Origin of the sequence: Kosakonia sp. HypNH10 (assembly GCF_029850615.1) — a bacterium.
GTDB lineage: Bacteria > Pseudomonadota > Gammaproteobacteria > Enterobacterales > Enterobacteriaceae > Kosakonia > Kosakonia cowanii.
This window is the reverse complement of sequence record NZ_JAOTIU010000006.1, coordinates 172873-229816: the sequence shown is the minus strand read 5'-3', so window position 1 is coordinate 229816 and position 56944 is coordinate 172873. Positions and strand designations below refer to the sequence as shown.

Sequence of the window (56944 nt, the reverse complement as noted above, 5' to 3'; positions counted from 1 at the left end):
GCAATAAATACCTCTCAAAAATGTTTAACGATGACTGGATGCGCCAGCAGGGTTTGCTGACGCGCCCGTCGCAGGGCGATCTGACGGACTTTATTGCGCTTCGCCATGACGAAGGGGCAACGGTGACCGCCTCGCCCGACGACAGCCTTGCAACGGTGCTGGCGCGCATGCGGCTGTATGACATTTCGCAGCTCCCGGTGCTGGAAAACGGCCAGCTTGTCGGGCTGGTTGATGAGTGGGATTTGATAAGCCATGTGCAGGGCGACAGCGAGCGTTTCGCCCTGCCGGTGAAGGCGGCGATGACCCGCAATCTGGAAGTGCTGGATAAACACGCCCCGGAAAGCGCCATGCGTGACATTTTCGACCGCGGTCTGGTGGTGGTGATCACCGATAACGGCCGCTTTGTCGGCCTGATAACCCGCAGCGATGTCTTAACAACCTGGCGTAATCGACTGGAACAATAAGGAACACGAGATGAAATTACTGGCTACGCAGAGCGTCCACAGCGGCGTTTTTCACGACCAACACGGCGCGGTGATGCCGCCGATTTACGCCACCTCCACCTTCGCGCAACCCGCGCCGGGGCAGCATACCGGCTATGAGTACTCGCGCAGCGGCAACCCCACCCGCCACACGCTGGAAACGGCGATTGCCGAGCTGGAGGGCGGAACGCGCGGCTACGCTTTTGCTTCCGGGCTGGCGGCGATCTCCACGGTGCTGGAGCTGCTGGATAGCGGCAGCCATATCGTGGCGATTGATGATGTTTACGGTGGTACTTATCGCCTGATCGAAAACGTGCGGCGGCGTAGCGCCGGGCTTGAGGTGAGCTGGGTGAAGCCGGACGATCTGGCCGGGCTGGAAGCGGCAATCCGCCCACAAACGCGGATGATTTGGGTCGAGACGCCGACCAACCCGCTGCTGAAGCTGGTCGATCTGCAACAGGTTGCGGCCATCGCCAGACGCCATAACGTGCTGAGCGTGGCGGATAACACCTTTGCCTCGCCGGTGATCCATCGCCCGCTGGAACTAGGGTTCGACATTGTGGTGCACTCCGCCACCAAATATCTTAACGGGCACTCCGATGTGGTCGCAGGCCTCGCGGTAGTGGGCGATAACCCGGCGCTTGCGGAGAAGCTGGGCTATTTGCAGAACGCGGTCGGCGGCGTGCTTGATCCCTTCAGCAGTTTCCTGACCCTGCGCGGTATCCGCACCTTGTCCCTGCGCGTTGAGCGCCACAGCAGTAACGCGCTGGCGCTGGCCCGCTGGCTGGAGCAGCATCCACAGGTTGAAAAGGTGTGGTTTCCGTGGCTGGAGTCGCACCCACACTATCAGCTGGCGCGCAAACAGATGGCGCTGCCGGGCGGCATGATCTCGGTGGTGGTGAAAGGGGATGACCCGCGCGCGACGCAGATCATCCAGAAGCTGAAGCTGTTTACGCTGGCAGAGAGCCTCGGCGGCGTAGAGAGCCTAGTGAGCCAGCCTTTCAGCATGACTCACGCCTCCATTCCGCTCGAACAGCGGCTGGCGAACGGCATCACTCCACAATTGATCCGTCTATCGGTGGGAATTGAGGATGAAGCGGATCTGATTGCCGACTGGCAGCAGGCTCTGTCGTAACAGAGCGCCGTCAAGCGCCCTGAGAAGTGGTCGGCATATCTCTGGCAGAGACCACCTGATTGCGGCCCTGCTTTTTCGCAGCGTAGAGCGCGGTATCCGCCCGGTGAATTAACCCGCTGGCAATCATATGCAGCGGTTTTTCATCAACAGGCAGGAGATCGCCTTGCAGGGTCGCAACGCCGATGCTGATGGTCAAAAAGCCGGTCGGGCTGGCGGCGTGCGGACGCCTGAGGGCGCTAATATCATGCCGCACCCCTTCGGCGACGCGCATCGCCTGCGCGAGGCTGGTGCCGGGCAGGATAATCAAAAACTCCTCCCCGCCGTAGCGGCTGACATTGTTGTTGCTGCGCAGCCGCGCCGAGGTCAGCGTAGTGGCCACCAGCCGCAGGCAGTCATCCCCCGCCTGGTGGCCCTGCGAGTCGTTGTAGTATTTGAAATAGTCGATATCTGCCAGGCAGACCGAGAGCGGGAACCCCTCCTGCAGCGCGCGGTTAATCTCCTGCAACAGGCGCTCATCCATATAGCGGCGGTTAAACAGCCCGGTCAGGTGATCGTGCTGGGCATACTGCTGCAACACCTTATTGGCGTTTGCCAGCTTCTGCTCCGCCAGGCGACGCTCGGTAATATCGACCCAGGTAACCGACAATCCGACCACAATGTCCATCGCGTCGCGCACCGGTACTGCCTGGATATCGTAACTGCGCTCATGCCAGCTCAGCTCACGCGATGGCGGCACGCCACCCGCTTTGGCTAAGGCAAAATCGGCAACGAAGAAGGGCCAGAACGCCGGCATCAGCTGCTGAAAATGGCAATGGGTATCTTTTGGCGCACTGTCGCCGAGCAGTTTCGCCATCGCTTTATTGAACATCACCAGATGCCCGCGGCTGTCGATCATGCAGAGCGCCACGGCGGTGGTGTCGTAAATGGTCTCCAGTTGCAGCACACGTTCGCCGAGGTTGGAGATATTTCTGTCGATACCGCGATAACCGCGCAGCTCGCCCTGCTCATCAAAAAGCGGAACGCCGCTGGTCTCCAGCACCACAATGCCGCCATCGGCGCGCTGGTTGCGGTTGACCAGCCCGGAAAAGGCGCGCTTTTCCGCCACGATGGCACCAAATGCCCCGGCGACGCGCTCGGCTTCGCCAGGCGGCATAAAATCGAAAGGCGTTTTGCCAATCACCTCTTCCGGGGAAACACCCAGGAGATCCGTCACCACGTCTGACGACCAGGTGTAACGCCCTTGTGCATCCACTTCCCAGACCCAGTCCGAATTATTATTTAATAATTCAAACAGATGCCTGATCTCTTCATCCCTGTGATCGTGCTCTTTTTTATCATTATTCATTTCATTGGTTCCGCATGACCCACTATGCGCTCAATAACAGCTGGAGAAGGTGATGAAGGGGTGAATCATTGACTTCATAAATACTTGCCATCGCTCTACACTGCACAAATGCAGGATGAAAGAGAAGATGGCTCGCCACAGATTTGCGTAAAAAAAAGCGTCAGAGGCGGCTTTTTTGCCGGGCAAACGGCTCCGTTCGCCGCGACGGATAATAATAGCTGACGGCAAATGACTCCGTTAAACTTTTCACTGAGCGCGCACGGAGGGCGGCGTAAAATGCCGCGCTTTCTTTCATCTGTTTGCTGAATGGAATCTTATCGGCATGTGTTGAGATAACTTTGCTACTTTCCCCGTTACTGCTCAGAACAGGAGCGCTGTTTATGGATCCGTTTCAGCAAATATTGAAGTCGACTATCGCCCGTACAGAGGTGGTTCCGCCCGCCGTAGCGCCGCAAGCGTTGCTGGAAACGGTATTCAACGTACAGACCCTCGTTCCGCCCGTGGAGATGTTCCTCGCGCTGGCGAAGGCGCGCCGCTCGATCTACGCGCTGGGGAAAGATCTGCCGGTATCGCACGAAGAGGCGATCGCCACGATCAAGGAGGCGATCCGCCAGGCACCTTCGGCGTTTCATTCGCAAACCTCACGCGCGCTGATCCTGCTCGATCATGAGCATGAACGCTTCTGGGAACTGGTGCGCGCGCAGATGCGCAATGTGATCCCGGCGGAGAGTTTTCACGCCACCGCCGATAAGCTCGATGGCTTCAGCGCGGCGGCCGGCACGGTGCTCTTTTTTGAGGATCAGGAGGAGGTAAGCCACCTGCAGCGCCAGTACATTGCCTATGCCGAGCATTTTCCCGTTTGGTCAGAGCAGAGCAGCGGCATTGCGCAATACGCGGTTTGGCTGGCGCTGGCGGAGAAAAAGATTGGCGCGAATTTGCAGCATTATCACCTGTTGATTGATGCCGATGTGCGCGCAACGTGGAATATTCCCGAGAGCTGGACGTTACGCGCCGAGATGAATTTTGGTGCCATCCTCGCGCCTGCGGAGGAGAAGACGTTTATCGACGATGAGAAGCGTTTTATTGTCGCCAGATAAGTGTAGGCCGGATAAGGCTGTAAACCGACATCCGGCACCTGCACAACGGCAAAATGCCGGATGGCGCTGCGCTTATCCGGCCTACGCGTAACTGCGTGAAATGTGCTTATCTGACCTACGCGTAACCGCCTGGAATGTAGGCCGGATAAGGCTGAAAGCCGCCATCCGGCACCTGCACAACGGTAAATTGCCGGATGGCGCTGCGCTTATCCGGCCTGGGCGTGGCTGCGTGAAATGTGCTTATCTGACCTACGCGTAACTGTCTGGAATGTAGGCCGGATAAGGCTGTAAGCCGCCATCCGGCACCTGCACAACGGTAAATTGCCGGATGGCGCTGCGCTTATCCGGCCTGGGCGTGGCTGCGTGAAATGTGCTTATCTGACCTACGCGTAACTGTCTGGAATGTAGGCCGGATAAGGCTGAAAGCCGCCATCCGGCAACTGCACACGGGCAAAATGCCGGATGGCGCTGCGCTTATCCGGCCTACGCGTAACTGCGTGATTAATCCTCGAAATACCAGTAACCCTGATTGACCAGCCAGGTCAGCTCGTCGGCAAAGGCCGGGTTATCCAGCGCGCTGCCCAACTCCTGCACGCCAATGGTGGTGTAACGACACAATGCATCGGCGGCTTGCGGCTCGGCGGTCTCCAGACATTCGCTATTGATAAAGAAACGATCACCGACGCGCAGGGCGCGCAGCCCGCTGAGACGCGTTAACCTCTGCCCCTCTTTCAGTGCGCCGATCACCTCATCGACCGGGTAATCATCCGGCTCCGGTGCAACATCCAGTTCATGACGCGGCGTGGTAATAAAGCTGCCAAACCAGCGGGTGAAGTGCTCAGGATCGTTGATCATCGAGACCATCATATTGCGCACGCGCTCCAGCTCGTACTCCTCAACCCGGCCAGTATGTTCACGGCAGGTGAGATCCGGATCGCTGTAGTGTTCGCCGCCAAGATCGTTTTCCAGCGCGTAATCCGCAAAGCTGCTGATCAGATCGCGGCCGTTCGGCCCACGAAAACCAATCGAGTAGTTGAAAGCAGTCTCATGCGTAAAGCCATCGTGCGGAAAACCGGGTGGGATGTAGAGGATATCGCCCGGGGCAAGCTCTTCATCAATGATGGGCTGGAAAGGATCGACATGCAGCAGCGCCGGATGCGGGCAGAACTGGCGCATCGGCAGCTTATCGCCCACGCGCCAGCGGCGGCTGCCCATCCCCTGAATAATAAAGACGTCGTACTGGTCGATATGCGGGCCAACGCCGCCGCCCGGCACGGAGTAGGAGATCATCAGATCATCAAAGCGCCAGGCGGGCAGCACGCGAAACGGCTCCACCAGCTCGGCGGAGGGCGCATGCCAGTGGTTAACCGCCTGTGCCAGCAGGGACCAGTCGCGTTCGCCTAAATGATCGAACGTCTCGAAGGGGCCATTCCACGCCTGCCACTGGCCGTTGACGTGGCTGACAATGCGGCTGTCGATCTCCGGCTCCATCGCCAGGCCTGCCAGTTCATCGGGCGAAATCGGGTCGACAAAATTGGTAAATGCGCCTTTCAGCACCACAGGTTGCTTCTGCCAGTACTTCTCAAGAAATTCCGGCCAGTTGAGGTTGAGTTGGTAAGCCATAGATCCACACCAGTGAGAAGGGAAACGGCGCTGATTATAAAAAGAGAGCGCCCTCCTCCGCCTTGTCATGGGTCAAGAGCAAGCGGCGGCGCGATAACTAATTGTTCAAGCGCGCTTAACAGAGCATCGACTTTTGGCAGCAGCTGTTTACGCCGCGGCCAGACCAGGCTGAGCGGCAACCCATCCGGCTGCTGGTGCGGCAGCAGGATGACCAGCTCACCGCGCGCTAACTGCTGATGCACCAGCCAGGTAGGCATCTGCCCGACGCCCAGCCCGGCGCAGAGCGCGTGGCGCTGCGCATCCACATCGCCCAGCGTCATGCGGTAAGGCACGTTGCGCCACTCCGGGTGCCCATCTTCCGTCAGCAATAGCCAGGGTTTGCTGCTGCCATCGACGCGTTCATAGAGGATCGCCCGGTGGCGGAGCAACTGCGCCTCGTTTTGCGGCGTGCCTTCCCGGCGCAGATAGTCCGGCGAAGCGCAAAAGACCATCTTTTCCCGCCCAAGCTGCCGGTGACCAATCGACACAGGCAGATCGCCGCCCAGGCCAATGCGCACCGCCACATCAATCCCCTCATCAAAGAGATCCACAAAGCGGTCGGAGAAGGTGATGCTGAGATCAATCTCCGGGTGCTGCTGGCAAAAGGGGATCAGCACGGGCATCACGCCGAGCCGCCCGTAGGTGGTCGGCACCGCCAGCCGCAGGCGGCCAGAGGGAATAGAGCGGTGCGCCGCCAGCACCGATTCGGCTTCCGCCAGCTCTTCAAGGATGCGAATGCAGGTCTGAAAATAGGCCTGCCCGGCATCCGTCAGCGTCAGGCGGCGGGTGGTGCGCTCCAGCAAACGCGAGCCGAGGCGCGCTTCCAGCCGGCTGATGCTTTTGCTGATTGCCGAGCCGGTCAGATGCAGGCGCTCTGCGGCCGCGGCAAAACTTCCCTCTTCGACGCTGGCGACAAAGGGGACGATATCTTTCAGGCGTTGATCGCTCATGACATTACTGAATTGAGGTTATGAATGATGTGAATTAATAGCAGAGATAAGAATTAAATTCTCTATTAGGCTTTAAAGCTGATAAAGAAAAGGAGCCCCCTATGCAAAAACGTGCATTGATAGTCGGTATTAGTGGCGTGATTGGTCGCGCGCTGGCAGAACAACTTAAAGGCGAAGGGTGGCAGGTCAGCGGCCTGTCGCGCGGCCGAGGTGCAATCCCGGACGGGTGCGAAAGCCTGACCGCCGATCTGACAGATGCGGCGGCGGTTAACGAGGCGCTGAAAGAGGTGCAGGTTGATGCGCTTTTCTTCAGCGTCTGGTCGCGCCAGGAGAATGAGCAGGCCAATATCCGCGTTAACGGCGCCATCGTCAAAAACGTGATTGAGGCGCTCGGCGAGCGGCTTAACGGCAGCCACGTGGCGCTGGTTACCGGCCTGAAACACTACCTTGGCCCCTTCGAAGCTTACGGTAAAGGCGCGGTGCCGGTCACGCCGTTCCGCGAGGAGCAGGGTCGCCAGCCAGTGGAGAACTTCTATTACGCGCAGGAAGATGAACTCTTTGCTGGCGCAGAAAAATATGGTTACCGCTGGAGCGTCCATCGCCCGCACACCATCATCGGCTATGCCCTCGGCAATGCGATGAATATGGGCCAGACGCTCGCCGTCTACGCCACGCTGTGCCGTGAAAAAGGCTGGCCGTTTATCTTCCCCGGCTCACCCGAGCAGTGGAACGGGCTGGCGGATGTTACCGATGCCGGTTTGCTGGCCGAGCAGCTGAGCTGGGCGGCACAGAGCGAGCAGGCGGCGAACGAAGATTTCAACGCGGTGAATGGCGACGTGTTCCGCTGGAACTGGCTGTGGCCGAAGCTGGCAGCCTATTTCGGTATTGAAGCGGCGGCCTACCCGGCAAGCATGATGCCGCTGGAAAACCGCATGCAGGAGGCGCAGGCAGCCTGGACGGAGATCGCCGAAAAGTATCAGCTTCGCGAGGCGGATATCAGCAAACTGGCTTCCTGGTGGCACACGGATGCCGACCTCGGTCGCCCGATGGAAGCCTTCACGGATATGAGCAAAAGCCGCAAAGCAGGCTTCACCGGCTACCGCTCAACGCCGGACTCCTTCTTTGCACTGTTTGACCGCCTGAAGCAGGAAAAGATTATCCCGCGTTAATGTTTTGCGCCTGAAACATCAGGGTATCGGAGGTGAAACTGCCCTGCTCGTCGAGAGCGAAATGGCTTTTCACCTCATCCGAGGTGGTCTGTTGCAGATAACGGATCGCCGCGCGCAGCACCTCCGGGGTTTGCATACGCTCAACCCAGGAGGTGTACTCCAGCGCCAGGCGGCCGGTGACCAGCTTCTCCACCAGCAGGCCGTTTTGCTGCGTCATCTGCAACCACTCCCCCGGCGAGTAGTTGCGAACATGGGAGGGATCGCGCAGCACTTCTATGGTTTGCAGCCAGATATCCAGCACCGGACGGCCCGGCGAGGTGATATCCATCAGGATAAATTTGCCACCGGGTTTCAGCACGCGCTGCACTTCACGTAACGCCTGCGGCACATCGTGCCAGTGGTGCGCCGAGTAGCGGCTTATCACCACATCAAATTCGCCTTCAGCAAAGGGCAGCGCTTCTGCCGCGCCGTGAACGGTGCGCAGGTTGCTCAACTGCCGATCGCTGGCGGCCTGGCGCACAACGGTCAGCATCTTCTCTGATAAGTCATACGCGGTGACATCGCGCACCACGCCTGCGGCAACAAAACTGGCATGCCCTGCGCCGCAGCCTAAATCCAGCACCGACGCCGCCGGGTTTTCACCCAGCCACTGCGCCAGGCGCTCTAAATCCTCCCCCTGCGAATGTACCTGGCTGCTTAAATAGGCCTGCGCCCGATCGCCAAACTGCTGCTGCGTTAACTGATGATGATTTACGGCCATGCTCTTTTTCCTTTTCGTGATGGGTGACGACAAACCGGCTCAGTTGCGACTGTACGACCCTTTTTATAGGGGTACAATATGGCTACTTATACTGGTATTAACGGGTACCACGCATGGAAAATACTCTGTTTGCCGGGCCAAAAGCGCTGGGCGAGTTCTTACGATCCCAGCGGGAAAACACCCTGCCTGCGGATATTGGCCTGCCCGCGCAGGGGCGGCGGCGCACGCGAGGTTTACGGCGGGAAGAAGTGGCGCAGCTCAGCGGCATCAGCACGACCTGGTATACCTGGATTGAGCAGGGGCGCGATATCGTTGTCTCGCCGCAAACCCTGTCGAATATCGCCAACGTGTTGAGAATGAAGCCAACCGAGCGAAATTACCTCTTCCATCTGGCGCGGCAGAACGATCCGCAGGAAGAGCACGTGGTGACGGTGGAAAAAGAGGTGCTGGCCTCGGTGCAGCAGATGGCGTGCCCCTGCTATCTGCTCGATTTAACCTGGACGATGCTGGCGTGGAATAAGGCAGCCGAAGCGCTTTTCAGCGGCTGGCTGGACAGCGATCCGCAGCCGAATATGATGAGTTTTATGTTCCGTCATCCGCTGGCGCGCACGCTGGTGGTCGACTGGGATCCGCGCGCCAGCCGCATTGTGGCGGAGCTGCGCGCCGATGCGATGCACTATCCGCACGATCAGGCCCTGAATAGTTTTGTTGAGAGTTTGCGTAGTGAAAGCGAGCTGTTTCGCACCTTCTGGTCGCGCCAGCAAGTGGTGGTGCGCGAAGGCGGCGAGCGGGTGTTTATGCATGCACAGCGCGGAGAGCTGCACTACCGGCAGATGACCTGGCAATTAACCAGCAACCGCTCGGTAAAAATGATTATGTTAGTCGGGGAGTAAAAAAGAGGCATAAAAAAAGGCCAGTAAACTGGCCTTTTTATTATTTACGGAATCCCATCGTAACGTGGTTTGACTGCATAATCGCGGCGATATTATCAAATGTCATCATTGCTGATTTGCAAAAAATACATTTGGCACCGGCCGGGTTTTTCTCAGTCACGTCAAAATTGGAGACTCTGTATTGCGACCCGTGACAGCACGGGCAGCGGAAATGGATATGGTTCGTAATAAAATCGTCCTTAGCGCGGCACTACGTTAGCAGCGGCTGGGCCTTTCGCACCATTTTCAATGGTGAATTCAACTTCCTGATTTTCATCAAGAGTGCGGTAGTTATCGCTCTGGATTGCAGAGAAGTGTACGAATACATCTTTGCTGCCATCTTTAGGAGTGATGAAGCCAAAGCCTTTCTCAGCGTTGAACCATTTTACGATACCAGTCATTTTATTAGACATGTTTGTTACCCTTTTGTTTTATAGGCCTTTTTAGGCGGCAATGGTCTGAAGCATTATTTATCAGCGTGTAAAGAGACCCAAAAAGAAGTAACTATCGAGGTACTTAGAGATGAGAGAGACTTTAGTGGACTACTGGCTGGAGATAATGATTTATCAAACCGACGAGTCATTAACGCACGGTTATGGCTCAGGGCGCAAGGCTTAATTTAGAAACTTTTGTCAGCATTACGTAAACGTTAGATAAGCAGCGTAACGCGAAAATGCGTTGTGTGAAGAGGATCGCAAAAAGATGCCGGGTCACGCGCTAATATCAATACTAGTATGGCAGTTAGAGCTATGGACTGATAAAGGTGGTAACAAGCATGCAAATGACGATGCGCTGGTTTGGGCCAGTCGAAGATAAAATTCCGCTGGCGCATATTCGCCAGGTTCCAGGCGTTGAAGGCGTCGTGGGCGCACTGTATGACGTGCCGGTCGGTGAAGTGTGGCCGCAGGATAAAGTGCGCGCGCTGGCCGATCAGGTTCAGCAGGCCGGGTTAAAAATGGAGGTGATTGAGAGCGTCAACATTCACGATGACATCAAAATCGGCCTGCCGAGCCGCGATCGCTTTATCGCCAACTACCAGCAAACCATCCGCCATTTAGCGGAGATCGGCATCAAAGTCATCTGCTACAACTTTATGCCGGTGTTCGACTGGATGAAGACCGAGATGAACTATGTTCTGCCGGACGGTTCGATAACCATGGCGTTTGAGAAGAAAGGCATCGATAAGACGCTGGATGAAGTGGTGAAAGAGGTGCTGGAGAATTCAAACGGTTTCGCGCTGCCGGGCTGGGAGCCAGAAAGGCTGGCGAAAGTACAGGAGCTGTTTGCCAAATATAAAGATGTCGACGAGAACAAACTGCGCCAGAACCTGGTCTATTTTCTTGAGCGCGTGATCCCGGTCTGCGAAGAGGTCGGCATCAAAATGGCCATCCACCCGGACGATCCACCCTACTCTATCTTCGGCCTGCCGCGCATTGTGAAAAACCGTGACGATCTCGACTGGATCTGTAATGCCGTTAACTCCGAGGCCAACGGCATCACCTTATGCACCGGCTCCATCGCCGAAGACCCGGATAATAACGTTTACGAAATTCTCGCCGAGTTTACCCGCCGCAGGCGCATCCACTTCGCCCACGTGCGCAATATCAAGCTGATTCAGGATAAGGATTTCTACGAATCGGCGCACCTTTCGCGCTACGGCTCGCTCGATATGTATGAGGTGATGAAAGCCCTGCATGACAACGGCTTTGATGGCTATATCCGACCGGATCACGGCCGCTTTATCTGGGGCGAAACCGGGCGTCCGGGCTATGGCCTTTACGACCGCGCGCTCGGCGTCACCTATCTGCACGGCTTATGGGAAGCGCTCGAAAAGCGCCACTAGCCCTGACCAACGGCACCGGTATTTACCGGTGCTCTTCCTCATAGCGCCGCACATTAAAGCCCTCTTCATCGGCGGGCGGCACAAAGTAGCGGGTAATCAGCTCAAACTGCGCGTCGGTGGCGGTGAAATCGTGGTTGCCCGCCGCATTGCGCTGGCGCAGGCGCGCCTTGCACGTCTCATCGCTTACCGCGAGATAGTGCAGCAGATGCTGCGCGCCGGACTCCTGAATAATCGACATCATCCACTGACGGCTGGCGACAGTATTGGCGGGAAAATCGAGGATCACATTAACCCCGGCCTGTAACAGGGCGATGACGTGGGGCTTAATCGCCCGCTTAAGCACTGCGGAGTAGTGCACGTAATCCTCCACGCTCTGCATCGACTCTTTAAACAGCAGTGCCAGCCAGCTATCTTCGCTGAGCACCACGCTGCCCGGCGTTTGCGTAAGCGTTGCCGCCAGGGTCGATTTACCGGAAGCGATTTTGCCGCAGAGAATATGCAGCGTTGGCCCGTTTTGGCTTGTCTCATCAATGCGCATGCTATGGCTCCCGTAAGCGCTTAACCCGAGCCCCGAGCATAAAAGTTAGCCGCTCGCCTCTTCAACTCCCCATTTTTTGCACAGCGTGGCGATATTAACGTCGGCCTGGCGCTGTACGGTAAAGCTGTCAACGCTGAGCAGGATCAGCTTCAGCCCGCGCCCGCTTTCCAGATCCGGCTCCATCTCAAGACCATTTTCCTGCTGTACCGCCAGTAAGCGCTCAGCGGGGAACGGCTCGCCGTTATCGCGAAACGTCAGTTGCACCTCCTGCGCGCTGGCGGCAAACGCGATGCTAAAAGTGGCTGCGGCCTGCTCATGCAGGCTATGGCGAATAATATTGGTCGCCACTTCGCACACCGCCAAATCGAGGGCGAAGCGCCAGCCCTCATCCACCGGCAACGCGGCCATCTGCGCGTTAAGCCACTCAGCAAGCGGCGAGAGCGCGGTGAGCGAGGCGGGAAAGGTTATCTCGCGAGCCATAATTCACAGCCCAAGCAGTTGCAGGGCGGCGGCTCTGTCCGCGCTGATGCGAAAAATGCGGTCCATGCGCGTCAGGGTAAACATGTTTTTGATACCGGGGTTGAGGGCGCAGAGCACCATTTCACCTTTGCCGTTCATCATCTTCATTAATGAAACCAGCGTGCCGAGGCCGCTACTGTCAATAAAGTCCACCTTGCTGAAATCGACAATCAGCGCGCGCGGCTCATCACCCATCTCGCGGGCGATCGCCTCTTTAAAAGCCGCGGAAACGGAGGCATCCAGCCGTCGAATCGCCGGTGTCAGGATCGTCACCTGCGGCTGATGTTCGCTATCGATATTCATCACTTCTCTCCATTTCGCTCAATAATTAACAGGGAAACATCATCTGCCATCTGCTCGCCATTGCGCCAGCCGGTTAAGTGCTGGCCGAACTGCGGCAGAAGCGCGCCGATAGCCTCATTAACATGCTGTTGCAGCCACTGCTGCAAGCGTTGCGGGCCAAACTGCTCGCCTGCGGGGTTTTCACATTCGGTAATACCGTCGCTAAAGAGGCAGAGCCGCTCGCCGGGGCACAGCTCAAATTCAACATCATCCCAGCTGAGATCGGGCATCAGCCCAACCGGTGCGCCGCCGCTGCCAATCGGCGTGACCTCGCCTGCGGGGGTGACAATAAAAGGAGTGGGATGACCGGCCTGGCAGAGCCTGCCTTTGCCGCTCGGCATGTGAATAACGCCGTAGATCATCGTGAAATAGCTCATGATCTCCGCCTCTTCGCTGCAAAAGCGGGTATTAAGCATGCGCACCACGTCTGCGGGCGAAGCGACGCTGCCATCAGCAGAAAAGAGGAAACGCTCCACCACGCGGCCCTGCAAAAACTGCCGCGCCACCGCAAGGGACATCATCGCGGCACCGACGCCGTGGCCCGAGACATCGACACAGTAAAACCCCAGATGGTCGTCTAGCTGAAAGAGGTTAAACACATCGCCGGAGACCCACGCGGAGGGCAGAAACAGCCAGTCGGAAAAGTAGTCGTGATAGCGCAATTGATGGGCGGGCAGAATCGAGTGCTGAATGCGCGCCGCGGCTTGCAGATCCTGCTCAATCTGCTGTAGCGCCTCGCTGAGCCGCGCGTTGCGTGCCGCGAGAGTCGCCTCCAGCGCCAGAATGCGCGAGCCGGCATGCAGCCGCGCGCGCAGCTCGCTCTGCTCCACCGGCTTGCTGAGAAAGTCATCTGCGCCTGCGTCAAACCCCTGCGCCAGATCGCCGGGGTTTTCCCGCGCGGTAAGCAAAATCAAATAGATATAGTGACCAAACTGCCGCTCGCGGATTTCGCGGCACAGGGTTAAGCCATCCATCTCCGGCATCTCCCAGTCGCTTATCACCATGCTGACGGGAGAGTTCGCCAGCATCTCCAGCGCGCTGACGCCGTTTTCCGCTTCGCTGACAACATAGCCCCACTGCGCCAGCATGCGTGAGAGCAGGCGGCGATAAATGGGCGAATCCTCCACCACAAGCACATGCTGTTGGGCCACGACGGCTCCTTATAACGGTAAAAACCAGATCAGGCTGACGGTCCCTTCGCGGAATTTGCCATTGCCGCTCTTATGGCCGGGATAGCGCGTGCCGGCAAAGTTGGCGTACTGCAACGAGAAGGAACCCGGCGTGTAGCCTGCATAACCAAAGCTGTAGCTGTAATCGCCGTTCCACGGCTGCTGCTGGCTGCGATCCGGGAACCAGAAAGCGGTAGCGCGCACAAAGAAGTGCTGTTTAAAGGTGTAACCGCAGCCGCCAAGCACCACGTTTTTGTTCTGCTCAATATCGTTACTTTTCAAATCGTAGTAACGCGGCACCCAGCTGTAGCCGACCTGACAAATCAGTGAATCGCCTTTGTTAATCAGCAGCTTATTTTCAACGGGTTTCGGCAGTGAGAATTTATAGGCCAGTGTCACCGCCCCCTGTTCGAAATAGGTTTTGCGCTTGCTGCCCGACGTCCAGAAGTGGTTATCGCCATAGTTGCTGTAGACCAGGCTGACGGTGTTGGCATGCCAGTCGTCATAGCCAAAGCTGTAGCGAAAATCGGTGGTGTAGCGGCTGGTGTCCGTCACCGGCACGCGGGTGGTGATATTGGCAAACCAGAAGCTGTAGGGCGAGTATTGCAGGCTCAGGTTAACGGTCTGATTCACTTTTCTTTTCTGCCCGGCGCTGCTGGAACTGTTCGGGATCGTTACCCACTGCTCTTTCAGGCCAGTACCAAAGCTGAGCGCGCCGGAAAATGGCTTATTATTACCGGAAAAAAGACGCCCCCAGCGGCTGGTAAAGACACCGACCTGCACCGGGTCGCCGTTGCTGTCACGCAACGACTCGCTCTCCGCTTCGCTCTTTTGTGCTTCACTCTTTTGCGCCGCATTCGCTGCCGGTAAGGCGGCGAGTAGCGCGCAGGCCAGTAAATATCTCTCCCGCATTCCGCCTTTCCTCAGTTAGGTATCCAGCGCGCGCCGACATTATATTTCGCCAGCAGCCACAGCACGCCGAGCGCTGCCGCATGTACCAGCGTGTTGACGATCCATGCCTGCCGCCAGAGATCGAAGGTGACGAACTGGCTCACCGCCAGCACCACATAGACATGCAGAATAAAGACATACAGCGAGTGCTGGCCCAGCGGGATGAGAAACCAGCCGGTCAGGCGATAGATAGGCCGCCAGCACCAGGTCAACAGCAGATAGACCGTCACCATCAGGCTGATATCATTCAGCACCCGCACCGGGCCAAGACCATTTTTCGCCGCCCAGGTGTGGTAAAACGCGTTGAAATCGGCAGGCGGAATCACATGCATCAGCAGTTCCGGCGGCATAAAGGGGTTAGTGTGGTTCTGGGCAACGAACCCCAGAATCAATGCAACGATCACCAGCGCCACAATCACCACTTTTCCCGGCGGCGTGCGTGCCAGCGAGAGCAGCTCTGCCTTGTACCAGCCGCAGCTCATACCGAGGACAAAAATGAATTGCCAGGCGAGCAGCGGAAAGGCGAACTCAAACTCGGACACCGTCACCCGCACCGGCCAGCGCTGCCAGCAGCCATACACCAGTAGCGAAAGACTTAATAACCACCACACCCTGCCCTGTTTAAGCAGCGCCAAAAAGAGCGGGCTTAATAGCAGCAGGAAAATATAGAGCCCGAGGATCTGCGTCTGGTGCGGCCCGATTTGCAAATAGAGCACGATGTTAAACCATGTCTCTTTTATTTGCGGCGTCACCGGATAAAGCGACCACGATGTTCCGGAAAATCTGTCGGTAAAGTGGGTCACTTCAAACACATTTATAAAAGGCAAAAAACCGAGCAGCAGCATCGACAATATGATGATGATATTAACGCGATATATTTTCCACGCTCGCAGATATAATCCCCAGCAAATCGTTAATAGCGCTGCCTTTTGCAACCGCGCCCGATTAAGCATCCCCAGCATAAACCCGGAGAGAATAACAAAGCCTTCGGCACCGGTCGTTAAGCCAAAACGCTCCCATGAAAATATATTAAATATCGACATCACTTCCGTATGCGCCACCACCATCATCACCAGCGCAATACCGCGCATTAAATCGATACGCAAATCGCGGCTACCGGCAACAGAATAGCGCCATGCCCTTGATTCTACGTTATCTTTTTGCGTTAGCGCGGGTGCCATCTGGCTCATAAAAGTAACCTGTTAAGTGCGGCAATAAAACAACAGGGAAATTATTTAGATAGCTTAAATAAACGAGACTGGCAATGTTAGCGAAGCGAAAAGCGCACCGGTAAAATCATTCAAATTGATATTAAATTAACTGCAACGAATTATTCCGCGCTGCGCTTTGCTGGAAACTTTTAATCAGCCATCTACACTTACATTACTTTTTGTTTTACCGGGAAGTTATTACGCCAGGCCGCGAAACAGGTCCGCCTGGGTATTATCTGATTTCTTATTATCACGGAATAAAGATAACAACCGCTATGGGCTTCTACTTTTCCCGATTTGAAGATCGCAAACCGCCCGAGCCGCTGAAAACGCCGCGCTGGGCGATGATTACCTGGCAGATATTAGCGGTTGCGGCGCTGATTCTGGGTGCGAATTATATCTACTGGCGCTGGACGGCGTCGCTGAATATGGATGCCCTGTGGTATGCCATCCCGCTGGTATTAGCAGAAACGCTGGCGTGGATCGGCACGGTGTTATTTACCATCAACCTGTGGAAAGAGGAGGATCCGCCGCAAGCGCCGCCGCCGCAGGAGATCAATGACTGCCTGGGCGCTGACGAAGCGGTCGAACCGCGCCCGGTGAAAGTGGACCTCTTTATCGCCACCTACTCCGAAGATGTTGAGCTGGTCAGGCTCTCGATCCGCGATGCGATGAAAATGGCGTACCCCTTTCCCCTCGATTACCGCGTGCACGTGCTGGATGACGGACGACGCCCGGAGATGAAAGCCGTCTGCGACGAAGAGGGAGTCAATTACATTACCCGGCAGACCAACATCGGTTACAAAGCGGGTAACCTGCGTAATGGTCTCGAGCAGACCGACGGCGATTTTCTGGTGATTTGCGATGCCGACACCCGCGTCTTCCCGACCCTGCTCGCCCATACCCTCGGCTACTTTCGCAACCCGGATGTCGCGTGGGTGCAGACGCCGCAGTGGTTTTACGACCTGCCCGCCGGGGAGAACCTCTCGCGCTGGCTGGAGCGAAAAACCGGCAAAGTGGGTTACGCCTTTGGCTGGCTGGCGCAGAAAATTGTCGGCCCGGTAACGATGGGCCGCGATCCCTTTTTTAACGATCCGCGCATGTTTTACGATGTGATCCTGCGCCGCCGTAACTGGGCCAACGCCGCCTTCTGCTGCGGCGCGGCGTCGGTGCACCGGCGCGAAGCGGTGATGCAGGCGGCGCTGCGCAGCTATGTCTGGACGGTGGAAGAGGAGATCGACCGCCATACGCGCGATATCCGCGATCCCGCCACCCGCGAAGCGCTCCAGGATGCAATGCGTCCCCACGTCGCTTTCGATACCGAACTGACGCCCTATAAATTCCACGTCTCGGAAGATATCTACACCTCGATCCTGCTGCATGGCGATGCGGCGCGAAACTGGCGCTCGGTAATGCATCCGCGTATCGAATCAAAAATGTTATCGCCGCAGGATATGCTGACGTGGATGATCCAGCGCTTTAAGTATGCCGCCGGATCGCTCGATATTCTGTTCCACGACAATATCTTCAGCCGCCGCCGCTTTAAGCTCTCGCTGCCGCAAACTCTGATGTACGCCACCACTTTCTGGTCCTATATGGCCTGCGTCTGGAACGCCATTTTCCTGATTTCGCCGATTATCTACCTCTTCACCGGCATTCCGCCGGTGTCGGCCTGGTCGACGCCCTTTTATCTCCACTTTCTGCCCTTTTTTATCCTCTCGGAGCTGGCATTTATGTTTGGCACATGGGGTATTTCCGCCTGGGATGGGCGCGCATCCTATCTGTCGTTCTTCTCAATGAATCTGCGGGCGCTGAACACAGTGCTGCGCGGCGAGCAGATCAAGTTTCACGTTACGCCGAAGGAGCGCCAGACCGGGCGCTTCCTCTACCTGGTGAAACCGCAAATCGCCATCGTGCTGCTCACCCTAACCGGGCTGATTTGGGGCGGCATTCAGGTGGCGCGCGGCCAGGTGGATGACCCTTCCGGCTATGTAATCAATATCTTTTGGGGTGCCGTCAACATCGCCGCGATGTTGCCGCTGATCCTCGCCGCCGTCTGGACGCCGGACGAAGAGGAGGCGCGAACATGAGAACGCGCGACGCACTGCTTTCCGCACGCAGTTACATCACTATCCTGCTCGGTTTTCTGCTCGGCTTCGCCATCGTGGTGTGGGTGGAAAAACAGATGCCGACCCGCGTTGAGAGCAGCGGCGGCATGGCGCTGAGCAAAGATTTCCCGCCGCTGCCCACCTCGCGCGCGCTCACCTTTGAGGAGGCAATCTGGGCGCGCGTGGCCTGGCAATATTACGTCAACAATACGCAACCCAACGGGCTGCCGAATGCCCAGGATGGGCAGGCATGGTTCAGCTTATGGAGCGCGGGCAGCTATCTGCTGGCGGTGATTGCCGCACAACAGTTGCACATCCTCAGCGAAGCAGAGAGCGATGCGCGCATCAACAATGCGCTGGCAACCCTTGGCGGGCTGCCGCTTACGCCGCAGGGCGTGCCGGCGGCCTACTATCACTCCGATACGCTAAAAATTCTCGGCAAGCCGGAGAGCTCCGCCATCGGTATGGGTCGCCTGCTGGTGGCGCTGCAAACCCTGCTCTGGCGCTCGCCGCAGCACGCGGAGGCGGTGCGCGATCTCTTTAACCGCTGGCAGGTGGGTGCGCTTATCGCCACCAGCGGCGCAACGCAGGCCGCCGCGCCGCTGCATCACTGGGCGCTGGCCACCGATGAGCCGCGCAACAGCTTTGGCTATCGACTTTATGCCAGCCATACGCTGCGGCTGATCGACAGCGCCGCCGGGCTGGCGGTCACCAACCCGCCTGAGGGGCAGCAGATGATCGATATCGACGGCATTATGGTGCCCGATGAGGGGCTGCGCACACCGTGGGGACGCCAGCCTTCGCTGATTAGCCTCCCCTATTTGTTGACCGGCCTCGAGCTGGGCTTCGATGCGCAGAGCGCCGAAATCGCCTTTCGCATCATGCAGATCCAGCAGCGCCGCCACAGCCTGCGGGTACGCAAACCGCCGATCAGCACCGACTATGCCGAACCCGCGCCGGACTTTATCAATGACCTGCCCAACCGCCAGCCTGTCGACAACGAGGCGCTGCGCGATGCGCCGCCGGAGCTGACGGCGATCACCTCCACCCGCTCGGCCTTCGCCTGGTATGCCCTGTTTCGCAACAGCTGGAGCGAGGCCCTGCGCCAGCAAGCGCAGGTGCTGCAAGTGCCGGGCAAAGGGTGGCAGCGCGGGCATAACCTCAATAACAGCGTGAACAGTGTGATTGATGCCGACACCAATGCCATCGTGCTGGAAAGCCTGGCCTATATCGCCCACGGCCAGATGCTGTGCCTGGCCTGTTTTAATCCCGCGCCCCGTTCCCCTTCGTCAGCAGGAGCTACGCCATGAAGCTGAAAGCACTTCTCTTTTTTCCCCTGTTGGCAGGGCTGATGGCGCTCTGGATGACGCTGAGCCAGGCGCGCGCCGGCGATCTTCCGGCTTCGGACTACGCACCGCGCAGCGGCAAGCTGACGGCGCAAGAGATGACAATGGCGAGAAACGCCTGGCAATATTTTGTCGCCAACTACCAGCCCACCACCGGACTGGTTAACGCGGTAAATAAATACCCCTCCACCACCATGTGGGACAGCGCCTCTTACCTCGCTGCGCTAACGGCGGCACGCGAACTGGGAATTATCGACAAAGCGGAGTTTGACCGGCGGATGCTGAAGATCCTCGCCACCATCAACAAGCTGGATCTGTTTCGCAACGAACTGCCCAACAAAGCCTACAACACCCTCACCGCGCAGAAGGTGAACTACACCAACAAACCGGGCGAGATTGGCTTCTCGGCGCTGGATATCGGCCGCATGCTGATCTGGCTGAAGGTGATCAAAGAGCGCTACCCGGAGTATGGCAACAGTATTGATAACATCGTGCTGGGCTGGGATTTTAGCCATGCCGTCGATCCGTGCGGCACCCTCTACGGTGCCTATCTGGAAAACGGTCAGCCGAAGTATGTGCAGGAGGGTCGCCTCGGGTATGAGGAGTATGGCGCCGCCGGTTTCCAGCTGTGGGGCTTCAACACCTGCCAGGCGAGCCGACCGCAGCCCTATGAGCTGGCCGAAATTTACTGCGTGCTGGTGCCGTATGACACGCGCGATCCGCGTGCCACCTCGCAGCACAACTATGTGGTGACTGAATCCTATCTGCTTTACGGTCTTGAGTTCGGCTTTGATAACCCGAACGATCGCAACAACAGCCCGCGCAACTACTCCCATCCGTGGATGAAAAACTTCGCCGACCGTGTCTACCAGGCGCAGGAGAACCGCTACACCATTACCGGCGTGCTGACCGCCCGCTCCGAGCACCAGCTCGATAAAGCCCCCTACTTCGTCTACGACACGGTCTACACCGACGGTTATGACTGGAACACCATCACCGACAAAGGGCAGTTTATGCCCAGCGCCGCCGCCGTCTCCCTGAAAGCGGCGCTCGGCATGTGGGTGCTGTGGGATTCTCCCTACACCGATCGCCTGATGAGCGCCATTGAGAACGCCAACGAAGAGGGCAAAGGGTATTACGAAGGGCTGTATGAGAATGGCGACGGCCCGATCAAAGAGTTCACCGCCAACAACAACGGCATCATGCTCGAGGCGCTGCTGTTCAAAAAAGAGGGCAAGCTGCTGCAGTTCAACACCGATAACCCGAAAAACCGCAACTTCGCCCCGTCGCTGTGGGAGAAGAAGCTGGTCGATCTGTTTGAGGAGAACAACGCCCGCCGCAACCGACCGTTCCTTGAAAGCACGCCGTCGGTGAAAAACTGGTGTCAGCAGACCGGCACTACCCAGCGCACGAAACCTGCCTGCCAGGCGTGCCAGTGCGCCTCCTGTAACGCGGATGAGCCTGTGAAGCTGCCGCCGGTGACCGCGCAATGTCTAAAACCGTAGTTCGCTGGCTGGCGATCCCTCTGTTGCTGCTCGCCGCCGCCTTTGCGCTATTTAGCGAGGGCGGCGCAGGCTGGCGCTGGCTGACAAAAGGGGCATGGAACACCACCGCGCGCGTCAGCAGCCTGACGCCGCAGGAGCGCGAGTGGGCCACCATCGCCTGGCGCTACTTCGTTAATAACACCCAACCGCAAACCGGGCTGGTCAACGGCAGCGACAAGCAGCCGCGCGTTACGCTGTGGCAGATGGGGGACACGCTTATCGCCCTGTTGGCGGCAAAAGATCTCGATCTGGTTGACGATAAGGAGTTTGACGCGCGCCTCACCCGCCTGCTCGGCACCCTCAACCGGCTGATGCTCACCGATACCCGCACGCCAGGCAGGCTCTACTCCAGCCAGACGGCGACCATCGTCGACTTTAGCGGCAAGCCGGTGAAGAGCGGCTGGTCGGCGAAAGATATGGCGCGGCTGATGCTGGCGCTTCGCCTGACTGCCGAACGCGCGCCGCAGTACCGCGAGTATCTCGACAAAGTGATCCTGCGCTGGAATTTCTGCCCGGTCATGGATGGCGAAGGCGAGCTGTGGTCCGCCTCGCTGCAAAACGGCCAGCCGGTGGTGCGCGAAGAGCTGCGCCTCGGCGAAAGCGAATATGCCGCCAGCGCCTTCCGCCTGTGGGGTTTCCCGGCCGGGAAAGCGCTCACGCCGCCGTCGAAAAACGTCATCATCTACCAGCGCAGCCTGCCGGTGGATGCCCGCGATCCGCGCACCACCTGGCAGCCGTCGATCCTCTCGACGGTGCCAGCGATGCTGCCAGGGCTGGAATTTGGCTGGCAGCCGCCGGGATTGAGCGACGAGGTGCAAACCCTGCTGCGCGATCGGGCGCAGGGTGTCTGGCTGACACAGAAAACGCGCTGGGAAAAAGAGAAGACCCTCACCGCCCGCGCTGACTTCACTCTCGCGCAAGCACCGTGGCATGTGGAGGACAGCGTCTGGGGCAATGGCTATGCGTGGAATACCCTCGGCGATGACGGGAAATATTACCCGCGGCTGTCGCAGGTAACGACTAAAGCGGTGTTTGCTCTATGGGTGTTGTGGGACACCGCCTACACCAACGCCCTGATGGCGGTGACGGAACATCTTAACGACCCCGAACGCGGCTGGTTTGAAGGGCGCGTCGAAGCGACGGGCGATATCAACAAAATGGTGACGCTCTCCACCAATGCGATGGTGCTGGAAGCGCTGCTCTACAAAGCCAACGGCGGGCCGCTCTTTCGCGACGGTTTAATCGACGATGAGAGCTATTTCGTGCGCCGCACGACAGATGAATTTAACAAACCCGGCCTCTGCCTGCCGGGTGAACGCACCCCGAGGGCCGCGCCATGAAATTCTACCGCGATCTCTTTGAAGCGAGTCTGAGCCGCGTCTTCCCCGATGATGAGAAACGCGCCTTCTTTAACGCCTTCTACACCACCTTTATGCATATGTCGCCGGAGACGGAGCAGCACTTCGCCCGCTTCGGGAGCGAAGAGGGGCAACAGCTGGTTTATAAGAGCTTCTTTGCCATGCTGGCGGTCGACGGCGCGCTGTTTGTGCCCGATTTTCTGGAGCGACTGGCGCGCGAACAGAACACCGACGGCCTGCGCTTGCCGCCGCGCTTTTTTGCCCTCTGGCGTGAAGCGATGTTGATTACCGTGCGCCAGCGCGACCCGCAGTGCGATGAAGAGACGCTGACCGCGTGGGCGATGGCGATTGCGCCGGGGCTGGAGTACCTGCGCCGCCAGGCGGAACTGCACTACCAGGCCGGGGAGGCGTCATGACAACAGCCTGCCATTTCGACCTCAACGCCCTGCCCGCGGCGGTGCTGATCTACGATCGCCACGAGCAGCTACTGGCGTGGAATACGCAGGTAGAGGCGTTTTACCCGGCGCTTGCCGGCGGGCTAAAGACGGGGGCGACGCTGCAAAGCCTGGCAGAGAAGTTTATCGACGCGGCCTATAACACCGACCCGAGCCGCCGCCAGACGCTGCGCGAGGCGATCATTCGCAACTGCCGCCAGGATAACCACCGCGAAGTGCGCCAGGCCGGGCCGCGCCGCCTGTTTGTTCACCACCAGCGCCTGGCGGATGGCAGCATCGTCAGCCTGCACAGTGACATCACACAGCTGGATGAAGCCCAGCGCTCGCGCCAGCAGCTGCACGATGATTTTCTGCTCACCGCCGACTCTATTCATATCGGCATCTGGGACTGGCAGATTTCGGCCGACAATTTGCAGGTCAACGACACGCTGCTGACGATGATTGGCCTTCCGCGCAGCCAGTGGCACCATCCGGCACGCTTTCTGCTCAATCTGGTGCATGAGGAGGATCGCGCCCGCCTGCGCCAGGCGATGCAGGGGTCAACCCGCCACCACGTTCCGGTGTTTGAGTGTGAAATCCGCGTTCGCCATCAAAGTGAGGAGTGGCGCTGGATGCTGCTTTCCGGCCAGGTGGTAACGCTGACCATGCAGGGCGACGCGGAGCGGGTGATTGGCACGTTGCAGGATATCACCCGCCGTAAAGAGGCGGAGCTGCTGGCGATTGAGGCGGCGAAGGTGGCGCGTGACGCCAACGAGGCGAAGAGCGCCTTTCTGGCGAATATGAGCCATGAAATTCGCACGCCGATGAACGGTATTCTCGGCATGACGCAACTCTGCCTCGACACGCAGCTCACCAGCGAGCAGCGCGAGTACCTCTCGCTGGTGATGAGTTCGGCGCAGTCGCTGCTGCATATCATCAATGACATTCTCGACTTTTCGAAAATCGAGGCGGGCAAAATCATTCTCGATGAGGAGCCGCTGGAGATCCGCCCCTTTATCCAGGCGCTGATCCGCCCGCATATGCCCGCCGCCAGCGAAAAAGGCATTGAACTGCTGGTTGATATCGACCCCGCCGTGCCGGAGGTCGTCTCCATCGATGGCCCCCGGCTGCGGCAGATCCTCACCAATCTGCTCGGCAACGCGCTGAAATTTACCCATCAGGGAGAAGTGGTGCTCGCCATCTCGCCGGGCGAGGAATCCGGTAGCTGGCGTTTTGCGGTGCGCGACAGCGGCATCGGCATTCCTGCCGAAAAGCAGCAGGCGATCTTCGAAGCCTTCAGCCAGGCAGACAGCTCCACTACCCGCCGCTATGGCGGCACCGGGCTGGGGCTGACCATCTCCGCGCGGCTGGTGAAAATGATGGGCGGCGAACTGGCTGTAACCAGTGAACCGGGCGTTGGCAGTGAGTTCGCGTTCAGCTTAACGCTGGTAAGCCAGCCTGCCGCGCTGGCGGCGATGGCAATGGCGCGCTTTAGCGGCGAGCGGGTGCTGGTGGTGGACGATAACAGCACCAACCTGCGTCTGCTGGAGACGATGCTGACGCAGATGGGGCTGGTGCCGCTCTGCGTCGATAACGCCCACCAGGCGCTGCGCCTGACGGCAGAGAGCGAACCCTTTCCGCTGATCCTGCTTGATGCGCAGATGCCGGAGATGGACGGCATTTCGCTGGCGCTGGAACTTTCGGTGCTGCCGCAGGCGAGCCAGAGCCGCATCATTATGCTCAGTTCCATGAACCGCCACTTCGATGCGCGAATGCTTAAACGCATCGGCATCGCCCACTACCTGCATAAACCGGTGGCGCAAAGCGAGTTGAACCAGGCGATCGCCAGCGTGCTGGCACCGGGTCGCCTGCCGGAGCCCGCTCCCGTCGAACAGCCTGTCGCGCCGCAAGCCGCAGCCAGCGCGCTGCGGATTCTGCTGGCGGAAGATAATCTGGTGAACCAGAAGCTGGCGCTGCGACTGCTGGAGCGGCTCGGCCACCACGCTGAGGTGGTGGATGACGGGCGCGCGGCGCTCGATCGCTGGCATGAAGGGGGCTGGGATCTGCTCCTGATGGATCTGCAAATGCCCGGCATGGATGGCGAAACGGCGATCCGCCTGCTGCGCGAAGAGGAACAGATGCACACGCTCAGCCACCAGCCGGTGATCGCCATGACCGCGCACGCCATGCAGGGCGATAAAGAGCGCTGTCTGGCAATGGGGTTTGATGGCTATATCGCAAAGCCGGTAAGCCAGCAGGCGCTGCACGATGAGCTGACCCGCATCACGCAACGTGACGATGAAGGGTTGCCCACGCAGAGCGCCCTGCTGACGCAGTGTGCCGACGATGCTGAACTGGTTAACGAGCTGCTGGCCCTGTTTAGCGAAAGCGTCGGGACAATGCAGGCCAGGATTGCCGATGCCATTCACACCAACGATCGCGACGGCCTGCGGCGCGCAGCGCATAAACTGCGCGGCGAGGCGATCGCCCTCGATTTCACCCGCCTGAGCCAGTTGCTGCAACAGCTTGAGAGCCAGGCCATCAGCCTCGATCAGCAGGCACTGGATAACCTGCACACGACGCTTCGCGAGGAGTTTGTGCGCGTTGAGGCGTGGCTGCAACGCCGGGAGGCAAACCATGAAGCGTAACGCGCTGCTGCTGTCGCTCTTACTCTCAACCCAGGCTTTCGCCACTGCGCTGCCCGTCACCTGGTCCCTTGCCGGGCAGTGGCGCGTGCACGATGCCAACGATCCCGCTTTCGATGGCGTCAGCGCCTCCACCGCCGACTGGCGTACCCTGCGCGTGCCCGCTAACTGGTACAGCGACGGGCTGGATCACCAGGGCGCGCTCTGGTACCGGCACAGCTTTACCCTGCCTGAGCAATCTGCCGATACGCTGGCAACGCTGGTGTTTGACGGCGTCGACTACCTGGCTGACGTGACGCTGAACGGCCAGCGGCTGGCGCACCATGAGGGCTACTATCAGCGCTTCCCGGTGGATATCAGCCAGGCGCTACGCCGCCATAACCAGCTGGCGGTGCGCGTCGATAGCCCGTTTGAAGATCCAAAAACTATCTGGCCGCTGCATAAAACGATGGTCAAAGGGGTGCTGAATCAGCATGACACCCGCCCTGGCGGTGCCTGGTCGGCGCAGGGACAGGATGCCAACTCCGGCGGCATCTGGGCCCCGGTCCGGCTGCACCTTAGCCGCGGGGCGGCAATCGACGAGATTATCCTGCGCCCGCTGTGGCAGGAGGGGCTGGCGAAGCCGATGCTGCGCGCCGAGATCCGCTACCGGGCGAAACAGGCCGGGCCGGTGACGCTGCGCCTGGCGGCGAAGCCGGATAATTTTTATGGTCGTGATTACCGTCAGGAGTTCCCGGTCACACTTGAGGCAGGCGACAGCAAGGTGCTGACGGTAACGCTGCCGATGGAGGCCGCCAGGCTCTGGTGGCCGGTCGGTCACGGTAAACCCAACCTCTATCGCGTTCGCGCCTCGCTGATCGATCGGCAAGGGGTGATGGATACCGCCGTCACCCGCACCGGCCTGCGCAAAATGGAGGAAGCGCCGGATAACAAAGGCTGGCGCATCAACGATAAGCGCCTGTTTGTGAAGGGCAGCAACTATATCGGCTCGCCGTGGCTCGGCACCATGACGCGCGCAAAGTATCGCCAGGATTTCGAGCTGGTAACGGGGATGAACGCCAATGCGATACGCGTGCATGGTCATGTTGCCGGGCGCGCGCTGTATGATGTCGCCGATGAGATGGGGCTGATGATCTGGCAGGATGTGCCGTTGCAGTGGGGCTATAACAACAGCAGTGAGTTTGCCGATAACGCCGCCCGCCAGACGCGGGAGATGGTGGCGCAGTTCGGCAACTCACCGGCGATTGTTGCCTGGGGTGGGCACAACGAGCCGCCGTGGAACTCGCCGTGGATGGAAAAGCGTTTCAAGGACTGGAATAAAGATCTTAATCGCGAGCTGACGCAGAAGGTGGCGGATGCGCTGGCTGAGGATACTTCGCGCATTGTGCACCGCTTCTCCGCCGTGGAGGAGCACTACTGGCAGGGGTGGTATTTCGGCACCCTGCGCGATGTGCTGGCTCCGGCGAAAACTGGCATCATCACCGAGTTTGGCGCGCAGGCGCTGCCGCGCCTCTCGACCCTCAAAACCATTATTCCTGCCAGCGAGATGTGGCCGAAGAGCACCGATGCGAAAGATCCCGGCTGGGATCGCTGGAAGTATCACAACTTCCAGCCGTTCCAGACTTTTGGCTTTGCCAAAGTGCCGCGCGGCGAGAATATTCAGCAAACTATCGACAACACCCAGCGCTACCAGGCGGAGCTGGTGGCCATGGCGGCAGAGAGCTATCGCCGCCAGCGTTATCAACCGGTTACCGCCCTGTTCCACTTTATGTTTGTCGAGACCTGGCCGTCGATCAACTGGGGCGTCGTTGACTATCTGCGTCAGCCGAAAGCGGGCTATTACGCGCTGCAAACCGCCTATCAACCGCTGCTGCCCTCCATCGAGCCGGTCACGGCAAACTGGCAGGCTAACAGAGCGAATATCCTGCGACTGTGGGCAATTAACGATAGCTGGTCGGCCTGCGAAAAGTGCACGCTGAAGTGGCGCATCACGCAAAACGACAGCAGCCTGGAGAGCGGTGAGCTGCCGCTGACCCTTGATGCGGATTCCGGCCAGATGGTGAAAGAGGTTTCGGTAACACCCACCGCACCCGGCGAAGCCAGGATCGCCTACTGGATTGAAGACCAGCAGGGCAAAGTGGTCGGTAAAAATGCGCGCGTGGAAGCTGTAACGGTGGGTGAAAACGCCGCATCGTGACAGGTGCGGTTGTAACCTTTACTCTGCCTGTTATCGCAATGTCCTTACCCTGGAGCATCGATGACAGCAGAGAATCTGGCGCAAATGGGCGCCGCCCGGGTGGTGAAACGAGTGAACACCGCCGGAATAATCGTGATTGAGAAAGCACCGGTCAGCGAGGTCGAGTACGCCTTCTACCACCAGGTTGCGCCTGAGCTAAACCGCGCGGAAATCCTTACCCCAGCCTTGGTGGGATCCGATGCCAGTTCGCGCGCCCTCACCCTTGAAGCGATTCCCTACCCTGTTAGCCAGCAAAATGTCGCGAACGACGCCATCGTGTCGATGCTGGCACGGTTACACCGCTTTTCGCCGGATAGCAACTGGCACTACCACACCCATCGCTGGCCCGACGCGCAGCTGGAGCTGAGCCTGCACCTGCTCGCTTTGCCGGAAGCAGCCGCCAGAGCGCTGCGCCGCTGCCAGCGCGACAGCGACAGACTGTTTGCCGAAGCGGGCCTGATTTCCGGCGACAGTAACGCCGGCAACTGGGGGCAGCGCGAGAACGGCGAGTTTGTGCTGTTTGACTGGGAGCGGTTCAGCACCGGTCACCCGGCCATTGATTTAGCCCCGCTGATTAAAGGTATGGGCACGCCTGAAGAGTATCGACACCTCGCGGCGCGCTACTGCCGCTTTAATCCGCGGTCAGAAAACGATCTCGCTCGCGATATTGCCTTAGCGAAAGCGTGGATTGTCAGCGAAGTGATTACGCTCCTTCACCAGCGACAGAAAGCGGATTTTCCGCGTTTTCAGCACTGGTATCGCTGTTATTTGCCCGACTGGCTTAAGCAGATCGAAACCGTTATCTGACTGCCTCTTTATGCTTAACCTCGCTTAGCGCTTCGTGAGCGCCAGGCGGATCCCCAAGGCAATAAACGTGGTGCCGACAATGCGGTCGAGCAGCTTTTGCAGCCCTCTGTTTTGCGAAACCGCGCCCGCCGCGCTGCCCGCCAGCAGGGCGAAAGTAATATCGGTCAGGAAGGCGATCAGTGCGTACGCGAAGCCAAGAATCAGAAATGAGGCAGCATGCTGATCGCCATCCGCCACCACGAACTGCGGGAAGAATGAGATAAAGAAGAGCAGCACCTTCGGGTTGGTGAGCGTGGTGATAAACCCACGCGAGAGCAGCGTGCGGGTGGTCACTTTCGCTTTGATGGGCGCACTCTCCTCGCCCTCAACGCGCGATTTGGCGAATGTGCCGAGGATCATCTTACTGCCGAGGTAGAGCAGGTAGGCTGCGCCGAGGTATTTAATTACCGTAAACATCAGCGGTGAGGCGGTGATCAGCGCCGTTAGACCGATGGCGCTCGCCACGGCATGCGTACAACTGCCCAACGCCACGCCCGCCGCGGAGATCACCCCGGCATGACGCCCGTTAGCCACGCTTTGCCCGATAACATAAGCCATATCCGGGCCTGGCGTTACCGACAACAGAAAAACTGACAGGGCAAACAGCCCAAAATGTGTAATATCCAGCATCACTCCCTCCATATTCAGAAGCATAAGTTAACATCGGGATGAGGCAGTAATCCATACCTGGAATGAATAGTTATGCCTTGCAGAGAATAGTTATGCGAATGCAATGTGAGACAGGATCTTATAAGCAGCACTACTGTGGTTGCCGTGAAACATATCCATAGTGAATGTGCCGTCTTTCAGTTAGTCTGTTGGGACGTATCGTCGACAGAGGCGGCTAAGTATGGATAACCCACTCTTTCTCAAAGTGATTGCTGTCGTTCTTCTTGCCACATCGGTGGCGCAAATATTTATCAAAAAGAAAAAAACAACGCACCTTCCCCCTGATATTGCAGAGGCTAACGCCCGCGAGCGCTACCAATGGCGCCACGTCAGAAGAGTTTTTCGCCTTATGCAGATCGCCTGCGCGATCTATTTCATCGTGCTGGCATGGAAAGTGATACAGGCATAGCGGTGCACAATGGAGATGAAGCAAATGAAAACCGTCGAGATACTGCAATACACCTTGCGCCAGGGAAGCGGCGCGGCGTTTCACGCCATCATGCAGGAGATCAGCGTTCCCCTGCATCAGCGCCACGGCATTGATGTTGTGAGGTTTGGCAACTCATTGCACGATCCCGATTGCTACTGTCTGATTCGCGCTTTTGACAGCCCGGAGAGTATGGCTGCGGTGCTGGAGGCCTTTTACGCCAGCGATGCGTGGCGCGCTGGCCCGCGAGAATCGATTGTGAACAACATTGAAAGCAGCCTGAAAACGGTTATGACACTCTCGCCCGAAGGTGTGGAAGGGTTGCGATAACTACCAGAGCCAGGGGATGACACCCGCGCGGTGTCAGGCATAATTCGTGTGGATTCAGATTTCCTGTATCCGCCGATAACATCACTTTTCAGAGAGACGCTATGAATACCAGAGCACTGTTTTTAGGTTTTTTTCTGTTTGCTGGCTCGCTGAATAGCGCGATGGCGGACAGCTGCCGCGCCAATATTTTTGGCGGAGAGGATTGCCGTTATGACGATGGCACAACATCCAGCAGCCGCTCCAATATTTTCGGTGGGCAGGACACGAAATATAGCGACGGAAGAACCTCAAGCAGCAGAGCCAATATCTTTGGCGGCCAGGATACGAAAAACAGTGACGGCAGCTCTTCCAGCAGCCGCGCCAATATCTTTGACGGCCAGGATACGCGCTACAGTGATGGTAGCTCCTCCAGCAGCCGCGCCAATATCTTCGACGGTCAGGAGACGCAGTACAGTGATGGCAGGCACTCCAGCAGCCGCGCCAATATCTTCGACAGTGAAGACACCATAAATAATTAATCTCTTTCCGGCATCAGCGCTGTCGGGCGATGTGCTGCCTGGCGGTGCTAATGCCGCGACGCTTCGCTTTCCCCGCCCGCTGTAACGGCAATAAAATCTGGCCGCGATAAGCGTCATTGTATAAACGTGAAGGATGCGTTGCAGAAATCAGGGAAATGAAGAGAGAGGAAATGCTGGAGCGGGCGAAGGGAATAATCAACGGGGAACATGTCAAAGCGCCTGTACGACGCGAGGAATTGAGCAAGCAGATCGCAGAAGCCGCTAAAGCTATCGGTATACATGGCTCTGGATCGGCTCATAGCTTCCGCAAAGCTGGCGGGAATGCCATCTAAAAGCGTTGTGCAAATAACATCGCATTAGCTATGACTGTGCTTAATCACAGCAACATCACAGACACCACGCGCTATCTGGATTTAGGCAAGCAAGCTGTTAGCCGTGTGATCAATGAGATGGACTTATAAGGAGATACACATGAAACGCTTGCTTGTGCTGACGCTGGCAGTAATTCCAGCCTTGGTGACTCACGCCGGACAAATAGCCCTGATTCTTAGTGCGAACAGGAGGCAGACAACGCGAAGATTTGCATCTATAGCAATGCTATCTATACAGAAACAGTGGCGATCAGGCCATCTGAACAATGCAAATACACCCAGATGTTTGTAGAGGATTAAATACGCTTAAGCTATTAAATAATTATTTATGTTCATTCGCAGCAGTAAGCAAATCAATAAAAATTTTGGAAAAGAGGGCATCTTTAAAAATATCAATCTTAAAGATCTTTTGATGACTACCAGAAGTCAACTGTGATTTTAATCTCATGCTAATGACATCATGATAATCTTTTGAAGCAGAGAAAACATAGAATATAGCAAACCCCTCCACAACGAAATACCATAGCACACTGTCAGTCTCATCACTTTTTATAAAAGCAAAGTTGCTAATAATAGATTTAATAACGTGATCAGGGATATTATTCGTTGTATCAATCAACCTAAACACACAAATACGGATGAAGTTATCTACCTTCAAATGACTAAGTTTATTTATTCTCACCTGTTTGTTTTTAATGCAATGTCTCATCAAGTCATCCAACTCAGGAACTCCATTCACAGTTGAGTAATGCACACTTTTAGAGATAGAGGCTCTCCATAGTATACTTAGTAAGAAAAGATAAAATCGCTTATAATTGAAAGAGTTGATGATAATATGGTCAGCGTTTTTACGTATATTATGATGGTTTCTCAACAATCTTGTTCCATACGATTCGTACTCATGGCTGATAAGCTGCTCACATTCGAAGCATAGAAGTGGCTCTTTAGGATCAACATTTTCTCGTTTTGGTTTAGTACCTTTCTGGAATATAATCAACTGGGAATCATTCTTCTTCAATCGTTTGAAATAGCTTCTTGGTATGCTGTGAGATTCCAGTAGTTCTTTCTCTTCGAGACATAACTTACAGATACCTTTCATAAGTTTCCCATAATGTAAAAATGTCGATGTTTACATTTCCTGCTAAGCAAGATATTAAATAAGGTCTCATAGAATCCCCAAGATACGTACCCTATTCATACTATCACAAGCATGTTCAGTTTATTTGTTAACTGGTACTAAATCTAAAACGCCATAATGTGCCTGTCTGTGACAGTTCGGGCACAATGCAATCGCATTTTTAACAGAATCCTCCCCACCATTCGAAAGCCACTCAATGTGATGAACCTCAAGAAATGGTGTGCCGTCTAATTTGAGAAAAGGAGCGTCACTCTTACAGTTTTGGCACTTACCATTAGCCCTTGAAAGCACCTCGGCTACTACATACGGGCTTCGCTTATAAACTCGTGTTGTTACTGCGATTAGCTCAGGAGTTTTATTCTCGTTTTTTAAAAGCTCTTTGCGTTCTGGTGGGGAAAGTTCTAAAGCAGCATCAACAGCCTTTTCAAACTCGGACTTCACTTGGCGGTAACACCATTTCCCTTGCTGATCCTGATACAACTCCCAAATACCATGAATAGAGGGTTGATAGATTTCAAAGATATTCCCGCGCTTAAACAATCGGTCATACTCATGATGCCGATGGGTTACATCATCAGTTCGCCTGGCTGTTTTGTTGAAACTCCAGTAGCTGCGGTTGCAGTTGACAGTGTTAACTACGAGATTAAGCCAAGTATCGTCTTTATAATGCGGAAATCGCTTTCTAAGATAATCATCCACTTGCTTAGCAGTTGCCGCCCCTCCGAACTGTTCTTCAACCACTTGCACAGTAGTGATTCTTATCGGTTCGTCGCCATACTTGTATGTACGATTTAATTTTGAAGGCATCAAGAGATCTCTTGCAACTTAAGTTTTATCTTAGATTAGCTATCGGAAATAAGTTGTGCAACTCTCTGATTTTTGACAATAGAATCCTTAAAGCCCCATTGGTGATACAGACACAAGCGGAGCGAAGCGACTTCATCAGACTGTCAGAGAGATCACATCTTATCAGGATAACCGTGTACCCTTGCGGGAGCGTGGCTGAAACACTGATGGAGCTTACATGTCGTTTGTAGGAACTTATCACCATAAACCTCTTAACGTGGCTCATGAGGCCGCAAATCGGGCTTTAATGCGTGTGAGCAATCTGTCGATGACATAGCGATGCCTGGATGGGCTTTCTCTTCACGTTTTGCTATCGCGGTGTGAGGATGCAACTGCCGCCGACGCTGAGTTATACTGTCATCTCACTATGTAACTTAGCGTGACAGTTACCAAGGGCGGATCACCATGGTAGAACCCATAGGCGACTAAAATAGGTAACTATTTAAATTGCTGATAGAGAAAGCTTTTAAGCTTCTCCACAAGAGGAGAGATCTGGAGCGGGCGAAGGGAATCGAACCCTCGTATAGAGCTTGGGAAGCTCTCGTTCTACCATTGAACTACGCCCGCTTTCAAAGTGCTCAGGCATTATAGACCTTACATCGCGTCTGACAACCCACCGATGCGCTAACAGGTTAATTTCTCGCCTGTTAGCGCGCAGATTAACACTTCGGTACGCTGCCCTGCGGCGGTAAATAGCGCAGCGGATCGATGGCCGTCGCGCGATAGCGCAGCTGGAAGTGCAGACGCACGGAGTCGGCATCGCTGCTGCCCATGGTGGCAATCTTCTGCCCGGACTTCACGCTCTGGCCGTTATTCACCAGCAGCGTCTCATTGTGCGCATAGGCGGTGATGTAATCTTCGCTGTGCTTAATCATGATCAGGTTGCCATAGCCGCGCAGCTGGCTGCCGACATAGACCACTTTCCCGGCACCGGCGGCGTAGATCGGCTGCCCGCGCGACCCGGCGATATCAATGCCTTTATTACCGCCATCAGAGTTGGAATAGGTAAGGATCACTTTCCCGCTGGTCGGCCAGCGCCAGCAGCGCTGCCCAACGGGCGGCCAGGAGGCTTGCGGCACCGACGAAGAAGGCCGCGCTTTCGCCAGCTTGCCGGAGGAGGAGCCTTTCGACGCCCCTTTCACCTTCAGCCGCTGCCCCACTTCGATGGTGTAGGGCGGCGAAATACCGTTCATGCTCGCCAGCTCTTTTACGCTGGTACCGGTAATGCGCGAAATGCGGTACAGGGTATCGCCGCGCTTGACCGTGTAGGTCGCGCCTGCGTAGCTTCCGGTCGAATTATTCCCCGCACAGCCCGCCAGCAGCAGCGTAAATGCCAGGCATATGACCATGCAAAATGGGTTTTTCATCAGGCGTCCTGCGCGCAAAACCATTCCTCGAATAAATTAACTGGCGACATATCATAGCAGCCATACGTGGGATGCCAACCCTTTCACAGGGCAATAAAAAAGCCCCGGCGCGTGAACGTCGGGGCTTGTGGCGATTAGCGGTTATTTAACCGGACGCATCGCCGGGAAGAGGATCACGTCGCGGATGGTGTGGCTGTTGGTAAACAGCATCACCATACGGTCGATACCGATGCCCAGACCCGCCGTCGGCGGCAGACCATGCTCCAGCGCGGTGACATAGTCTTCGTCATAGAACATCGCTTCGTCATCGCCCGCGTCTTTCGCTGCCACCTGGTCGGCGAAACGCTTGGCCTGATCTTCAGCATCGTTCAGCTCGCTAAAGCCGTTACCGATTTCACGGCCACCGATAAAGAACTCAAAGCGGTCGGTGATTTCCGGGTTGTCATCGTTACGGCGCGCCAGCGGAGAAACCTCTGCCGGGTATTCGGTGATGAAGGTCGGCTGAATCAGGTGCGCTTCCGCCACTTCTTCAAAGATCTCGGTCACGATACGGCCCAGACCCCAGCTCTTCTCAACTTTGATACCGATGTTTTCAGCAATCGCTTTCGCGCTGTCGAAGTTATCCAGATCGCCCATCTCGGTTTCCGGACGGTACTTCTTGATCGCTTCGCGCATGGTCAGCTTCTCAAACGGCTTGCCGAAGTCGAACACCTGCTCGCCGTAAGGCACTTCGGTGGTGCCGAGAATATCCTGCGCCAGCGTGCGGAACAGGGATTCGGTCAGCTCGATCAGATCTTTGTAATCCGCATACGCCATATAGAGTTCCATCATGGTGAACTCTGGGTTATGGCGTACGGAGATGCCTTCGTTACGGAAGTTACGGTTGATTTCGAACACACGATCGAAGCCGCCGACCACCAGACGCTTGAGATAGAGCTCCGGCGCGATACGCAGGTACATGTCGAGATCGAGCGCGTTGTGATGGGTGATAAACGGACGCGCAGAGGCACCGCCCGGGATCACCTGCATCATCGGCGTTTCCACTTCCATAAAGTCGCGGTTGACCATGAACTGGCGGATGCCGGCCATGATGCGGGAGCGAATTTTGAAGGTGTTGCGCGACTCTTCGTTAGCGATCAGGTCGAGGTAGCGCTGACGATAGCGCGCTTCCTGATCCTGCAGGCCGTGGAACTTGTCCGGCAACGGGCGCAGGGCTTTGGTCAGCAGACGCAGCTCGGTGCAGTGGATCGACAGCTCGCCGGTCTTGGTCTTGAACAGCTTGCCGCGCGCGCCGAGGATATCGCCGAGATCCCACTTTTTGAACTGCTCGTTGTAGATGCCTTCCGCCAGATCGTCGCGGGAAACATAGAGCTGAATACGACCGCCCACATCCTGCAACGTGACAAAGGAGGCTTTACCCATAATGCGGCGCGTCATCATACGACCCGCAACGGCAACTTCGATGCCGAGCGCTTCCAGCTCTTCATTCTCTTTGCCGTCGAATTCGGCGTGCAGCTTGTCAGAGGTCTGGTCACGACGGAAGTCGTTCGGGAACGGAACGCCCTGCTCGCGCAACAGCGCCAGCTTCTCACGGCGGGTTTTCAGTTCATTATTAAGATCGACTGCCGCGTCAGCGCCCTGTGCTTGTTGTTCAGACATGTTGGTTCCTCATAGCCCTGCTTTCAAACTTGCTTCAATAAATTGATCCAGGCTGCCGTCCAGCACCGCCTGCGTGTTGCGGGTTTCAACCCCGGTGCGCAGATCTTTGATGCGGGAGTCATCCAGGACATAAGAACGGATCTGGCTGCCCCAGCCGATGTCGGACTTGGTATCTTCCATCGCCTGCTTCTCGGCATTTTTCTTCTGCATCTCCAGCTCATAAAGCTTCGCTTTCATCTGCTTCATGGCCTGGTCTTTGTTTTTATGCTGAGAGCGGTCATTCTGGCACTGCGTGACCAACCCGGTCGGAATATGGGTAATACGCACCGCGGATTCAGTACGGTTAACGTGCTGACCGCCCGCGCCGGAGGCACGGTAAACGTCGATGCGCAGGTCAGCCGGGTTGATTTCGATATCGATATCGTCATCCACTTCCGGGTAGACAAACGCGGAACTGAACGAGGTGTGGCGACGGCCGCCGGAGTCGAACGGGCTTTTACGCACCAGACGGTGCACGCCGGTTTCGGTACGCAGCCAGCCGTAGGCGTAATCACCAATGATCTTGATGGTAACGGATTTGATCCCCGCCACTTCACCTTCGGACTCTTCGATGATTTCGGTTTTGAAGCCGCGCGCTTCTGCCCAGCGCAGATACATGCGCGTCAGCATGCTGGCCCAGTCCTGCGCTTCGGTACCGCCGGAGCCAGCCTGAATGTCGAGGTAGCAGTCGGCGCTGTCATACTCGCCGGAGAACATGCGGCGGAACTCAAGCTGCGCCAGCTTCTCTTCCAGCCCGTCCAGCTCGGCGACGGCCTCGTTGAAGGTCTCTTCATCGTCGGCTTCAACGGCCAGCTCCAGCAGGCCCGCGACATCTTCCAGCCCCTGGCGCATCTGATCCAGCGTCTCAACGATAGCTTCGAGGGAGGAGCGCTCTTTGCCGAGCGCCTGTGCGCGCTCTGGCTCATTCCATACGTCCGGCTGTTCCAGCTCGGCGTTTACTTCTTCCAGACGCTCTTTCTTGGCGTCATAGTCAAAGATACCCCCTAAGAACGTCGGAGCGCTCCGTGAGGTCCTGAATGCGATTTTTTACCGGATTAATTTCAAACATGGTCTGTTTTCTTTTATTGGACTTGTCAAAAAGCGGTGATAAGGGCGAGATTCTACCGGATCTATGCCCTTATTTGTAGCGAATAGTGGCGCTAAAGTGGCCAGAGGTTTTCGATGATCAGCTGCACGCTACGGTTGCCGCGAAACTCGTTAACATCGAGTTTATAAGCGATTTTCACCTGCCGTACGCCGTTATCCGGCCAGATGGCGGTATCGACGTTAAAGGCGATCCCGTCGAGCAGCGGACCGCCGCCAACCGGCTCCAGCATCACTTTTAAATGACGCTCGCCCACCAGCCGCTGCTGCAACAGGCGAAACTCGCCGTCAAACATCGGCTCCGGGAACATCTGCCCCCACGGGCCCGCCTCGCGCAGCATCTCTGCCACTTCAAGCGTCATCTCCTGGGCGCTCAGCGGCCCGTCGGAGAGAATTTCGCCCTGTAATAGCGCCGGGTCGAGCCACTCGGTGACCAGATCGCCAAAGCGCTGCTGGAAGGCGTCAAAATTGGCCTCTTCAAGCGTTAATCCGGCCGCCATCGCGTGGCCGCCGAACTTCAGCATCATGCCGGGGTAGAGCGTGTCGAGCCGCTCCAGCGCATCGCGCATATGCAGCCCCTGAATGGAGCGCCCGGAGCCTTTCAGCACGCCTTCACCGGCAGGCGCAAAGGCGATAACCGGGCGATGGAAGCGCTCTTTAATGCGCGACGCCAGAATGCCGACCACGCCCTGATGCCACTCGGGATGGTACATCGCCAGCCCGCCGGGCAGCGTCTCGCTGCTGCGCTCAAGCTGCTCGCACAGCGTCAGCGCTTCCGCCTGCATGCCCTGCTCAATCTCTTTGCGCGTCTGGTTGAGCGCGTCGAGATCGCTTGCCAGCTGGCGCGCTTCACCGAGGTTGTCGCACAGCAGCAGCGCTACGCCGACAGACATATCATCCAGACGCCCGGCAGCATTGAGGCGCGGGCCGAGCGCGAAACCGAGATCGCTTGCCGCCAGCTTGTGCGCCTCGCGGTTGGCAATCTCAAGCAGCGCTTTAATACCCGGGCGACAGCGACCGGCGCGAATACGGCTCAACCCCTGCCAGGTCAAAATACGGTTATTGGCATCCAGCGGCACGACATCCGCCACCGTGCCCAGCGCCACCAAATCGAGCAGCTCAGCCAGGTTTGGCATCGCAATGCCGCGCGCCTCAAACCAGCCGTTGTCGCGCAGAAAGGCGCGCAGTGCCAGCATCAGATAGAAGGCAACGCCAACGCCTGCCAGCGATTTCGACGGGAAGTCGCAGTCGCGCAGGTTGGGGTTCACAATTGCCTCGGCCTCGGGCAGCGTGTCGCCGGGCAGATGGTGATCGGTGACCACAACCGGAATGCCAAGCTCATGCGCACGCGCAACACCCGCATGGGAGGAGATGCCGTTATCCACGGTCAGGATCAGCTGCGCACCGCGGGCATGGGCCTGATCGACCACTTCCGGGCTGAGGCCGTAGCCATCATCAAAGCGGTTAGGCACCAGGTAGCTGACGTTGTCACAGCCCAACGAGCGCAGCGCCAGCACGCTCAGCGCGGTGCTGGTTGCGCCGTCGGCGTCAAAATCCCCGACCACGATAATGCGCAGCCCTTCGCGCATGGCGTTGTAGAGGTGCGTAACCGCATCATCGATGCCGGTCAGCTGTTGCCAGGGAAGCATCCCTTTTACGCTGCGTTCCAGATCGCGGTCACTCTTCACGCCGCGGCTGGCATATAAGCGACGCAGCAGCGGCGGGAGTGAATCCGCCAGTACTGCCGCGTCATCCACCTCACGGCGGCGAAGTTGTATCTCAGCTTTCACGGGAATTACTTACCGCCCGTCGCTTTCTGGTGCTGGTCGAGGAAGGCTTTCATCTCGGCGGGTGCCTGGTAGCCCGGCACAACGTAGCCATCGTTCAGCACAATGGCTGGCGTACCGTTTACGCCAAACTGCACGCCCAGCGCGTAGTGGTTAGCGATGCTGATATCACAGCTGGCAGGCTTAACGCCTTTGCCTGCCATTGCATCATCAAAGGCTTTCTTCGGATCTTTCGCGCACCAAATCGCCTTCATCTCTTTTTCTACATCGCTCGGCACGCCCTGGCGCGGGAAGGCGAGGTAACGCACGGTAATACCCAGCGCGTTGTAGTCGGCCATTTCGCTGTGCAGCTTCTGGCAATAGCCACAGGTGATATCGGTAAAGACGGTAATGACATGCTTCTCTTGCGGCGCTTTGTAGACAATCATCTCTTTTTCCAGCGCGTTAAGATGCGGCAGCAGCATTTTGCTGGTGACGTTGACCGGCTGCGCGCCGCTGACGTCATACATCGGCCCCTGAATAATATGTTTGCCATCTTCGGTGACATAGAGCACGCCGCTGTTGGTCATCACGGCTTTCATTCCGGCAACGGGAGCGGGCATGATGTCTGAACTCTGTACACCCAGCTTCGCCAGCGACTGCTTGATCGCCGCATCATCGGCATGGGCCGCGCCGGTGAACGCAGCCAGCAGGGTGAACATGATTAAACCTTTTTTCATAACACATCCTTAGATTGTCAGCACTCACGCCCGCGGGTGGTGCTGTTGATGAAGCTTGCGCAGCCGCTCGGTGGCGACATGCGTATAAATTTGCGTTGTCGAGAGATCCTGATGCCCCAGCAGCATCTGCACTACGCGCAGATCCGCGCCGTGGTTGAGCAAATGCGTGGCAAAAGCATGGCGCAGAACGTGGGGCGAGAGCTTTTCGCTGTCGATCCCTGCAAGCACCGCATAGTGCTTGATGCGATGCCAGAAAGTCTGGCGCGTCATCTGTTGCCCACGCTGGCTCGGGAACAGCACATCAATCGAAGCACCGTTAAGCAGCCACGGACGCCCATATTCAAGATAGTGCTCAACCCAATAGATCGCCTCTTCGCCCAGCGGCACCAGGCGCTCTTTGTTGCCTTTACCGATAACCCGCAGCACGCCCTGGCGCAGGCTGATATCACTCATCGTTAGCCCCACCAGCTCCGTCACGCGAAGGCCGGTCGCATACAACACCTCAAGCATGGCTTTATCGCGTAACTCCAGCGGTTGGTCAACCACCGGTGCCTGTAACAACCGCCCGACCTGCGTTTCGCTTAAATCTTTCGGCAGGCGCTGCGGCAGCTTAGGAGAGGCCAACTGGGCGCTCGGGTCATCCTGGCGCAGCTTTTCGCGATAGAGATACTGGAAAAAACGCCGCACGGCGCTCAGCAGACGCGCCGAACTTGTGGCTTTATAGCCCCCTTCAACGCGTTCGGCGAGCAGTGCCTGCAACTCGTCGCTCTGCGCGCGCTCCAGGCTGCTGCCCCGATGATGAAGCCACTCCACAACACCCTTCAGATCGCGACGATAGGCGCTGAGAGTATTTTCCGCCAGGTTGTTCTCCAGCCAGAGCGCATCAAGAAATTGTTCGATACGTGCGAGATCTTCTTCCATCCGCCCTCTCCTTCTCTCAATCGCTGCATTATGCCTGATTGAGACCTGATTCTGGTACACTGCGTGCAAAGACACATCAAGAACCGAGATGTTTACGTTATGAATATTGGTCTGTTTTATGGTTCCAGCACCTGCTACACCGAAATGGCGGCGGAGAAGATTCGCGACATTATCGGGCCGGAACTGGTCACGCTACACAATCTGAAAGACGATGCTCCCACCCTGATGGAGCAGTATGATGCGCTGATCCTCGGCATTCCGACCTGGGATTTTGGCGAACTGCAGGAAGACTGGGAGGCCGTCTGGGAGACGCTCGACACGCTCAACCTTGATGGCAAAATTGTGGCGCTCTACGGCATGGGCGACCAGCTCGGCTACGGCGAATGGTTCCTCGACGCACTGGGCATGCTGCATGACAAGCTGGCACCGAAAGGCGTTAGCTTCGTCGGCTACTGGCCGACCGAAGGCTACGAGTTTACCAGCAACAAACCGATTATTGCCGACGGGCAGCTATTTGTCGGCCTGGCGCTGGATGAGACCAACCAGTATGACCTGAGCGACGCGCGCCTCGAAGCATGGTGCGAGCAGATCCTGACGGAGATGGCAGAGCGCTTCGCCTGACCTCTGCGACGTTGCCTTTAGTGCAGCCCCTGCGCCGGTTTTTGTAAAATCATCCGGCGCAGATCGCGCCACTCCTGCGCATCCATACTGTCTGCCGCCAGCCAGAGATGCTGGCGACGCCCATCTTCCTCGCGACGCAATCGCAGCATCATTCCGCTACGCAGCATCCAGGGCGTACCGACAATATCCCACTCCTCACCCTGCCAGCGCAGGCGCGAATCCATCAGCAGTTTAATCTCGCCATGACAGGCGTTGATGCGCCGTTGGCTCCGTACGGAGTCAAACACCACCAGCGAAAGCAGCAGCAGCCATACCGGCGTGTAGCTCAGCGGCCAGGGCATCAGCAAGATGAGCGCGGCTACGAATCCGTGAAGCAGTAAGGAGAGCCACTGTGCGCGCCAGGAGACGCGTAACTCAGATTGCCACAGGACCACGATCCCGATTCCGTGTCTGGATTAACTGCACCATTCTTTGCAACTCCGCATCCTGTGGCTTGCCGTGGTTCATAAGCCAGTTAAATAAATCGGGATCGTCATTTTCCAGCAGGCGGACAAAGAGACGTTTGTCATCATCGCTTAGCGAATCGTACTCATGTTCGAAAAAAGGCATGATGGAAATATCGAGTTCGCGCATTCCGCGACGGCAAGCCCAGTGAATACGGGCCTTGTTAGTAATATCCATGTGTATCTCCCTGTTCGGCATGATGGGCACATTGTAACGTGTTTTTAATATATCTTTTGCGGAATATTTCGCTGCTCGAGCCGGCTTCCAGAATAATTCCACTTCTCTGCAACGATTTCATTCCGCTGCGGAATATCTCGCAATGCCATCACAATGGCACAAATCGCATGCTTTATCGCTTGCAATGGACACCGGCTCTTTTACCATTAACACCCAACACAGCGTTAAGCTAATCAGGACATTAATATGGCTTTTACTCCTTTTCCTCCGCGCCAGCCGACCGCCTCTTCACGTCTGCCGCTGACGCTTATGACGCTCGATGACTGGGCGCTGGCAACCATTACCGGGGCCGATAGCGAGAAGTATCTGCAAGGCCAGGTGACGGCAGATGTCTCGACACTGGCGGCCAATCAGCATCTGCTGGCGGCGCACTGTGATTCTAAAGGCAAAATGTGGAGCAATATGCGGTTGTTCCACGATAAAGAGGGGTTCGCGTGGCTGTTGCGCCGCAGCGTGCGTGAAACCCAGCTGCGCGAACTGAAAAAATATGCCGTCTTTTCCAAAGTGACTATCGCTGCGGACGACAAGCGCGTTCTGCTCGGCGTGGCCGGTTTCCAGGCGCGTGCCGCGCTGGCGAATCTCTTCACCACTCTGCCGGAGAGCGAAAATCAGGTCGTGCAGGAGGGTGAAACTACGCTGCTGTGGTTTGCGCACCCTGCCGAACGCTTCCTGTTAGTGACCGATGCCGCCACGGCCGAAATGGTCACCGAGAAGCTGCGCGGCGAAGCCCAGTTCAATAACAGCCAGCAGTGGCTGGCGTTGAATATCGAAGCGGGTCTGCCGGTCATTGACGAAGCCAACGTCGCGCAGTTTATCCCGCAGGCAACCAACCTGCAGGCGCTGGGCGGCATCAGCTTTAAAAAAGGGTGCTATACCGGCCAGGAGATGGTGGCACGGGCGAAATTCCGCGGGGCCAATAAACGCGCGCTGTGGTACCTGGCAGGAACCGCCAGCCGCGTTCCGGAAGCGGGTGAAGATCTCGAACGTAAAATGGGCGACAACTGGCGTCGTACCGGCACCGTACTGGCTGCCGCGCAGCTGGATGACGGCCGCGTGATTGTTCAGGTGGTGATGAATAATGACATGGAGCCGGACAGCGTATTCCGCGTGCGCGAGGATGCCAACACGTTGAGCATTGAGCCGCTGCCCTACTCGCTCGAAGAGTAAGCGGTTCTGAGCCGGGCAAGGCATCAGCCCGCCCGGCTACGACGCAAGGTTTAAATCTGGCCGACGTAAAGATAGATCGCGAGGAAGTGGCAGACGCTGCCGCCAAGAACAAAACCGTGCCAGATGGCGTGGTTGTAGGGAATGCGTTTACAGACGTAAAAGATGACGCCAAGCGAGTAGATCAGGCCGCCCACGGCAAGCAGCGTGACGCCGCCCGGAGAAAGACGCGTGGCAAGCTGGTAAATCACCACCAGTGAGAGCCAGCCCATCGCCAGGTAGGTTACCAGCGACAGCACCTTAAAGCGGTGCGCGATCGTCAGTTTAAACAGGATGCCCAGCAGTGCGAGGCTCCAGATAACCACCATCAGCCCGCGCGCCAGCGGTGAATCCAGGCCGACCAGCAGGAACGGCGTGTAGGTGCCCGCAATCAGCAGATAGATGGCGCAGTGGTCAAATTTCTTCAGCCATATTTTGGCGCGGGGATGCGGAACGGCGTGGTAGAGCGTTGAGGCCAGAAACAGCAGTATCATGCTGCCGCCATAAAGCGCGTAGCTGGTGATGGCAAGCGTACTGGCATGGGTGTCGACTGCCTGTCCCAGCAGCAGCACCAGCCCGACAATCCCGAACACCAGACCGATACCGTGACTGATGCTGTTGGCAATCTCCTCTGCCAGTGTATATCCCTGTGCGATTAATGGTTTTTTCACCATAGGTAACTCCAGGAGAACTCAAAAAACGTTGCACTACTAGAGTAACTGAGAATAATTCCAGTGCACACCTGTACGCTAAAATATTTCGCATATGAATATGCCACTGCCTGAGGATCGGCTAAAAGTCGGGGCGCGCGAGCCGCAGTTGTGGCAGCATGAGGCACATTTGCAGGCAGGCCCGACAAGGGCTGGCTACATTATCAGCAGCAAAGGACACCGCCGTGACGATGTTTACCCACTCTGCCATCGCCAGCCTCAACACCCTGGAGATGATGGTCTACAACTTTGTGGTCAAAAATCGCGACAAAGTGATGTACATGACGATCCGCGAGCTGGCCGACGCGGCGGGCGTCTCGACCACCACGGTTCTGCGCTTTTGCCGCAAGCTTAACTGCGAGGGGTATTCCGAGTTTCGCGTGCGCTTTAAATTGTATCTGGAACAGAACGAGCCGCCGCAGGCAAATTTCGGTGCCAGCGAAGTAATAAGCTTTTTTAAAAGCGTTAATAACGACGAATTCGATAAGTTACTCGATAGCACCGTCGACATCATATTATCCTCCGAGCGTATTATCTTCGTTGGAGCGGGCACCTCGGGAGCGCTGGCGAAATATGGCGCACGATTTTTCTCAAATATTGGCAAATTCAGTAACCATATCGACGACCCCTATTTCCCGGTGACTAATGATATGGCGAAAAATGCGCTGGCAATTGTGCTCTCTGTCTCTGGAGAAACCGAAGAGATCCTGCGTTTTGCCAGCCAGTTCAGCCTGCATCACTGCAAAGTCCTCTCGATTACCAGCCATGAACATTCACGCCTGGCGAAACTCGCGGATTACAATATCTCCTGGCACGTGCCGCAAATGCGTATTTCCGGCGGGTACGATATTACGACGCAAATTCCGGTGGTTTATATTCTCGAGTCGCTGGGGCGTAAACTGGCGAAGAAAATAGCATAAAAAAACAGGGTGTTTTTCCGGTGTAACAAATTACCGCAGCGGCAATTTGTTATATCGTGACATTCATTTCGCCTTTGCTAGACTCGTTGACAGCCAATATGACGAGAAGAGCAACGATGAAAAAATTGACCTTACCGAAAGATTTCTTATGGGGCGGCGCCGTTGCCGCGCATCAGGTAGAAGGCGGCTGGAATAAAGGCGGCAAAGGCCCGAGCATCTGCGACGTGCTGACCGGCGGCGCGCACGGCGTCCCGCGCGAAATCACCCAGCAGGTGGAAGCGGGAAAATACTACCCGAACCACGAGGCCGTCGATTTTCATGGTCACTACAAAGAGGACATCAAACTCTTTGCCGAAATGGGCTTCAAATGTTTCCGAACTTCAATTGCCTGGACCCGCATCTTCCCGCAGGGCGATGAGTTGCAGCCCAATGAAGAGGGTCTGAAGTTCTACGACGATGTGTTCGATGAGCTGCTGAAGTACAACATCGAGCCGGTCATTACCCTCTCTCACTTTGAGATGCCGCTGCACCTGGTGCAGGAGTACGGCGGCTGGACCAACCGTAAAGTGGTTGATTTCTTTGTGCGTTTCGCCGAAGTGGTGTTTGAGCGCTACAAGAACAAGGTCAAATACTGGATGACCTTCAACGAGATCAACAACCAGCGCAACTGGCGCGCCCCGCTGTTCGGCTACTGCTGCTCCGGCGTGGTCTATACCGAGCACGAAAACCCGGAAGAGACGATGTACCAGGTGCTGCATCACCAGTTTGTCGCCAGCGCGATGGCGGTGAAGATTGGTCACCGCATCAACCCGTCGATGCAGATCGGCTGCATGCTGGCGATGGTGCCGCTCTATCCCTTCTCCTGTAAGCCTGAAGATGTGATGTACGCGCAGGAATCAATGCGTGAGCGTTATGTCTTTACCGATGTTCAGCTGCGCGGTTACTACCCCTCCTATGTGCTTAACGAGTGGGAGCGTCGCGGCTTTAACATCAAAATGGAAGCCGGAGATGAAGCGATCCTGCGCGAAGGGTGCTGCGACTATCTGGGCTTCAGCTATTACATGACCAACGCGGTGAAAGCCGAAGGCGGTTCGGGCGATGCGCTCTCCGGTTTCCAGGGCAGCGTGCCGAACCCGCACGTGAAAGCCTCCGACTGGGGCTGGCAGATTGACCCGGTTGGCCTGCGCTACGCCCTTTGCGAGCTGTATGAGCGCTACCAGAAGCCGCTGTTTATCGTTGAAAACGGCTTCGGCGCGTACGACAAAGTCGAAGAGGATGGCAGCATTAACGATGATTACCGCATCGATTATCTGCGCGCGCATGTGAAAGAGATGGTCGAAGCCGTCACCTATGATGGTGTGGACCTGATGGGTTACACCCCGTGGGGCTGCATTGACTGCGTCTCCTTTACCACAGGTCAGTACAGCAAACGCTACGGCTTTATCTACGTGAACAAGCACGACGACGGCACCGGCGATATGTCGCGCTCACGCAAGAAGAGCTTTAACTGGTACAAGGAAGTGATCGCCAGCAACGGCGAGAACTTGTGATCTATTGAGGCGTTGCCGGATGGCGGCTGCGCCTTATCCGGCCTACGACAGATTTGCACCACGTTTGAACGTTGCCGGACGGCAGCTGCGCCTTATCCGGCCTACAAGAGCATTGCGCTGCATTCAATTTGTAGGCCTGATAAGCGAAGCGCCATCAGGCATAAAAACGCTACTTTCCCCCGGCCAGATCGATAAAGCTTCCTGTCACATAGGAGGCTTTATCGCTTAACAGCCAGGCAATCGCCTGCGCCACCTCTTCCGGCTGCCCGCCGCGCTGCATCGGAATGGCACTGCTGACGCGATCGACGCGTCCCGGTTCGCCGCCGCTGGCATGCATCTCCGTATAAATAAACCCTGGACGCACGCCGTTTACGCGGATGCCGCTTGCCGCGACCTCCAGCGACAGACCGGTGGTTAAACTATCTACCGCCCCTTTTGACGCCGCATAATCAACATACTCCCCCGGCGAGCCAAGCCTTGCCGCGGCTGACGAGACATTCACAATCGCGCCGCCCTGCCCGCCATGCTGTTTCGACATGCGCTTTACCGCTTCGCGACAGCAGAGGAAATAGCCCGTCACATTCGTCGCCAGCACCTGGTTGATGCGCGCCGCGCTCAACGCTTCCACCCGGCTCTGCTGAAACAGAATGCCGGCGTTATTGACCAGCGCGGTCAGCGGTAGCCCCTCTTCGTCAATGCGCGCAAACATCGCTTCAACCTGACTTTCATCACTGATATCCGCCTGCACTACAAACGCTTTGCCACCCAGCGCCTGGATCGCTGTTACCACTTCATCAGCGGCGTCGCGCTGACGATGGTAATTCACTGCCACGGTATAGCCCTCTTGCGCCAGTAACAGCGCGGTGGCTCGACCAATTCCCCGGCTTGCGCCGCTCACTAAGGCAATTGCCATCATCTTCTCCCAAATAGAAAGGGCGCCGAAGCGCCCTTAAAAGATAGTTGAATCAATCGATTATTGATATTCGCTCATCGGCACGCAGGAGCAGAAGAGATTGCGGTCGCCATAAACATCATCCAGACGTTTCACGGTCGGCCAGTATTTGTTTACTGCGCCCGCCGGGAAGACCGCCAGCTCGCGACTGTAGCCGTGGTTCCACTCACTCACCAGCTCATGCTGGGTGTGTGGCGCGTTGACCAGCGGGTTATCTTCCAGCGTCCACTCGCCCTGTTTCACACGTTCGATTTCAGCGCGGATCGCCAGCATCGCGTCGATAAAGCGATCCAGTTCGACTTTGCTTTCAGACTCTGTTGGTTCAACCATCAGCGTACCGGCAACCGGGAAGGACATGGTCGGCGCATGGAATCCGTAGTCAATCAGGCGCTTGGCGATATCCAGCTCGCTGATGCCGGTCTCCTCTTTCAGCGGGCGAATATCGAGAATGCACTCATGCGCCACGCGTCCATCACGGCCGGTGTAGAGCACCGGGAAGGCCTCTTTCAGGCGGCTGGCGATATAGTTGGCGTTGAGGATCGCCACCTGGCTCGCCTTTTTCAGCCCTTCGGCACCCATCATGCGGATATACATCCAGCTGATCGGCAGGATCGACGCACTGCCAAACGGTGCAGCGGAAACCGCGCCCTGACGCGTCAGCATGCCTTCAATTTGCACCACGCTGTGACCCGGAACAAACGGTGCCAGATGCGCTTTCACGCCAATCGGCCCCATGCCCGGGCCGCCACCGCCGTGCGGGATACAGAAGGTTTTATGCAGGTTGAGGTGCGACACATCCGCACCAATAAAGCCCGGCGAGGTGATGCCGACCTGCGCGTTCATGTTCGCGCCATCGAGGTAAACCTGGCCGCCAAACTGATGCACCACTTCGCACACTTCGCGGATTGTCTCTTCATAGACGCCGTGCGTTGACGGGTAGGTCACCATGATGCAGGAGAGGTTTTCGCCCGCCTGCTCCGCTTTCGCGCGCAGATCGGCCAGATCGATGTTGCCATTCTTATCGCAGGCTACAACCACCACCTGCATGCCCGCCATCTGCGCCGAAGCCGGGTTGGTGCCGTGGGCAGAGCTTGGGATCAGGCAGATATCGCGATGCCCTTCATTGTGGCTTTCGTGATAGTGGCGGATCGCCAGCAGACCAGCGTATTCACCCTGCGCGCCGGAGTTCGGCTGCATACAGAGCGCATCGTAACCGGTCAGTTTCACCAGCCAGTCGGAGAGCTGCGCGATCATCTGGTGATAACCTTCCGCCTGCTCCGGCGGGCAGAACGGGTGCAGTTCCGCAAATTCCGGCCAGGTGATCGGGATCATCTCTGCCGCGGCGTTGAGCTTCATGGTGCAGGAGCCGAGCGGGATCATCGCCTGGTTGAGCGCCAGATCTTTGCGCTCCAGCGAGTGCATATAGCGCATCATCTCGGTTTCGCTGTGGTAGCGATTAAAGACCGGGTGGGTAAGGATCGCATCGTCACGCACCATTTCAGCCGGCAGAGAGCGGCTGTCGAGGGCAACTTCTTTATCCAGCGCGTCGATCTCAAGGCCATGTGCATCGCCGAGCAGAACGCTGAACAGCGCCAGCACATCTTCGCGGGTGGTAGTTTCATCCAGCGTAATGCCGACGGCGTTGAGAATGTCGCTGCGCAGGTTAATTTCATGGGCTTCGGCGCGCGCCAGCACTGCGGCTTTATCCGCGACTTCAACGCAGAGCGTGTCAAAGTAGTGCGCGTGACGCAGCTTCAGACCGCCGCGCTGCAGGCCAGCGGCGAGAATATCGGTCAGGCGATGGATGCGCCCGGCAATACGTTTCAACCCCTGCGGGCCGTGGAACACCGCATAGAGGCTGGCGATATTGGCCAGCAGCACCTGCGAAGTACAAATATTGGAGTTAGCTTTCTCGCGGCGAATATGTTGCTCGCGGGTCTGCATCGCCATGCGCAGCGCCGTGTTACCGGCCGCGTCTTTGGAGACGCCGATAATGCGCCCCGGCATGGAGCGTTTGAATTCATCTTTCGCGGCAAAGAAGGCGGCATGCGGGCCACCGTAGCCCATCGGCACGCCGAAGCGCTGCGCGGAGCCGAAAACAATATCGGCGCCCTGTTTGCCCGGCGCGGTCAGGTGCACCAGCGCCATCAGGTCGGCGGCAACGCTGACCACGATTTTGCGCGATTTTAACTCGGCAATCAGCGCGCTGTAGTTATGCACTTCGCCGGTAGTCCCCACCTGCTGGAGCAGCACGCCAAAGAGATCCTGGTGATCGAGGGCTTTCTCTGCCTCATCGACAATCACCTCAAAGCCGAAGGTTTCGGCACGGGTGCGCACCACATCCAGCGTTTGCGGGTGAATATCGGCCGCGACGAAGAAGCGGTTCGCGCCTTTCAGTTTGCTGACGCGTTTTGCCATCGCCATCGCTTCAGCGGCGGCGGTCGCTTCATCCAGCAGCGAAGCGGAGGCGATATCGAGGCCGGTCAGATCGAGGGTTACCTGCTGGAAATTGAGCAAGGATTCAAGACGCCCCTGCGATACTTCCGGCTGATAAGGAGTGTAAGCGGTGTACCAGCCCGGGTTCTCCAGCATATTACGCAGGATCACCGGCGGTAGCTGCACGGCGGTGTAACCCATGCCAATGTAAGACTTAAAGCGCTTGTTACGGCGGGCCAGGGTTTTCAGTTCAGCAAGCGCGGCATATTCGGTGGTGGACTCCCCCACCTGCGGCGGTGCAGCGAGCTGAATATCTTTCGGCACGATCTGCCCGATCAGCGCGTCGAGCGATTCTGCACCGACGCTGTTCAGCATCTCCTGCTGTTGCGTGGTGTCCGGGCCAATATGCCTGCCGATAAACGCGGCGTGGTGTTCAAGCTGGCTTAAAGTCTGAGTCATGAGCGAGGATTCCTGAAACGTGCGGTAATAGATAAAACGAAGATCTGGCTTGCCGGAAAGCGCGACGCTTCACCGGCCTGTTGATGGACGTAAAGGTTGGCCGGAGACGCATCGCGCCATCCGGCACACCATTATTCGTCTTCTAACAGGGCGCTATAGCCGGTTGCGTCTAACAGCGCTTCGACTTCCGCCTCATCGTTGGCCTTGATTTTGAAGATCCAGCCTTCGCCATACGGCGCGCTGTTCACCAGCTCCGGCGAATCATTCAGGCTGTCGTTGACCGCAACGATTTCACCGCCGATGGGGGCATAAATATCGGATGCCGCTTTTACCGACTCCGCCACGGCGCAGTCGTCGCCAGCGCTAACGGTGGTGCCGACGTCCGGCAGGTCTACAAACACCATATCGCCCAGCAGCTCTTGCGCATGCTCGGTGATACCAACGGTGTAGCTACCGTCCGCTTCTTTACGCAGCCACTCGTGTTCTTTGCTGTATTTCAGATCGCCAGGTACATTGCTCATTGCTTTCTCTCCAGAAAAATAACGTTACGCGACCGCTTTGCCGGCGCGCACAAAAACAGGTTTGGTCACTTTGACCGGCATTTCGCGGTTGCGGATCTGCACCACGGCCGTTTCGCCGATCCCTGCCGGAACGCGGGCCAGCGCAATGCTGTAGCCAAGCGTCGGTGAGAAGGTGCCGCTGGTGATCACCCCTTTCTGCACATTGCCCTGCGCATCGGTGAAGTGCACCGGCAGTTCATTACGCAGTACGCCTTTTTCGGTCATCACCAGGCCAACCAGCTGTTCGGTGCCTTTTTCACGCTGCTGCTCAAGGGCATCACGTCCGATAAAGTCGCGATCCTGCGGCTCCCAGGCGATGGTCCAGCCCATGTTCGCCGCCAGCGGCGAGACGCCTTCATCCATCTCCTGGCCGTAGAGGTTCATGCCCGCTTCCAGGCGCAGCGTATCGCGCGCGCCGAGCCCGCAGGGTTTTACGCCCGCATTCAGCAAGCCTTGCCAGAAGTCAGCGGCTTTTTCATTCGGCAGGGCAATTTCATACCCGGCTTCACCGGTGTAACCGGTGGTGGCAATAAATAGGTCGTCCGCTTCCACGCCGAAGAAGGGTTTCATGCCAGAGACCGCTTCGCGCTGCGCGTCGGTAAACAGACTGGCGGCTTTCTCCTGCGCATGCGGGCCCTGCACCGCGATAAGCGAGAGATCGTCGCGCACGGTGATGTCGATGGCATAAGGTTCGGCGTGTTGGGAAATCCAGGAGAGGTCTTTTTCGCGGGTGGCGGAGTTAACAACGAGGCGGAAGAAATCTTCGGTGAAGTAGTAGACGATCAAATCATCAATCACGCCGCCCGAGGCATTAAGCATACCGCTGTAGAGCGCTTTGCCAGGCTTAGTCAACTTCGCGACATCGTTTGCCAGCAAATAGCGCAGAAATTCGCGCGTCCGGCTGCCTTTCAGGTCAACGATGGTCATGTGTGAAACATCAAACATGCCGGCATCGGAGCGCACTGCGTGGTGCTCATCAAGCTGCGAGCCGTAATGCAGCGGCATCATCCAGCCGTGGAAGTCGACCATGCGGGCGCCGCATTGAGTATGTTGTTCAAATAAAGGGGTCTGCTGAGCCATCTTTTCCTCATCGAATACGCTGAGCTATCACGTTTTTCGCAACGCGTTTCAGGCGGCAAAAAAGCGTGTTGATGCCCTGTTACAGGCGGTGACGCAAACGTTCTCTTTGGCCTGAACTTATCACCGAAAGGTGCGCTTAACCATAAGGAAAAACCGGTCATCACATTAGCTTATGACCAAAACGCGCTGAGATAACCGCAGTGGAATATAGCGAAAAATCCCCACAAACCGAGGATAAGAGGTCGGTTATGCGCGCTTATCGGGCGGGTAATTAGCATTTACTGCCAGTTAAAAGCAAAAAAGCGCGTGAGCCAAAATTAACGACATGAGAAAAACTAATCTGAGAATGGGGGTGAAATTAGAATATTTCAAATGAGAGGGGAGCTTCCCTTCCCGGGGCCGGGAAGGGAAAGTGTGACGCAGTTAACGTAACCACTCCGGCAGATCGTTCAGCCCTAAAGCCTGACGCAATAACTGCGGTTTAACGCCGGGAAGCGTATCAGCCAGCTTAAGGCCGATATCACGCAGCAGCTTTTTCGCCGGATGCGCACCGGCAAACAGTTCGCGGAAACCCTGCATGCTTGCCAGCATCATCGCTGCGCTATGTTTACGGCTGCGCTCGTAGCGGCGCAGGTAGAGATGCTGACCGATATCTTTGCCGTCGCGGCTTAAACGACGCAGCTCAGCAATCAGCTCAGCCACATCCATAAAGCCGAGGTTAACGCCCTGGCCAGCTAAAGGATGGATGGTGTGCGCCGCATCGCCCACCAGCGCTAACCGATGCCCGGCAAACTGCCGTGCGTAGCGCCCGGTTAACGGGTAAGTCTGGCGTTCGCTCTCAAGCTCGCACAGCCCGAGCCGGTTATCAAAGGCCACGGTCAATGCCTGGTTGAACGCCTCAGCGCTGCTCTCCTGCATCGCCTTCGCCTGCTCTGGCGGAAGCGACCAGACGATCGAACATAAATGCGGATCGTTCAGCGGCAAAAACGCGAGGATGCCATCATTATGGAAAACCTGGCGCGCCACCGCCTGGTGCGGCTCGGCGGTGCGGATCGTCGCCACCAGCGCGTGGTGGTGATAATCCCAGTAGGTGAGAGGAATGTCCGCGCGGTTGCGCAGCCACGAGTTAGCGCCGTCAGCACCCACTACCAGACGCGCCGTCAGCATAGTGCCCTCTTTCAGGGTCAGGAACGCTTCGTTCTCCCCCCAGGCGACCTGCTGCAACTCCGCTGGCGCAATCAGCGTGACATCTTTGCACTGCTGCGCCTGCTCCCACAGCGCGTGGTGAATGCGCGTGTTCTCAATGATGTAGCCCAGATGGCTGTAACCCATACTCAGATCATCAAAGGAGATGCGCCCGAAGCTGTCTTTCTCCCACACTTCCATGCCGTGATAGCAGCCGACCGGCCCGGCAACGATGTTTGACCAGACGCCGAGATGGGTCAGCAATTTTTCACTGGCGGCGTTAATCGCCGAGACGCGTAGCGCCGGAGGGGCATCCGCGGCCTGCGGCTCGGGAACCGTTTGTTCCAGCACCGCCACGCGCAGCCCGCTCCCTTGCAGGCCGCAGGCTAATGCCAGACCCACCATGCCGCCGCCGACAATCGCAACATCAACACTCTGCACTCTTAGCTCCTTAACGGGCGACCCAACCGAGGGTTCGTTGCGCCAGCGCATCACGCGCCGGGGTAAATAGTTCCATCGCCATCAACCCGAGGTTGCGCCCGACAACGAGCGGCGCCCAGCGGTTGGCGAAGAGATGCACCAGCCCATCCGTCACGCCGATGGTGGCAGCTTTATCTGCCTGCCGACGCTGGTTATAACGCAGCAAAAGCGGATAGCTTCCTACATCAGTCTGTTCGATAAAGGCCTGCGAAAGGGTTTCCGCCAGCGTCATCACATCGCGCATGCCAAGGTTGAAGCCCTGTCCGGCAATGGGATGCAGCGTCTGCGCGGCATTCCCCACCAGCACGGCGCGATGGGAGACGGATGAGCTGGCAGTGGAGAGCGCCAGCGGGTAGACGCTGCGCTTTCCGGCATGCAGGATGCGGCCAAGACGCCAGCCGAAAGCTTTTTGCAACTCATCGCAAAACTGTTCGTCTGACCAGCTCGCCACCTGCTGCTGTTTCTCACGCGGGTGACACCACACCAGCGAAGAGCGCCCCTGCGACATCGGCAGCATCGCCAGCGGGCCATGTTCAGTAAAGCGCTCAAAGGCGCGCCCATGATGGGCAACTGAAGTGGTGACATTGGCAATCACCGCCGCCTGGTCATAAGGCGACTGCTGCCAGTCGATATTGAGCTGCCCGGCAATCGATGAGCGCGAGCCGTCTGCCGCCACCAGCAGTTCTCCGGTGAGTTGCTTGCCGCTTTGCAGCGTCACCGTCACCTGCTCCTGGCTGCGGGTAAAGCGATCGACGCGATCCGGGCAGTGAAGCATAACGCCCGGCGCGTTTTGCAGCCGCTTAAAGAGCCGCTGCCCGACATCATGCAGCTCAACCACATGGCCTAATGCATCAAGCCGGTAATCTTCCGCCGTCAGCGTGACGAAACCGGCATGGCCGCGATCGCTGACATGTACGGTTGAGATAGGCGTCGCGCAGGAGGCGAGCGCCTGCCAGACGCCGATATGCTCCAGCTGCTGGCAGGTGCCTGCCGCCAGCGCGATAGCACGCGCGTCAAAACCGGGGTGATCCTGCGCGCCGGGCGCGTTCGCTTCCACAAGATGAACGGCAAGCTTGCCCTGTGTCAGATGTGAAATCGCCAGCGCAAGGGTTGCGCCAGCCATGCCGCCGCCAACGATGATCACGCTCATGCGCGCGCCTTCGCCATCAGCGCTTCAATCTCATCGGCTTTTTTGACCACGCTGGCAGTCAGGTTCTCATTGCCGCTATCGGTGATGACAATGTCATCTTCGATGCGAATGCCGATGCCGCGATACTGCTCCGGTACATCGGCGTCCGGTGCGATGTAGAGCCCCGGCTCGACGGTAAGCACCATGCCTGGCGCAAGTTCGCGGGAGCGATCCTGACCGTAAACACCGACGTCATGCACATCCAGCCCCAGCCAGTGGCTCAAGCCATGCATAAAGAAGGCGCGGTGAGCGCTTTTCGCAATCAGCTCGTCAACGTCGCCCTGCAAAATGCCGAGCTTCACCAGACCGCTCACCATGATGCGCACCACTTCGCCGGTCACTTCCTGAATTGAAGTGCCGGGGCGGAACAGCTCAAGCGCGCGTTCCAGCGAGGCGAGCACGATGTCATAAATCTCGCGCTGTGCCGGGGTGAATTTGCCGCTGACCGGGAAGGTGCGGGTGATATCGCCGGCATAGCCTTGGTATTCGCAGCCCGCGTCAATCAGCACCAGATCGCCCGCGCGCATTTCGCTTTCGTTCTCGGTGTAGTGCAGGATGCAGCCGTTTTCGCCCGCGCCAACAATGGTGTTGTAGGAGGGAAAGCGCGCGCCGTGGCGGTTGAACTCATGCTGAATTTCGCCTTCCAGCTGATACTCAAACATACCCGGGCGGCACACCTGCATCGCGCGGGTATGGGCCAGCGCGGAAATTTCACCCGCACGGCGCAGCACGTCGATCTCTTCAGCGGATTTAAACAGGCGCATCTCATGCACGATGGGTCGCCAGTCGGTCAGCGTGGCGGGCGCTTTCAGATTCTGACGCGAACCTTTGCGCAGCTTGTCGAGCGCGGCAAAGAGGATGGTGTCCGCATAAGCGTACTCGCCCTGCGCGTGGTAGACCGCATCGAGGCCGTTGAGCAGCTGATAGAGATGCTCGTTAATCTCCGGGAACGCCAGCGCGCGATCGACGCCGAGCTTCTCCGGCGCGGCCTCCTGGCCAAGACGGCGACCAAACCAGATTTCAGCGGTCTTGTCGCGCACGCGGTTGAACAGCACGCTGTGGTTGTGGGTGTCATCGCTTTTGATCAGCACCAGCACCGCTTCCGGCTCGTTGAAACCGGTGAAATACCAGAAATCGCTGCTCTGGCGATAGGGGTATTCACTGTCTGCGCTGCGGGTCGCTTCCGGCGCGGCGAAGATCAACGCCGCGCTACCCGGAACCATCTGCGCCAGTAAAGCCTGGCGACGACGGAGAAACTCAAGCTGTGTCATGACACCTCCTCCATGTAAAAAAACTAATTAGTGTAGTGTGGGCTTGCGCACTTCCGGTGCGGTCGGCTGCTGGCGCGTGAAGGTATCGTGGCAGAGCAGCGCCGCAACGCGGACATACTCGATAATCTCTTCCAGAGACATCTCCAGCTCTTCCTGATCTTCATCTTCGTCGTAGCCCAGCTGCGCTATGTTGCGCAGGTCGTCAATCGCTTCACCGGTTTCGCCGGTCACTTTGTCGAGCTTCGGCTGTGAGACGCCAAGACCCAGCAGGAAGTGATTCACCCAGCCTGCCAGCGCATCGGCGCGGTCAAAGACGCTGACGTCGTCGCCTTCCGGCAGGTAGAGCTGAAAGAGAAAGCCGTCATCTTCCAGCGAATCGCTGGTGGCGGCATGCATTGCACGCAGCGCCTGGGCCAGTTCGTGACCGAAGGCCAGCCCTTCGTTGGTCAAATCATGCAGCAGCGGCTGCCATGAGGTGTCTTTGTTGCCGCCGCAGAGCATCCCCGCGATCAGCCCATGCATTTCAGCAGGATGCAATCCCACGCCTTGTTGGTTGAGTAACTGGCCTACTTCCTTGTAACCAGGTATTTCGTTCTGTATAGACATGCGCATTCGTCGTCGTTGGGGGAAATATTCATGGTATGCTACCACTTTGGACCCTGGTGATATACCCGTGATGGTTCACGTTACATGCCATTGCATGTACGCGGATTACTTAAGGTATAGACGTAAAATAGTTGAAAGTACGGACCAGGGTCGCTTATAGTGTCGCCCCTTCGCAGCCCAGGGCTCGAATGCGAAGGCAGAGCGCAGTCAAACAGCAGGAAGGTGGCATGTCTGCACAACCCGTCGATATCCAAATTTTTGGCCGTTCACTCCGCGTGAACTGCCCGCCTGAGCAGATAGATGCGCTGAATCAGGCTGCGGAAGATCTGAATCAGCGGTTGCAAGATCTGAAGGTTCGCACTAGAGTCACAAATACTGAGCAGTTGGTGTTTATCGCCGCGCTGAATATCAGCTACGAGCTTGCTCAGGAAAAGGCAAAAACCCGTGATTACGCCGCCAGCATG

Annotated in this window: 54 protein-coding genes and 1 tRNA gene (2 of these 55 running past the window's edge); 22 read left to right on the top strand and 33 right to left on the bottom strand. The window is 57.2% G+C overall.

Features of this window, described 5'->3' with window-relative positions:
• Nucleotides 1-464: the 3' portion of a pyridoxal-phosphate dependent enzyme gene (locus tag N7V53_RS17630; RefSeq protein WP_279794283.1), read on the top strand. The gene continues 907 nt to the left of window position 1, outside the view; only the last 464 of its 1371 coding nucleotides appear in the window; its start codon lies beyond the left edge, outside the window; the stop codon is at nt 462-464.
• A gap of 10 nt (nt 465-474) precedes the next feature.
• Nucleotides 475-1617 carry a PLP-dependent aspartate aminotransferase family protein gene (locus N7V53_RS17625; protein WP_200135174.1) on the top strand — a complete coding sequence of 381 codons (1143 nt, stop codon included), beginning with the start codon at nt 475-477 and terminating at the stop codon, nt 1615-1617.
• A gap of 10 nt (nt 1618-1627) precedes the next feature.
• Here the strand turns inward: N7V53_RS17625 and N7V53_RS17620 are convergent, their stop codons facing one another.
• Entirely contained in the window at nt 1628-2962 is a 1335-nt protein-coding gene (locus N7V53_RS17620) for a diguanylate cyclase (RefSeq protein WP_279794282.1), read from the bottom strand.
• Nucleotides 2963-3342: 380 nt separating this feature from the next.
• Between N7V53_RS17620 and N7V53_RS17615 the strand changes: the two genes are divergently transcribed.
• Nucleotides 3343-4059: a nitroreductase family protein gene (locus N7V53_RS17615; RefSeq protein ID WP_124967355.1), complete on the top strand. Its 717-nt coding sequence runs from the start codon at nt 3343-3345 to the stop codon at nt 4057-4059.
• A 501-nt stretch (nt 4060-4560) separates the two neighbouring features.
• On the opposite strand, the gene N7V53_RS17610 is transcribed toward N7V53_RS17615, so the two are convergent.
• Both N7V53_RS17610 and N7V53_RS17605 read right to left on the bottom strand, forming a co-directional pair.
• The gene (locus tag N7V53_RS17610; protein ID WP_279794281.1) at nt 4561-5682 is read right to left on the bottom strand and encodes a cupin domain-containing protein; all 1122 of its coding nucleotides are present in this window, start codon (nt 5680-5682) and stop codon (nt 4561-4563) included.
• Nucleotides 5683-5747: 65 nt separating this feature from the next.
• Entirely contained in the window at nt 5748-6671 is a 924-nt protein-coding gene (locus N7V53_RS17605) for a LysR family transcriptional regulator (protein WP_279794280.1), read from the bottom strand.
• A 101-nt stretch (nt 6672-6772) separates the two neighbouring features.
• Here N7V53_RS17605 and N7V53_RS17600 point away from each other — a divergent pair, with 101 nt between their 5' ends.
• Nucleotides 6773-7840, top strand: coding sequence for an SDR family oxidoreductase (locus N7V53_RS17600; protein ID WP_279794279.1), 1068 nt, complete (start codon nt 6773-6775; stop codon nt 7838-7840).
• Here the strand turns inward: N7V53_RS17600 and N7V53_RS17595 are convergent.
• Nucleotides 7827-8600, bottom strand: coding sequence for a methyltransferase domain-containing protein (locus tag N7V53_RS17595; RefSeq protein ID WP_279794278.1), 774 nt, complete (start codon nt 8598-8600; stop codon nt 7827-7829). The two genes, N7V53_RS17600 and N7V53_RS17595, sit on opposite strands and share 14 nt — an antisense overlap.
• A gap of 113 nt (nt 8601-8713) precedes the next feature.
• Here N7V53_RS17595 and N7V53_RS17590 point away from each other — a divergent pair, with 113 nt between their 5' ends.
• A complete protein-coding gene (locus tag N7V53_RS17590) occupies nt 8714-9493 on the top strand; it encodes a helix-turn-helix transcriptional regulator (RefSeq protein ID WP_279794277.1) in 780 nt (259 codons plus the stop codon).
• Between the two features lie 40 nt (nt 9494-9533).
• On the opposite strand, the gene N7V53_RS17585 is transcribed toward N7V53_RS17590, so the two are convergent.
• Nucleotides 9534-9722, bottom strand: coding sequence for a cold-shock protein (locus N7V53_RS17585; RefSeq protein WP_071789549.1), 189 nt, complete (start codon nt 9720-9722; stop codon nt 9534-9536).
• 10 nt (nt 9723-9732) lie between these two features.
• Nucleotides 9733-9945, bottom strand: a complete 213-nt coding sequence (gene cspA / locus N7V53_RS17580) for an RNA chaperone/antiterminator CspA (RefSeq protein WP_023480861.1) — start codon at nt 9943-9945, stop codon at nt 9733-9735.
• A 362-nt stretch (nt 9946-10307) separates the two neighbouring features.
• Here cspA and uxuA point away from each other — a divergent pair, with 362 nt between their 5' ends.
• Nucleotides 10308-11375, top strand: a complete 1068-nt coding sequence (uxuA, locus tag N7V53_RS17575) for a mannonate dehydratase (protein WP_124967349.1) — start codon at nt 10308-10310, stop codon at nt 11373-11375.
• A gap of 22 nt (nt 11376-11397) precedes the next feature.
• On the opposite strand, the gene N7V53_RS17570 is transcribed toward uxuA, so the two are convergent.
• From N7V53_RS17570 to opgC, 6 genes are read right to left on the bottom strand one after another with little or no spacing between them, the layout of a single operon-like run.
• Complete coding sequence (locus tag N7V53_RS17570; RefSeq protein WP_279794275.1) at nt 11398-11913, bottom strand: ATP-binding protein; 516 nt, start codon at nt 11911-11913, stop codon at nt 11398-11400.
• A gap of 45 nt (nt 11914-11958) precedes the next feature.
• The gene (locus tag N7V53_RS17565; RefSeq protein WP_279794272.1) at nt 11959-12393 is read right to left on the bottom strand and encodes an ATP-binding protein; all 435 of its coding nucleotides are present in this window, start codon (nt 12391-12393) and stop codon (nt 11959-11961) included.
• A gap of 3 nt (nt 12394-12396) precedes the next feature.
• Complete coding sequence (locus N7V53_RS17560) at nt 12397-12735, bottom strand: STAS domain-containing protein (RefSeq protein ID WP_023480937.1); 339 nt, start codon at nt 12733-12735, stop codon at nt 12397-12399.
• Nucleotides 12735-13925, bottom strand: a complete 1191-nt coding sequence (locus tag N7V53_RS17555) for a SpoIIE family protein phosphatase (RefSeq protein ID WP_279794270.1) — start codon at nt 13923-13925, stop codon at nt 12735-12737. Before N7V53_RS17555 ends, N7V53_RS17560 begins: the two co-directional genes overlap by 1 nt.
• Before the next feature lie 9 nt (nt 13926-13934).
• Nucleotides 13935-14855, bottom strand: coding sequence for a hypothetical protein (locus tag N7V53_RS17550; RefSeq protein WP_279794269.1), 921 nt, complete (start codon nt 14853-14855; stop codon nt 13935-13937).
• A gap of 11 nt (nt 14856-14866) precedes the next feature.
• Nucleotides 14867-16084 (bottom strand): OpgC domain-containing protein, encoded by a 1218-nt coding sequence (gene opgC, locus N7V53_RS17545; RefSeq protein ID WP_279794268.1) that lies wholly within the window; start codon nt 16082-16084, stop codon nt 14867-14869.
• Nucleotides 16085-16380: 296 nt separating this feature from the next.
• On the opposite strand from opgC, the gene N7V53_RS17540 reads away from it, so the two are divergent.
• The 8 genes from N7V53_RS17540 to N7V53_RS17505 are packed head-to-tail and all read left to right on the top strand — an operon-like array spanning nt 16381 to nt 28583.
• Entirely contained in the window at nt 16381-18195 is a 1815-nt protein-coding gene (locus tag N7V53_RS17540) for a cellulose synthase catalytic subunit (RefSeq protein ID WP_279794267.1), read from the top strand.
• Nucleotides 18192-19523, top strand: a complete 1332-nt coding sequence (locus tag N7V53_RS17535) for a DUF3131 domain-containing protein (RefSeq protein ID WP_279794266.1) — start codon at nt 18192-18194, stop codon at nt 19521-19523. Before N7V53_RS17540 ends, N7V53_RS17535 begins: the two co-directional genes overlap by 4 nt.
• Nucleotides 19520-21064, top strand: coding sequence for a DUF3131 domain-containing protein (locus N7V53_RS17530; protein ID WP_124967342.1), 1545 nt, complete (start codon nt 19520-19522; stop codon nt 21062-21064). Before N7V53_RS17535 ends, N7V53_RS17530 begins: the two co-directional genes overlap by 4 nt.
• Nucleotides 21049-22443: a DUF3131 domain-containing protein gene (locus N7V53_RS17525; RefSeq protein WP_279794265.1), complete on the top strand. Its 1395-nt coding sequence runs from the start codon at nt 21049-21051 to the stop codon at nt 22441-22443. Before N7V53_RS17530 ends, N7V53_RS17525 begins: the two co-directional genes overlap by 16 nt.
• A complete protein-coding gene (locus N7V53_RS17520; protein WP_124967340.1) occupies nt 22440-22877 on the top strand; it encodes a globin in 438 nt (145 codons plus the stop codon). The genes N7V53_RS17525 and N7V53_RS17520 overlap by 4 nt, the downstream gene beginning before the upstream one ends.
• The gene (locus N7V53_RS17515) at nt 22874-25543 is read left to right on the top strand and encodes a response regulator (protein ID WP_279794264.1); all 2670 of its coding nucleotides are present in this window, start codon (nt 22874-22876) and stop codon (nt 25541-25543) included. The genes N7V53_RS17520 and N7V53_RS17515 overlap by 4 nt, the downstream gene beginning before the upstream one ends.
• Nucleotides 25533-27737: a sugar-binding domain-containing protein gene (locus N7V53_RS17510; protein WP_279794262.1), complete on the top strand. Its 2205-nt coding sequence runs from the start codon at nt 25533-25535 to the stop codon at nt 27735-27737. The genes N7V53_RS17515 and N7V53_RS17510 overlap by 11 nt, the downstream gene beginning before the upstream one ends.
• 60 nt (nt 27738-27797) lie before the next feature.
• Nucleotides 27798-28583, top strand: a complete 786-nt coding sequence (locus N7V53_RS17505; RefSeq protein WP_279794260.1) for a phosphotransferase — start codon at nt 27798-27800, stop codon at nt 28581-28583.
• Between the two features lie 24 nt (nt 28584-28607).
• Here N7V53_RS17505 and N7V53_RS17500 read toward each other — a convergent pair whose 3' ends face one another.
• Nucleotides 28608-29252, bottom strand: coding sequence for a LysE family translocator (locus tag N7V53_RS17500; protein WP_279794259.1), 645 nt, complete (start codon nt 29250-29252; stop codon nt 28608-28610).
• A 220-nt stretch (nt 29253-29472) separates the two neighbouring features.
• Between N7V53_RS17500 and N7V53_RS17495 the strand changes: the two genes are divergently transcribed.
• The 3 genes from N7V53_RS17495 to N7V53_RS17485 all read left to right on the top strand — a co-directional run bounded on the left by N7V53_RS17495 (nt 29473) and on the right by N7V53_RS17485 (nt 30566).
• A complete protein-coding gene (locus N7V53_RS17495) occupies nt 29473-29700 on the top strand; it encodes a hypothetical protein (protein WP_023480697.1) in 228 nt (75 codons plus the stop codon).
• A 24-nt stretch (nt 29701-29724) separates the two neighbouring features.
• On the top strand, nt 29725-30048 hold the full coding sequence (locus tag N7V53_RS17490; protein ID WP_279794318.1) for an NIPSNAP family protein: 324 nt from the start codon (nt 29725-29727) through the stop codon (nt 30046-30048).
• A gap of 101 nt (nt 30049-30149) precedes the next feature.
• Nucleotides 30150-30566 (top strand): hypothetical protein, encoded by a 417-nt coding sequence (locus N7V53_RS17485; RefSeq protein WP_279794258.1) that lies wholly within the window; start codon nt 30150-30152, stop codon nt 30564-30566.
• Nucleotides 30567-31259: 693 nt separating this feature from the next.
• On the opposite strand, the gene N7V53_RS17480 is transcribed toward N7V53_RS17485, so the two are convergent.
• The 9 genes from N7V53_RS17480 to xerD all read right to left on the bottom strand — a co-directional run bounded on the left by N7V53_RS17480 (nt 31260) and on the right by xerD (nt 40517).
• Nucleotides 31260-32036, bottom strand: a complete 777-nt coding sequence (locus tag N7V53_RS17480) for a hypothetical protein (protein ID WP_279794257.1) — start codon at nt 32034-32036, stop codon at nt 31260-31262.
• 120 nt (nt 32037-32156) lie between these two features.
• Nucleotides 32157-32882, bottom strand: coding sequence for an HNH endonuclease (locus tag N7V53_RS17475; RefSeq protein ID WP_279794255.1), 726 nt, complete (start codon nt 32880-32882; stop codon nt 32157-32159).
• Nucleotides 32883-33414: 532 nt separating this feature from the next.
• Nucleotides 33415-33488 (bottom strand) — tRNA-Gly (locus N7V53_RS17470).
• A gap of 92 nt (nt 33489-33580) precedes the next feature.
• The gene (gene actS / locus N7V53_RS17465; protein WP_094193196.1) at nt 33581-34312 is read right to left on the bottom strand and encodes an amidase activator ActS; all 732 of its coding nucleotides are present in this window, start codon (nt 34310-34312) and stop codon (nt 33581-33583) included.
• A gap of 117 nt (nt 34313-34429) precedes the next feature.
• Nucleotides 34430-35947, bottom strand: a complete 1518-nt coding sequence (gene lysS / locus N7V53_RS17460; RefSeq protein ID WP_279794251.1) for a lysine--tRNA ligase — start codon at nt 35945-35947, stop codon at nt 34430-34432.
• A gap of 9 nt (nt 35948-35956) precedes the next feature.
• Nucleotides 35957-37055, bottom strand: a protein-coding gene (gene prfB / locus N7V53_RS17455) for a peptide chain release factor 2 (RefSeq protein WP_124967331.1) whose coding sequence is annotated in 2 segments (ribosomal slippage) — nt 35957-36979 and nt 36981-37055 — 1098 coding nt in all. Because the reading frame shifts where the segments join, the coding sequence is not laid out codon by codon here.
• A 91-nt stretch (nt 37056-37146) separates the two neighbouring features.
• Entirely contained in the window at nt 37147-38880 is a 1734-nt protein-coding gene (gene recJ / locus N7V53_RS17450; RefSeq protein WP_124967330.1) for a single-stranded-DNA-specific exonuclease RecJ, read from the bottom strand.
• Between the two features lie 5 nt (nt 38881-38885).
• The gene (gene dsbC / locus N7V53_RS17445; RefSeq protein WP_023480958.1) at nt 38886-39596 is read right to left on the bottom strand and encodes a bifunctional protein-disulfide isomerase/oxidoreductase DsbC; all 711 of its coding nucleotides are present in this window, start codon (nt 39594-39596) and stop codon (nt 38886-38888) included.
• A 24-nt stretch (nt 39597-39620) separates the two neighbouring features.
• On the bottom strand, nt 39621-40517 hold the full coding sequence (xerD, locus tag N7V53_RS17440; RefSeq protein WP_023480693.1) for a site-specific tyrosine recombinase XerD: 897 nt from the start codon (nt 40515-40517) through the stop codon (nt 39621-39623).
• Nucleotides 40518-40616: 99 nt separating this feature from the next.
• Between xerD and fldB the strand changes: the two genes are divergently transcribed.
• Nucleotides 40617-41138: a flavodoxin FldB gene (gene fldB / locus N7V53_RS17435; RefSeq protein WP_279794244.1), complete on the top strand. Its 522-nt coding sequence runs from the start codon at nt 40617-40619 to the stop codon at nt 41136-41138.
• A gap of 17 nt (nt 41139-41155) precedes the next feature.
• Here fldB and N7V53_RS17430 read toward each other — a convergent pair whose 3' ends face one another.
• Nucleotides 41156-41572, bottom strand: coding sequence for a protein YgfX (locus N7V53_RS17430; protein WP_023480882.1), 417 nt, complete (start codon nt 41570-41572; stop codon nt 41156-41158).
• Nucleotides 41553-41819 carry an FAD assembly factor SdhE gene (gene sdhE / locus N7V53_RS17425; RefSeq protein WP_023480982.1) on the bottom strand — a complete coding sequence of 89 codons (267 nt, stop codon included), beginning with the start codon at nt 41817-41819 and terminating at the stop codon, nt 41553-41555. The genes N7V53_RS17430 and sdhE overlap by 20 nt, the downstream gene beginning before the upstream one ends.
• 246 nt (nt 41820-42065) lie before the next feature.
• On the opposite strand from sdhE, the gene ygfZ reads away from it, so the two are divergent.
• Entirely contained in the window at nt 42066-43046 is a 981-nt protein-coding gene (gene ygfZ, locus N7V53_RS17420; protein WP_279794241.1) for a tRNA-modifying protein YgfZ, read from the top strand.
• Nucleotides 43047-43096: 50 nt separating this feature from the next.
• Here the strand turns inward: ygfZ and N7V53_RS17415 are convergent, their stop codons facing one another.
• Entirely contained in the window at nt 43097-43756 is a 660-nt protein-coding gene (locus tag N7V53_RS17415) for a hemolysin III family protein (protein ID WP_279794238.1), read from the bottom strand.
• A 227-nt stretch (nt 43757-43983) separates the two neighbouring features.
• Between N7V53_RS17415 and N7V53_RS17410 the strand changes: the two genes are divergently transcribed.
• Both N7V53_RS17410 and N7V53_RS17405 read left to right on the top strand, forming a co-directional pair.
• The gene (locus tag N7V53_RS17410; RefSeq protein ID WP_023481032.1) at nt 43984-44712 is read left to right on the top strand and encodes a MurR/RpiR family transcriptional regulator; all 729 of its coding nucleotides are present in this window, start codon (nt 43984-43986) and stop codon (nt 44710-44712) included.
• A gap of 116 nt (nt 44713-44828) precedes the next feature.
• Nucleotides 44829-46262 carry a 6-phospho-beta-glucosidase gene (locus tag N7V53_RS17405; protein ID WP_279794235.1) on the top strand — a complete coding sequence of 478 codons (1434 nt, stop codon included), beginning with the start codon at nt 44829-44831 and terminating at the stop codon, nt 46260-46262.
• Nucleotides 46263-46431: 169 nt separating this feature from the next.
• Here the strand turns inward: N7V53_RS17405 and N7V53_RS17400 are convergent, their stop codons facing one another.
• The 8 genes from N7V53_RS17400 to N7V53_RS17365 all read right to left on the bottom strand — a co-directional run bounded on the left by N7V53_RS17400 (nt 46432) and on the right by N7V53_RS17365 (nt 56480).
• Complete coding sequence (locus N7V53_RS17400) at nt 46432-47175, bottom strand: SDR family oxidoreductase (RefSeq protein ID WP_279794315.1); 744 nt, start codon at nt 47173-47175, stop codon at nt 46432-46434.
• Nucleotides 47176-47235: 60 nt separating this feature from the next.
• On the bottom strand, nt 47236-50109 hold the full coding sequence (gene gcvP, locus N7V53_RS17395; protein WP_279794232.1) for an aminomethyl-transferring glycine dehydrogenase: 2874 nt from the start codon (nt 50107-50109) through the stop codon (nt 47236-47238).
• Between the two features lie 131 nt (nt 50110-50240).
• Nucleotides 50241-50630, bottom strand: a complete 390-nt coding sequence (gene gcvH / locus N7V53_RS17390; RefSeq protein WP_023481002.1) for a glycine cleavage system protein GcvH — start codon at nt 50628-50630, stop codon at nt 50241-50243.
• A 24-nt stretch (nt 50631-50654) separates the two neighbouring features.
• The gene (gene gcvT / locus N7V53_RS17385) at nt 50655-51749 is read right to left on the bottom strand and encodes a glycine cleavage system aminomethyltransferase GcvT (RefSeq protein WP_279794226.1); all 1095 of its coding nucleotides are present in this window, start codon (nt 51747-51749) and stop codon (nt 50655-50657) included.
• Between the two features lie 423 nt (nt 51750-52172).
• A complete protein-coding gene (ubiI, locus tag N7V53_RS17380) occupies nt 52173-53375 on the bottom strand; it encodes an FAD-dependent 2-octaprenylphenol hydroxylase (protein WP_128482141.1) in 1203 nt (400 codons plus the stop codon).
• A 10-nt stretch (nt 53376-53385) separates the two neighbouring features.
• Nucleotides 53386-54564, bottom strand: coding sequence for a 2-octaprenyl-6-methoxyphenyl hydroxylase (gene ubiH, locus N7V53_RS17375; protein ID WP_279794221.1), 1179 nt, complete (start codon nt 54562-54564; stop codon nt 53386-53388).
• Entirely contained in the window at nt 54561-55874 is a 1314-nt protein-coding gene (pepP, locus tag N7V53_RS17370) for a Xaa-Pro aminopeptidase (protein ID WP_279794218.1), read from the bottom strand. Before pepP ends, ubiH begins: the two co-directional genes overlap by 4 nt.
• A gap of 27 nt (nt 55875-55901) precedes the next feature.
• Nucleotides 55902-56480, bottom strand: a complete 579-nt coding sequence (locus tag N7V53_RS17365) for a YecA family protein (protein WP_023480800.1) — start codon at nt 56478-56480, stop codon at nt 55902-55904.
• A 227-nt stretch (nt 56481-56707) separates the two neighbouring features.
• Here N7V53_RS17365 and zapA point away from each other — a divergent pair, with 227 nt between their 5' ends.
• Nucleotides 56708-56944, top strand: the 5' portion of a protein-coding gene (gene zapA, locus N7V53_RS17360; protein WP_023480874.1) for a cell division protein ZapA. Its footprint extends 93 nt past the window's final position; the window shows 237 of its 330 coding nt (coding positions 1-237); its start codon is at nt 56708-56710; the stop codon falls past the right edge of the window.

Excerpts from the sequence above, each read along its gene's own strand:
- N7V53_RS17625 (WP_200135174.1), top strand. The coding sequence starts at position 475 with ATGAAATTACTGGCTACGCAGAGCGTCCACAGCGGCGTTTTTCACGAC.
- N7V53_RS17620 (WP_279794282.1), bottom strand. The coding sequence starts at position 2,962 with ATGAATAATGATAAAAAAGAGCACGATCACAGGGATGAAGAGATCAGG.
- N7V53_RS17615 (WP_124967355.1), top strand. The coding sequence starts at position 3,343 with ATGGATCCGTTTCAGCAAATATTGAAGTCGACTATCGCCCGTACAGAG.
- N7V53_RS17610 (WP_279794281.1), bottom strand. The coding sequence starts at position 5,682 with ATGGCTTACCAACTCAACCTCAACTGGCCGGAATTTCTTGAGAAGTAC.
- N7V53_RS17605 (WP_279794280.1), bottom strand. The coding sequence starts at position 6,671 with ATGAGCGATCAACGCCTGAAAGATATCGTCCCCTTTGTCGCCAGCGTC.
- N7V53_RS17600 (WP_279794279.1), top strand. The coding sequence starts at position 6,773 with ATGCAAAAACGTGCATTGATAGTCGGTATTAGTGGCGTGATTGGTCGC.
- N7V53_RS17595 (WP_279794278.1), bottom strand. The coding sequence starts at position 8,600 with ATGGCCGTAAATCATCATCAGTTAACGCAGCAGCAGTTTGGCGATCGG.
- N7V53_RS17590 (WP_279794277.1), top strand. The coding sequence starts at position 8,714 with ATGGAAAATACTCTGTTTGCCGGGCCAAAAGCGCTGGGCGAGTTCTTA.
- cspA (WP_023480861.1), bottom strand. The coding sequence starts at position 9,945 with ATGTCTAATAAAATGACTGGTATCGTAAAATGGTTCAACGCTGAGAAA.
- uxuA (WP_124967349.1), top strand. The coding sequence starts at position 10,308 with ATGCAAATGACGATGCGCTGGTTTGGGCCAGTCGAAGATAAAATTCCG.
- N7V53_RS17570 (WP_279794275.1), bottom strand. The coding sequence starts at position 11,913 with ATGCGCATTGATGAGACAAGCCAAAACGGGCCAACGCTGCATATTCTC.
- N7V53_RS17565 (WP_279794272.1), bottom strand. The coding sequence starts at position 12,393 with ATGGCTCGCGAGATAACCTTTCCCGCCTCGCTCACCGCGCTCTCGCCG.
- N7V53_RS17560 (WP_023480937.1), bottom strand. The coding sequence starts at position 12,735 with ATGAATATCGATAGCGAACATCAGCCGCAGGTGACGATCCTGACACCG.
- N7V53_RS17550 (WP_279794269.1), bottom strand. The coding sequence starts at position 14,855 with ATGCGGGAGAGATATTTACTGGCCTGCGCGCTACTCGCCGCCTTACCG.
- opgC (WP_279794268.1), bottom strand. The coding sequence starts at position 16,084 with ATGAGCCAGATGGCACCCGCGCTAACGCAAAAAGATAACGTAGAATCA.
- N7V53_RS17540 (WP_279794267.1), top strand. The coding sequence starts at position 16,381 with ATGGGCTTCTACTTTTCCCGATTTGAAGATCGCAAACCGCCCGAGCCG.
- N7V53_RS17535 (WP_279794266.1), top strand. The coding sequence starts at position 18,192 with ATGAGAACGCGCGACGCACTGCTTTCCGCACGCAGTTACATCACTATC.
- N7V53_RS17530 (WP_124967342.1), top strand. The coding sequence starts at position 19,520 with ATGAAGCTGAAAGCACTTCTCTTTTTTCCCCTGTTGGCAGGGCTGATG.
- N7V53_RS17525 (WP_279794265.1), top strand. The coding sequence starts at position 21,049 with ATGTCTAAAACCGTAGTTCGCTGGCTGGCGATCCCTCTGTTGCTGCTC.
- N7V53_RS17520 (WP_124967340.1), top strand. The coding sequence starts at position 22,440 with ATGAAATTCTACCGCGATCTCTTTGAAGCGAGTCTGAGCCGCGTCTTC.
- N7V53_RS17515 (WP_279794264.1), top strand. The coding sequence starts at position 22,874 with ATGACAACAGCCTGCCATTTCGACCTCAACGCCCTGCCCGCGGCGGTG.
- N7V53_RS17510 (WP_279794262.1), top strand. The coding sequence starts at position 25,533 with ATGAAGCGTAACGCGCTGCTGCTGTCGCTCTTACTCTCAACCCAGGCT.
- N7V53_RS17505 (WP_279794260.1), top strand. The coding sequence starts at position 27,798 with ATGACAGCAGAGAATCTGGCGCAAATGGGCGCCGCCCGGGTGGTGAAA.
- N7V53_RS17500 (WP_279794259.1), bottom strand. The coding sequence starts at position 29,252 with ATGCTGGATATTACACATTTTGGGCTGTTTGCCCTGTCAGTTTTTCTG.
- N7V53_RS17495 (WP_023480697.1), top strand. The coding sequence starts at position 29,473 with ATGGATAACCCACTCTTTCTCAAAGTGATTGCTGTCGTTCTTCTTGCC.
- N7V53_RS17490 (WP_279794318.1), top strand. The coding sequence starts at position 29,725 with ATGAAAACCGTCGAGATACTGCAATACACCTTGCGCCAGGGAAGCGGC.
- N7V53_RS17485 (WP_279794258.1), top strand. The coding sequence starts at position 30,150 with ATGAATACCAGAGCACTGTTTTTAGGTTTTTTTCTGTTTGCTGGCTCG.
- N7V53_RS17480 (WP_279794257.1), bottom strand. The coding sequence starts at position 32,036 with ATGAAAGGTATCTGTAAGTTATGTCTCGAAGAGAAAGAACTACTGGAA.
- N7V53_RS17475 (WP_279794255.1), bottom strand. The coding sequence starts at position 32,882 with ATGCCTTCAAAATTAAATCGTACATACAAGTATGGCGACGAACCGATA.
- actS (WP_094193196.1), bottom strand. The coding sequence starts at position 34,312 with ATGGTTTTGCGCGCAGGACGCCTGATGAAAAACCCATTTTGCATGGTC.
- lysS (WP_279794251.1), bottom strand. The coding sequence starts at position 35,947 with ATGTCTGAACAACAAGCACAGGGCGCTGACGCGGCAGTCGATCTTAAT.
- dsbC (WP_023480958.1), bottom strand. The coding sequence starts at position 39,596 with ATGAAAAAAGGTTTAATCATGTTCACCCTGCTGGCTGCGTTCACCGGC.
- xerD (WP_023480693.1), bottom strand. The coding sequence starts at position 40,517 with ATGGAAGAAGATCTCGCACGTATCGAACAATTTCTTGATGCGCTCTGG.
- fldB (WP_279794244.1), top strand. The coding sequence starts at position 40,617 with ATGAATATTGGTCTGTTTTATGGTTCCAGCACCTGCTACACCGAAATG.
- sdhE (WP_023480982.1), bottom strand. The coding sequence starts at position 41,819 with ATGGATATTACTAACAAGGCCCGTATTCACTGGGCTTGCCGTCGCGGA.
- ygfZ (WP_279794241.1), top strand. The coding sequence starts at position 42,066 with ATGGCTTTTACTCCTTTTCCTCCGCGCCAGCCGACCGCCTCTTCACGT.
- N7V53_RS17415 (WP_279794238.1), bottom strand. The coding sequence starts at position 43,756 with ATGGTGAAAAAACCATTAATCGCACAGGGATATACACTGGCAGAGGAG.
- N7V53_RS17410 (WP_023481032.1), top strand. The coding sequence starts at position 43,984 with ATGTTTACCCACTCTGCCATCGCCAGCCTCAACACCCTGGAGATGATG.
- N7V53_RS17405 (WP_279794235.1), top strand. The coding sequence starts at position 44,829 with ATGAAAAAATTGACCTTACCGAAAGATTTCTTATGGGGCGGCGCCGTT.
- N7V53_RS17400 (WP_279794315.1), bottom strand. The coding sequence starts at position 47,175 with ATGGCAATTGCCTTAGTGAGCGGCGCAAGCCGGGGAATTGGTCGAGCC.
- gcvP (WP_279794232.1), bottom strand. The coding sequence starts at position 50,109 with ATGACTCAGACTTTAAGCCAGCTTGAACACCACGCCGCGTTTATCGGC.
- gcvH (WP_023481002.1), bottom strand. The coding sequence starts at position 50,630 with ATGAGCAATGTACCTGGCGATCTGAAATACAGCAAAGAACACGAGTGG.
- gcvT (WP_279794226.1), bottom strand. The coding sequence starts at position 51,749 with ATGGCTCAGCAGACCCCTTTATTTGAACAACATACTCAATGCGGCGCC.
- ubiH (WP_279794221.1), bottom strand. The coding sequence starts at position 54,564 with ATGAGCGTGATCATCGTTGGCGGCGGCATGGCTGGCGCAACCCTTGCG.
- pepP (WP_279794218.1), bottom strand. The coding sequence starts at position 55,874 with ATGACACAGCTTGAGTTTCTCCGTCGTCGCCAGGCTTTACTGGCGCAG.
- N7V53_RS17365 (WP_023480800.1), bottom strand. The coding sequence starts at position 56,480 with ATGTCTATACAGAACGAAATACCTGGTTACAAGGAAGTAGGCCAGTTA.